We start from the raw sequence: 53,704 nt of genomic DNA, 5'->3' as shown, positions 1-53,704 counted from the left end.
ATTTTGCCATCGCCGTCGTCAAAATGGCACGGCATACCCTCACCGTCGGCTGGTCGAAATACATACACGCCGTCGTATTCAGCCATATGCTGTTTATCGTCTTTTTTGCCAAAGCAATGTTCTACCTGTCTTGGTAAACCTTACCCTTCCCCCACACACAAGGATTGTTTATGACCCAATACCCGTCCGTCGGCTCGCCGATGTTTTACGGCATCTTCTTTATTGCCGTCTTAATCATGATCGCCATCGATATGGTGTCGCTGAAAAAAAACGGTGCCCACAAAGTCAGCGTTAAAGAAGCCCTCGCTTGGAGCGGCATTTGGGTAGCCGTATCCTGCGCGTTTGCCGGCTGGCTCTATTTCGAACTGGCGGGCAACCCGGCTTACGGGGCCGTTGTCGCCAAAGAAAAAATCCTCGAATTCTTCACCGGCTATGTGCTTGAAAAATCCCTTGCCGTCGATAACATCTTCGTTTTCCTGATGATTTTCGGCTACTTCAAAGTTGAACCCAAATTCCAACACCGCGTCTTACTCTATGGCGTATTCGGCGCCATCGTCCTACGCGCCATCATGATCTTCATCGGTGCGGCACTGGTACAGCAATTTGAATGGATTCTCTACCTTTTCGGCGCATTCCTGCTCTATACCGGCATCCACATGATGAAACCCGAATCGGAAGAAGAGGAAGACCTTTCCCAAAACAAAATCCTGACCCTGCTCAAAAAAGTCATCCCGACCAGCCCACAGTTTGACGGTGAAAATTTCTTTACCCTTGAAAACGGCAAACGCATCGCTACGCCGCTTTTACTGGTATTAATTATGATCGAATTGAGCGACATCATCTTCGCCGTGGACAGCATTCCCGCTATTTTTGCCGTCACCACCGACCCGTTCATCGTCCTCACCTCCAACATTTTTGCCATCTTAGGCCTGCGTGCCATGTACTTTTTGCTGGCGGATTTTGCCGAACGCTTTATCTTCCTCAAATACGGCTTGGCCTTCGTATTGAGCTTTATCGGTATCAAGATGCTGATTATGCACTGGGTACATATCCCGATTTCCATTTCCCTGTCCGTCGTCTTCGGCGCACTGGGTGCATCCATCCTGACTTCTTTGGTGTACACGCGTCAGCAAGAAAAAAAATAATCCGCCGATACAAAAAGGCCGTCTGAAAAACATTTTTCAGACGGCCTTTTCAAATATCGGACACCAGCTTATTTAGCAGCATCTTTCAATTTGTCGGCAGCTTCTTGAGTTGCATCGGCAGCTTTACCCAAAGCATCTTTAGCCGCATCTTTGGCAGCGTCTTTAGCTTCACCCACAGCAGCTTTTGCATCGTCCAAAGCTTTGTCGCTGGCTTCTTTAGCACCATCGATGGCTTTACCGGTAGTTTCTTTAGCATCGGAAATTGCTTTCTCCGCAGTTTCCTTCGCATCGGCACCGGCTTCTTTAGCGTCAGAAACAGCCTGTTCAGCAGCGCCTTTAGCTTCGGAAGCAGCAGCATCAGCAGCAGAAGCCGCGTGTTCGGCAGCAGCATTTACATCAGAAGCAACGGCAGAAGCCGCTTCTTGAGTTTCCTGTTTCGCCTCTTGAGAACAAGCAGCCAAACCAGCCACCATCATCGCAGCAATCAATAATTTTTTCATGTTGTATATCCTTTGGTCTAAAAAATATCCATCAGAACTGACAGATTAGAAAATCATAACATAATTAATACTCGGAAACGGGAGAATTAACGCCAAATAACAACCGATTTACGTTTTTTGAAAAAAATTTCAAAAAAACAGTTGACGAAAAGAAACAAGCTCCCTATAATGCACAGATTATCGGGTCGTTAGCTCAGTCGGTAGAGCAGCGGACTTTTAATCCGTTGGTCGAGCGTTCGAATCGCTCACGACCCACCAAATATAAAAACCTGCTTTGAAAAAAGCAGGTTTTTTTACATCTTTATCAAACCCTTCTCCATACGATACCTCCCCTATCTTCAAAATCAAGCCATATACAGGCTTTGTCCCAATGCCGCGTATGAACGTTACCCAACGCATCACACCAGCACCAACCTACCTTTAATCAACCAAGCCCGACTCCCCCTTCCATCAACTTTTTCTAAAAACTTCCAAATACCTACCGTCAACCCACTCTAAATACTCTTGTATGCCAGACAATTTAGGCATAGACTAAAACTACATTCAACTACAACAATAGGAGAAAGTTTGATGAAACAACTGTCTATGTATATCAACGGCCGTTTTGAAACCGATTTTAACGGTACATGGCGCGATGTATTGAATCCGGCAACCGAAGAAGTCATCGCGCGTGAGCCTAAAGGCGGAAAAGCCAATGTTGACCGTGCCGTTGCCGCCGCCAGAGAGGCGCAAGCCGCATGGGAGCGTTTGCCTGCCGTTGAACGCGGCGCATACTTGCGCAAAATCGCCCAAGGCATACGCGAACGCGCCGACGAGCTGACCGACACCATTATCGCCGAAGGCGGCAAAACCAAAGACTTGGCACGCATAGAAGTCATGTTCACTGCCGACTATCTCGATTATCAAGCCGAATGGGCGCGCCGTTATGAAGGCGAAATCATCCAAAGCGACCGCCCGCGCGAAAATATTTTATTGTTCAAACGTCCTTTGGGCGTAATCGCCGGCATTTTGCCGTGGAATTTCCCCTTCTTCCTGATCGCCCGCAAAATGGGCCCGGCTTTGGTAACAGGCAATACCATCGTCGTCAAACCAAGCAGCGTTACCCCGATTAACTGCCACATCTTTGCTGAAATCGTTCATGCTTCAGGCTTACCTGCCGGCGTATTCAACGTCGTCAACGGCCCGGGCGCAGAAATCGGCAATGCCTTGGCATCACATCCGCAAGTCGATATGGTCAGCCTGACTGGTTCTGTCGATGCCGGCCGCCAAGTGATGGAAGCCGCCGCCGCCAACATCACCAAAGTCTCACTGGAACTGGGCGGCAAAGCCCCTGCCATCGTTCTGAAAGATGCCGACTTGGATCTGTCCGTCAAATCCATCTTGGCTTCACGCGTGGGCAATACCGGCCAAATCTGCAACTGCGCCGAACGCGTGTATGTCCACAGCAGCCTGAAAGACGCGTTTATCGAAAAAATGACCACAGCCATGAAAGGCGTGCGCTACGGCAACCCGGCCGAAGCCGAACCCGGCGCGCTGGAAATGGGCCCGCTGATTGAAGAGCGCGCCGTCAAAGCCGTTGCCGAAAAAGTGGAACGCGCCGTCAAACAAGGTGCGACACTGGTCTGCGGCGGCAAACGTGCCGACGGCAAAGGCTACTTCTTCGAACCTACCCTGCTGACCGATACCGACAACAGCATGGACATCATGAAAGAAGAAACCTTCGGCCCAGTCCTGCCGGTTGCCACTTTCGACACGCTCGACCAAGTCATCGCTTTGGCAAACGACAGCGAGTTCGGCCTGACCAGCTCCGTCTATACCACCAATCTGAATGAAGCGTTTTATGTAACCCGCCGCCTGCGTTTCGGCGAAACCTACATCAACCGCGAAAACTTCGAAGCCATGCAGGGCTTCCATGCCGGTTGGAAAAAATCAGGTATCGGCGGCGCCGACGGTAAACACGGTTTGGAAGAATATCTGCAAACTCAAGTTGTTTATTTGGAAACCGATATCTAACTGCCAATACTGCCCTTCATGAAGCAAAAGGCCGTCTGAAGCTGATTTTTCAGGTTTCAGACGGCCTTTCTGCCTTTATAGAAAAAAATACCGACATCGCGTAAAATAGAGCCAATTTTTCACTTTATTCAGGCCGTCTGAACACATGGGCAGCCTGACTTATTTTTCCGGAAAACACCATGAGCGAACAAAACAATCCTCAAATCGAGCCGCAGTTGGACGAAAACCAAATCATCGCCCTGCGCCGCGAAAAACTGCACAACATCCGCAAAGAACGCAACGCTTACCCTAACGATTTCAAACGCGACAGCTTTGCCGCCGACCTGCATACCCAATACGGCGAAATCAGCAAAGAAGAACTCGACCCGCAAGGCATTCCCGTCAAAGTGGCCGGCCGTATGATGCTCAAACGTCAAATGGGCAAAGCCAGCTTCGCCACCATTCAAGACGTAACCGGTCAAATCCAGCTTTATCTGAACAACAAAGGCGTGAGCCAAGAAGTTTTAGACGACTTCAACCACTGGGACTTGGGCGACATCGTCGGCGCGGAAGGCACTTTGTTCAAAACCAACCACGGTGAATTGACCGTGCGCGTATCCAACATCCGCCTGCTGTCCAAATCCCTGCGCCCTCTGCCGGACAAACACAAAGGCTTGAGCGATCAGGAAACCAAATACCGTCAACGCTACGTCGATTTGATTGCCAACGAAGAATCGCGCAATACCTTCATCAAACGCAGCCAAATCATCCAATCCGTGCGCAATTTCATGGTGAACGAGCATTATCTCGAAGTTGAAACCCCGATGATGCACCCGATTCCTGGCGGTGCGACGGCGAAACCCTTCGTGACCCACCACAACGCTTTGGACATCCCGCTCTACCTGCGCATCGCGCCCGAGCTGTACCTGAAACGCTTGGTTGTCGGCGGTTTGGAACGCGTGTTTGAAATCAACCGCAGCTTCCGCAACGAAGGCATGTCCGTGCGCCACAACCCCGAATTCACCATGATTGAATTCTACGAAGCCTTCTCCGACTACGAACGCATGATGCAAATGGCGGAAGACATCATCCGCAACGCTTCCCGCGCGGTGAACGGCACGGCAAAAATCAGCTACAACGGCAAAGAAGTCGATTTGGAAAGCCAGTTTGAGCGCCTGACCATTCTCGAAGCCATCAAGAAATACAATCCGCACTACACCGACGAGCAGTTAAATGATGAAGAATGGCTGAAAAAAGAAATCGTCAAGCACGGCGAAAGCCTGCCGCCGTCCCCCGGCATCGGCAGCCTGCAACTGGCCCTATTTGAAGGTTGCGCCGAGGGCAAACTGTGGAACCCGACTTTCATCATCGACTACCCTGTCGAAGTGTCGCCATTGGCACGTGCATCCGACAGCAAACCGGGTTTAACCGAACGCTTCGAGCTTTTCGTTGTCGGCCGTGAGCTGGCAAACGGCTATTCCGAGTTGAACGATCCGGAAGACCAAGCCGAACGCTTTAAAGCGCAAGTGGCACAAAAAGACGCCGGCGACGACGAAGCTATGCACTACGATGCCGACTACATCCGCGCGATGGAATTCGGCCTGCCGCCGACAGGCGGTTGCGGTATCGGCATCGACCGCTTGGTAATGTTGCTGACCGATTCGCAAACCATCCGCGACGTGATTCTGTTCCCGCAAATGCGTCCCGAATAACGCATTGAAATAAAATCAAGGCCGTCTGAAAACAAGACTCTGTTTTCAGACGGCCTTTTTGTTCAAATATGTAAAACGGCAGAATTCAAATCGATAAATCCTTTACACCATAATAATAAAATTCCATGATAATCAAAAAGATAATATAAAAAAGAATATGTAAACGTTTTTCAGTTTGTTGACAGTCTGCTAGAATACATCCAGTTACAGACAGCCCTCACACACAGGCCGTCTGAAAATTCAGAAACTCTGAAAGGTTTGTATGGATCAATTTTTCGAACAGCTTCACGGCTGGGTAAACGCCATCAACGACCCAATGTGGTCGGGATTGGTATATATGCTTTTAGGCGCAGGCCTATTTTTCACCATTACCACCGGTTTTGTACAATTCCGCCTCTTCGGCCGCAGTATCAAAGAAATGCTGGGCGGCCGCAAACAAGGTGATGATCCGCACGGAATCACACCGTTCCAAGCATTCGTTACCGGCTTGGCCAGCCGCGTAGGCGTAGGCAACATCGCCGGTGTGGCGATTGCCATCAAACTCGGCGGGCCGGGCGCGGTATTCTGGATGTGGGTAACTGCCTTAATCGGCATGAGTTCGGCGTTCGTCGAATCTTCACTGGCCCAACTCTTTAAAGTCCGGGACTACGACAACCACCACTTCCGCGGCGGTCCTGCCTACTACATAACTCAAGGCCTGGGACAAAAATGGCTGGGCATTTTGTTCGCCCTGAGCCTGATTTTCTGTTTCGGCTTTGTATTTGAAGCCGTACAGACCAATACCATCGCCGATACCACCAAAGCGGCATGGGGCTGGGATCAACACTATGTCGGTGTCGCCCTGGTCATTCTGACTGCCCCGATTATCTTCGGCGGTATCCGTCGCGTATCTAAAGCCGCGGAAATTATCGTTCCGCTGATGGCGGTTTTATATCTCGTCATAGCACTCTTCATCATTGCTACCAATATTTCCCTGATTCCTGACGTGTTCGGTCAGATTTTCTCCAACGCGTTCAACTTCGATTCGGCTGCAGGCGGTTTCCTCGGCGGTCTGATTTCGACCACCATGATGCAGGGTATCAAACGCGGCCTGTATTCCAATGAGGCGGGTATGGGTTCCGCGCCGAACGCCGCAGCCGCAGCCGAAGTGAAACACCCCGTCTCCCAAGGCATGATTCAAATGCTGGGCGTTTTCGTCGATACCATCATCGTCTGCTCATGCACCGCCTTTATCGTCTTGACCTATCAACAGCCTTACGGCGACCTGAGCGGTGCGGCGCTGACCCAAGCGGCAATCGTCAGCCAGGTAGGCGAATGGGGAGCGGGCTTCCTTGCTGCCATCCTGTTTATGTTTGCCTTTTCAACCGTTATCGGCAACTATGCCTATGCCGAGTCCAACGTCCAATTCATCAAGAGCCATTGGCTGGTTACCGCCGTTTTCCGTATGCTGGTTTTGGCATGGGTCTACTTCGGTGCAGTTGCCAACGTACCCTTGGTATGGGATATGGCAGACATGGCCATGGGCATCATGGCATGGATTAACCTCGTTGCCATCCTGCTCCTGTCCCCACTTGCCTTCCTGCTGTTGAAAGACTACACAGCCAAGCTGAAAATGGGCAAAGACCCAGAGTTCAAACTCTCCGAACACCCTGGCTTGAAACGCAAAATCAAATCCGATATCTGGTAAAACCAAAGGCCGTCTGAAACTTCAGACGGCCTTTTTAATCCCTGCCATTTAGACAAAACGATGCCCCTTAAAGCAGGAGCCTTAAGGGGCAGAGCGTTGCGGCACATCCTTTCAGACGGCCTTATTGTAGCAACGTTTCTCATTTCGCAGTGCAACAATATGGACGAATTCTAATTCCAAATCGGCACCCAGTCAAGCATTTCATTTGCATGTTAATACTTACCTAGGATATATTTATACTTGCCAAACATCACATTACGGAGAAACTGATGACTGCATTCAAACCCAATCCAATCAACTACATCCTCGGCCTCGATATCGGCATCGCATCCGTTGGCTGGGCAATGGTAGAAATTGATGAAGAAGAAAACCCCACCCGCCTGATTGATTTAGGCGTACGCGTATTTGAGCGTGCGGAAGTACCGAAAACAGGCGACTCTCTCGCAGCAGCGAGACGCTTGGCACGCAGCGTCCGCCGCCTGACCCGCCGTCGCGCCCACCGCCTGCTTCGGGCCCGCCGCCTATTGAAACGCGAAGGCGTATTACAAGCCGCCGATTTTGATGAAAACGGCTTGATCAAATCCTTGCCGAATACACCATGGCAACTTCGCGCAGCCGCATTAGACCGCAAACTGACGCCTTTGGAGTGGTCGGCAGTCTTGTTGCATTTAATCAAACACCGCGGTTATTTGTCGCAAAGAAAAAACGAGGGCGAAACTGCCGACAAGGAACTTGGCGCTTTACTCAAAGGCGTAGCCGACAATGCCCATGCCTTACAAACAGGCAATTTCCGCACACCGGCTGAATTGGCTTTAAATAAATTTGAGAAAGAAAGCGGCCATATCCGCAACCAGCGCGGTGATTATTCGCATACGTTCAGCCGCAAAGATTTGCAGACAGAGCTGAATTTACTGTTTGAAAAACAAAAAGAATTCGGCAATCCGCATGTTTCAGACGGCCTTAAAGAAGGTATTGAAACCCTGCTGATGGCGCAACGCCCTGCCCTGTCCGGCGATGCCATTCAAAAAATGTTGGGGCATTGCACCTTCGAACCGACAGAGCCGAAAGCCGCTAAAAACACCTACACAGCCGAACGTTTCATCTGGCTGACCAAGCTGAACAACCTGCGTATTTTAGAGCAAGGCAGCGAGCGGCCGTTGACCGATACCGAACGCACCATGCTTATGGACGAGCCATACAGAAAATCCAAATTAACTTACGCACAAGCCCGTAAGCTTTTGAATCTAGACGATACGGCATTCTTCAAAGGCTTGCGTTACGGCAAAGACAATGCCGAAGCCTCAACACTGATGGAAATGAAGGCTTACCACGCCATCAGCCGTGCGCTGGAAAAAGAAGGATTGAAAGACAAAAAATCCCCATTAAACCTTTCTTCCGAATTACAAGATGAAATCGGCATGGCATTCTCCCTATTCAAAACCGATGAAGACATTACAGGCCGTCTGAAAGACCGTGTACAGCCCGAAATCTTAGAAGCGCTGTTGAAACACATCAACTTCGACAAGTTCGTCCAAATTTCCTTGAAAGCATTGCGCCGAATTGTGCCTCTAATGGAGCAAGGCAAACGTTACAATGAAGCCTGCGCTGAAATCTACGGAGACCATTACGGCAAGAAAAATGCGGAAGAAAAGATTTATCTGCCGCCCATCCCTGCCGACGAAATCCGCAACCCAGTCGTCTTGCGCGCCTTATCTCAAGCCAGAAAAGTCATTAACGGCGTGGTTCGGCGTTACGGCTCCCCTGCACGTATCCATATTGAAACGGCAAGAGAAGTAGGTAAATCGTTTAATGTAAGCCGCCGCCGACTTTTGCACTTTGTTGCAGTAACTTTTGCACTCTAGGATTTGCGAAAGTTTCGCCAGCTTTTGCACTATATTGGATGATGAGAAATAAGAAAAGCGACGATACCGTCGCTTTTCATTTTACCAATTACATACGACCAATTCTCCACTGGCTTTACCAGTTTTATTTCTTCCGACTGTATAAGCCAATTCAAGTTGAGTGATACGGAAATCTTTAAACAATTCCCTAATATCAGGGTGGTCATTAATGGATAACATGACCTTACCCTTACTCTCTGCCATTACCTTGGCCAGTAATTCATACTGCGCCCAGTCAAATGATTGATCATAGCCTGCGAGCTCCCAATATGGTGGATCGGCGTAAAAGAAAGTGTGCTCACGGTCATATCGCTTAAAGCAACGATCCCACGGTTCGTTTTCCACATAAACACCTTTTAAACGGTCTTTAGCAGCCTTTAATTTGGCTTCAACTTGCGACGCATCCCACGCTTTTGACGTGGTGGCTGTCCCAAAATGTTGGTGAACGGTTTTACCGCCGAAGGCGTTGTGTTGCAAGTAGAAGAACCGAGCGGCACGCTGAATATCTGTCATGCAATCAGGTGGTGTGCTTTGCAGGCGGGCAAATACCTCGCGACTGGTCAACGTCCATTCGAACTGGCGGACGAACTCGTCGAAATGGTGTTGTACCACACGATAGAGATTGATGAGCTGTCCATTGATGTCGTTAAGTACCTCTACTTTAGCAGGCGTTTGGCGCATAAAGAACAACGCCGCGCCACCGGAAAACAACTCGACATAGCAAGAATGCTCGGGGAACATGGGCAAAAGATGTTTTGCTAAACGACGTTTGCCACCCATCCAGGGGATAATAGGTAATGTTTGTTGCATTTTTTGCATCATATATACTCCTAAATTATGGCATTCGCGATGCTCTAAATCAGATTTAATATGATGCTCAAAGGCATTCTTTTGATTTATTAATTAGCTGAAAGAATTGATGTTTTTACAACGAGCGCACTTTATTTGTACACAACCGCTTCCTTTTGCCAGCAATTTCCCACAAAACTTACAGCGTAATTCACGATAGATTTGCATTTGCATCCACTCCTGTATCAGATAGAATGCCTCGGTCTCTAGAGACTAAGGCGGCCTTAGAAGTCAATGCAGGCATGCTCTGCTTGGCTGGCGTAACAGTGTTGCCGCACTGTTACGTCGCCGTCCCACTTATATTTAAAATCCTCCCAAAGGCCGCCTTATTCAGACGGCCTTTTATTTATATTTGCCTACAAATAGCGCAACTCTTTCGCTTTTGCGATGATACGTTCAGCGACTTTAGCCTCAACCGCCGGAAGCAGATGGGCACCGCCGTCTTGTGAGAGTGACAACGGCATTACGCCGTCCGTTTGCGCTTTTTTATCCGCCTCATTTGGCGTGAGGCCGCTATCCGTCCAAATCTGATCAGATAAAATATATTGCTCAATATCAAAGACATTATTGCCATATTTAAACTTGAGCCAATTATTAAATTGATCCTTGAGCTGATGTCGGTATGGGTGGTTTTCTTTAGCCCAACCCGGCTTATTATCAGCCCATACAGTCAGGACAATATAACGGGGAGACTCTTTAGGCTGAACTTGTTGAATACATTTTTCAATATAGCCTTCAATACGCGCCAAAACCGTCTGCCAGTTACCGACATTGGCGCCGTTAATGTCGTTTTTTGCGGTTGCCAACACGCAAATACCATCGACACTGCCGCTATTTTTCAGGCGTACCGGATATTTTTTGCCCGGAACAACGCTGTGAGCCTGGCTATCGCGCGGAATGACTTTAATATTGGCGGTTTGGCCGGTCATGACCGCCTCAATGTCATCGCCAATAATAACGACGGTAGAGTGCATACTGAAAGGCGTAACGCCTTCGCCGTAAACCAACTCGCCATCAACCATCACGCCATTTGCTTTAGCCGGAATAGTATCGACTTTAAAAGTAACTTCCACCGGGCTGCCGTTCATCGACATCAAGGCATACGCAGCCAGGCTGCCGCCCTGTGCGTTGTTTACAACCGGCAGATTTTCAGCGGCGGCAACACTCACAGCCTGACCGCCGATACGCGCATTGGTGGAGTCGCCGAAGAAATTGAGGCTACGCTTCAATGCAGAAGGAGGGGAAGGAGGAGCCACCGGGCGTTCCGCCTCTTTCGGAGGAATAACAGGGCCGGACGGCATAACGGTATGACGTCCATGCTCGACCGGTGCACCAATATATTGAATGCCGAATCGGTCGCCTTGCTGCAAGGTATCAGCAATATTTTCAGGCTTGGCGCAATAACGCAGGTCAATAATACAGTTGTGCGGCTGTACCAAAGCGTAGCCGTCCTGCTCATCGGTTAACGCGACTAATTTATTGTCACGCAAAGAGAAATTGACCCAATCACCGGCACGCGTACCCTCAGACACTTTTACCTTCACACGCGTCAAGGTAGTGGCTTCAAATTTTAAAATGTCGCCAATACCGACACCCAACACTTCAGTTCGCATAAAACCTCCTCAAAATAATAATAATTATTTTAAGACGTTATACGAAAGCAACGCCTGGCTGTACTGCACTTATCCTTATACGCCCAGCTCTAAAACAGTAGTATCGGGAGCCTGCCCAAGGATACGGTTGCTCAAGACATCATAAAACACGCGCTGATTTAAAGCGGCTTGCCCGCTTAAAACAAGATTGCCGCCACTTTGCGTTTGCGCCGCCCATGAGCCGCCGCCCAAATCGCCCGTTATTTTGGCAATGCCGCGCTGTTCGCGGTTGAGCAGTGCCGTCAGGTTTTGATACAGATTAGTCATTTTGTTATCCCCAACAAAAAGATAAAAGGCCGTCTGAACATGGCTTTCAGACGGCCTTTAAAGCATCTTTAAACCAGCTTTAATCATTCTCAAAATAGCGGTCTATCGTTACATTTTGAGTAACGACAGGGGCGTCGTTTTCGATTTTGACTTCGACCGACACACCAACCACCACGCCTTGCCAACTCCCCGAAGGCTCATTGATTTGCCAAATCTCGCCTAAATTCGCCATAGGAATGGCGTATTTATCCGATACCGGCAAAGACACCGTTTCGCGCTTATGAACGCCAGTCTCGCTTAAAGCGGCGATACCGGCGGCAAGCAAGACCGGCTGGTCGGTATAAAGCGTATTGGTCAGCGCGGAGGCACGCGGCTCGCGGTTGCTGCCGTTGCGGTACACATCCGCGCCTTTGCCCTTGTTATGGCTCGGCCAAACATAAACCCCATTGGCACGCTCCGATACATTGCGCTGGCCGCTGATGCTGAAAATCACGCTGACAGGGACACTGACATCGGCAGGCGCATCGGAAACCTCCCAAGAAGCCTTTTTCCATTTGGGCTTAAAGCGGACAACAGGTCGGGCGCGGTCGCTCTCCACAAATCCCCCGGCGGCTTGAGCCAGCTCTTGTAAAACAGCAATCGGCGTTTTATCGGTCAACGAATACACGTCTCCCGGAATCAACCAATCAACCATCGTCCAGCCGTCCAAATCCACACCTGTCGGGCGTAAAACCTCCGTTGCGATTTGTTGCGCATAAATCGGATTGCGGTATGTACCGCGGCCTTTAGGCGCATAGTCCGCGCCCAAACGGGCGGTAACACTGCGGCCGGTTACCGTATAGCTCTTTTGTCCGAAGCGGCGGTTGTCGCTGTAATCTTCCGCGATGATGACAAAAGTATCCGCATTGATTTGCACCTCGATTTCGGCTTCCCGGCCTTTCGGGCGGACATCAGGATTAATCTTGGCGAAATCATCGGGCGAAACCGTCAAACTGCCTTGCCAACAATAACCGGCAGTGTCCGTCGTAAAGGACGCAGAAAACAGCCCAATCGGCTGGCCGTCGACCGTAGCCTTAATAATATTTTGCATGATATATCCGTCTAAAACAGGAGTGCTTACCGTATCAAAACAAGCAAACGGTAGCGGAATATGGCGCGCATCGTGTGCAATCTTTTTGCGGTAAAACCGCAGGTTCAGCCGATTTGAAGGCGGGCGGATACCGCAAACATAAGTTTCAGGCACAGGCTCCGGCTCAACCGGAATCTCATAATACTCGCAAGGCACAGCCAAAGCAGGCAGGCTTTGCGGATGCGCACAGCGTGCCAATACCGCCGCCTCGCGCACCTCCGACACCAAACAATCGCCAACCGGCGCGTCATCGGAAAACACACTCTCCGAACACGCCGCCAAAGCCTCGCCAAGACCCGCCGCCGATTGATCCGCATTACAGCCGCTTAGAAACAAATCATCGGGGAAAGCATCATGCAGACAGCCGTCCAAACCATCCATTCCAGCCTGCACCGCCTGCATACACCCGGCAACCCCGTCAGACAAGCCGACCGTTTCATGCAGGCAGCTTTCCAACTCAGGCATATCCGAAAAGGCCGTCTGAAAACAAACCGCCTCCCCGACAGCCTCCGCCGTTATCCCCGACACTTGGGCAGCAATGCCGCCCAAATCATAACGACCGGCCGCGCACACTGCCTGCGTTGACACTGCCTGCTGCACAAAGCCACACGCCCCCGAAACAGTCGCATAACCATCCGGAGGGCGGTACGGATTAGGCTTAGGCGGCGTATCGGGAACAATCTCGCCGCCATCCTCAATATGGCGTAAAGGCCGTCTGAACGCCAACGGCAAAAGCCTGGACGACGGACGGGAGCCAATCGCCAAGCCGAAAGGCAAAGGGATACGCGCCGAATCATCATAAATTTTGTCTTCGGACATTTCAGACGGCCTCAACCGCCGCCGTCACGCTCGACATAAGGCTTAATAAAATCATAAGAAACAGGCTCGTATTGCTTTTTATAATCCGTCGCCACCATCAAATACTCCTCGTCTTCCTTGAGCCGGTCAAAGCGGTAGCTGCCGTCTTCTTTGCTCCAACAATCCGCAATACATTCCATTGTAGGGCGGGCAAACAGATAAATACGGCGCGAAGCCGGCTGGCCGCCCACCGTAACAATGCCCGTACCTTCGCCGGCGATATAGCCGTGGCCGCCGTATTTCCAATGCGGCGACTTGACAGTACGGCTTCGCCCAATCCGATTGACGATTTTGCTACGCAACTTGCCGCGCTTAACGGCAATACGGCTGCGGAAAACGTAATTCGGCATGGCTTACAGCTCCCAGGCCGTGAGGTTTACCAAAAAAGAGCCCCCGCCAATTGTATTGATATACATAAATCTGTCTTCGCTATCGTCTAAATTGTCGTAAACCGTTCCCATCGGAATAACGTCAACCGAGGGCATGACTTCGCCAATTTTCATAAAACCGGGAAACAATCCGCGAAGCGCATATCTGTCATTACCGATTCCTTCCATTAGATAAATATCATCCGCTATGAAACCACCTGTAATAGGACTAGGATAGCTACCATAATTAGCATATGCTTTGCTGGTAAATTTTAGAACAGAAGCAATATCTCCTTTATAATCACGCATCGGTATCACAAAAATAACAACTTCACTGCCTGTGCCATAAACAAAATTCTCATCTACATCTGATACATATCCAAGCAGGGTATTGGCTTCATCAGCCACGGCGAGACTGCAGAAATTGCCAAAAATAAAAAACGAGCAATAATCCTTCCATAAAATAATTAAAGTAAATGCGCGCTCATTTCCGACTACAACCCATTGGATCTTATCCAGGTTATTGTCGTTTTTTTTGTAAATGAAATTGTGAAATCCACTGCTGTTGATAACCTTTTGTTTGACTTTCCCCGCCTTTGCCGATGTCGGCTCCAAAAGACCGCATAAATCAACGTATCTTGCACGGTCTCCATATTTTGAGTCATCCACCCCCAGCCACCACTTTGTCGCCTTCGGGTGCGTACTGCGGAAGCAGGCTTCTTGCGTCTTTTCAAACGCCATTTCCCAGCCCAGCCCGTCCTTGCGTTTATTGCCCTCGCCATAACCAGTAACCAGGCAGGCTTTTAAAATCGTTTTAATGCTGCCTGCCGCCGATTCAACCTGCGGCGCACCCTCATCATCCCAGCGGTAAACCTTTACCGGCACACGTTGCGTATCAAACATTTCAGACGGCCTTTCTTTTTACTTCAATTTTAAAACCCCATTAAAACAAAAGCCCCTAAAATCGGGGCTTGGCATAGTTGCACTCACTTGCTTGTTTCTATTTTGTTTTATTAATTTCAGCGGAAATAAGTAATTTTCGCCTGACTGCCGCTTGCATCGACGGAGCAGCTAAATTGCGCACGCAACATAGCCCCGAAACTGTTTTGCGAATCGACATATCCGCTTATTTCAAACGTCCCATCGGCATTTTCACGTCGTTGCCACCCTCCGAAATCAGCCGAAGAAGGCGATTTTAAAATACCCGTTACCGCGCTTTCGCAGGCTGATTGCGCCTGATATACGCTCGGCTTGGATGACGTGCCGCCGTTTTTAAATGTAAACCAAAGCATCGGGATGGAAACCAGAATCCCGGTGCCGATCAATTTCAAGAAATCAGACCCTCCGCTTTTTTTATTTTTCTGTCTGAGCTTTTCTCTTTCTTTCGCTTTTTCGCTTTCTTCTTTGGCTAGATCGGGATTTTCGGCATGGAGGATTTTATCGTATTCCGCTTTTGCCGCCGGATTCAGCAAATATTCGCGACACCATCTTATCTCATCCAATTCCAGCTCCTGTCGCTCCGCAGCACGCCTCAAAGCCCGTTTAATCTCTTCTTCCGTTGCAGATGACATAATCCCAAGAAGTTTGTAATAGTTTTCCATTTCATTCTCCATATTTATTTTAAATAATGCATTCTAAAACAAACGGCATAAAAAAGAAACAAACGGTATAAAGGCCGTCTGAAAGTCCTATTCAGACGGCCTTATCTTTTATTCGGCCACCGTATTGCCGCGCAAACACGCGGTAAAACCATCACGGCCGTTTTGCTTGTCCGGCGAAGGCTGGACACTGCGCAAAATCCAAACGGGCAACGGCGTGCCGTAGGTATTGAAGCGGATACAGTTCTGCGTCGACCAGCCGCCGCCGAATGCGGCCGCCTTGAGCGTGAAATACGGCTTGCCGGTTGCCGGATTGGTCGGCGCAAGATCGGTCAGGGTATCGCTTTTTGCGACCAAGCCCAGCCGCTCGCCGTAAAGCTCGAATTGGGTTGCAGTAATGAATTTAATCAGCCACCGCTCGGTAATCGCGCCGTTGCTGGCCAACTTAATCGGGTAGTCTTTGACATTGGTACGCGCCAAAATAGGCTCCCCGCGTTGCGCGTCACTCCACACATTGTCCCATGCCTGTTGCGAAAACGGCTCGGTAGCGCGCACCAGCAAATCGCCGCCGATCAGGGCGGAAGACACAAATGTGTTCTCCTTCGGATAATTGCGCCCAATTGCAAACTGGAGTTTCAGACGGCCTGAAATATCGACGCCTGTCACACGGTTTTCCTCTTCCCACGCGCACACGGCCGTCAGCGGCAGGGTATATTGCGACAAGTCCAACGGCTCGGCAAAAGTAATGCTGCCCGCTTTGAGGTCTGCCGTGTATTTCTCGGCGAGGACGTGTTTGCCCTTGCTGTCGACCAAGCATAGGCGGTCGATATTTTGACGGTTGAGCGTGATTTTTTGAGCGGCGGTAAACGCGCTGCCCAAATCCTGCTTGAGACGGTTGGAAATCACGATCATATCGCCCTTGCGGAACACAGGGACGCGTCCATCGGCAGGCAGGCGTACGGCATCAATGCCGATAATCGACGAATCCAAAGGCAGGTTGTCTTGGGTCACGGCGTTGTAGCGTAAATCTTCAGGGTAAAAACCCTCATCGCGCTTGATTTCATAAAAGCCTGTCTCGTAGTCGATTTTGCCTGTGATGCCGCCGGTAATTTCGCCTGCGGCGTTGCTTCTGCCGACAATTTCGCCACTACCTGCGTAAACGGTAAAGCTTTCAGGCTTAACCGGCGCAGCAGGTGTGCGGCCTGCATAACCATAACCCTTGATCTGTGGCTGACGTACGATACCGCCTGTAATTTTAAGATTCAGGAAGGCAATATTACGGTCATTGATAATGACTTTACCGTCAGTAGTCAACGTACCGACTGCATCGCCCGAGCCTCCTACTGCATTCCAATTCTTATAAAGCGTACCGCCTCGCTCGACAATCTCTGTCTCGCCGTCATGAAATGACCAGGTATCAAAAACACAGACGCTTCCTTGATCAAAGTCGCTCAAAACATTAAATAACAAGCCGCCGTTCAAGCTGCCACGACGTTTTTTTACTGAAGCTGGATCACTAGTCAGGTAATCTGCATACCAACTGACTATTTTTCCATAACGGCTTATTTCTTTGGTCTCAAGCTGTTTTAAGTACTTATGTACTGTATCCCAAACTCTTTGTTCAACTATCGATCTTTCATGACCGATAACCTGTAACACCGCTTTAGGCACGATCATTGTCGACCCTACACCACTCACACCCTCGGCTTTTAGACCGCCGATTGTGAACTCGCCATTTTTCGCAGGGTTGGCGGACAATACAATTTTAAAACCGCCTGAACCAGTTTTTACTCCCATTACTTATCCTATCTCAATGCTGCCACAGCATAAGCATATTTGTTTGAAACAGTTGTACTTGTATATTCTTCAAAGCTTCCCAAAGCCGTTAAAGAAACAGTACGCAAATCCGGTACTGCCGTACCTAATGTGATATTCCACACCTCTCCTTTTTCCTCCGCGGTCAGCCCACGCCCATCAGCAAGACCAACCTGAATGCGCTCAGGCTCGTCGCAAACATAATCGACCGAAGTAGAGTCAATATAAGCCGGCAATTTAATCGTACCGTTCAAATAATCCACGTTGCCAGTTGCATCACCTGTTAATTTTCCTGCGCTATCGTCTTGCGCTCTTTTCTTACCGTTATTTTGCCAAGTAAGCACCAGCGTTCCCGGCTTAATTGAATGTCCCAGGGAATAAGTACACTCCCCGTTTGCCGCCTTGGGCAGATTATTTCCGCCCGTCTTCCCGCCATCAAAAGACGTAAAACCAGAGGAGTCTCCCCATTGGAACACCAAACGGCTACCAACATCTGGAAGAGACGGCAGATTAAGCAATACACTGCCTGTTGCAGACGACACCGTACCTACACTTTTACCGGCCTCATCCCGTAACACGCCGTCGCCGGAATCGGTCAAGACATACCAAACGCCCAAAGCCATAAAAGACACTTTTAAACTACCCAAAGCAGGATTAGGTCTAAGCAAAGGGGCAAATGATGTACCGTGATTGGTTTCTTTAATTTCTACCGCAAAAGCATATCGAGCGGATGATGCTTTAGCACCCGGAACCGCAGTTACCGTGTAATGACCTGTCGGCAAACCACTCAAACGCCCATTGGCGTAATCAGCATTGACAACATTGTCGCCGCTTTTAAGTTGACCGAGTCCATTGTCTGTGTAGTTCCCAACCTTGATACTGCCGGGTAAAACAGCTGAAGGCAAAGTCAACGTCCCATTGCTGACATGCCCTGCAAAAAGCTGCTTTTCCGGCGCAGCAGCGACCCATGCTTCCCCGGGAACCGGGTATTCATCCGCATAAGGGGTCTCGACTGTCGAGGTCGGCACAAGCTTTTCGTAAATGCTTGACACCGTCAGCGCGGCATCTCCTGCCGAAAGGCCGTCTGATACAGGTTTTACGCCATAATAAGCCGCGGAATCTGCAACTTGGGTTTCCAAAATCTTAACTTTAGGCGCGGCATAACCCTTGGTCGGATAATCGACACCGTCAAAATCTCGGGTTAACGGATTGCTGATTTCCATTTTGACTACACGGCGCGGCACTTCCTCGACCTCACCGTTTGATTTTGGAATCTCAAAAATGCGCACTTCGTCTTCGATGTTGATAATGCGGAAATACTCCGTGATACGGCGCGTTACATCTTTGGTTTTTTCCTCATATTGCAGGCAATAACGCTCGCCAACCTTCGGCAAAGGAGCTTCCACACGTTGATATGCCTGCACGAGGCGCACGCCAGCCAAATGGCGACCCAATAACGTCATGCGGCTCTCCACCGTCGGCACGGAATACGCCTCAATGCGCGGCATAATATCCGCGCGGCTCTCGCCGTAGTTGCGCGCCTTAAACGCCAAGAAAGACACGTTTTCGGAGGTCGGCGGCTCGGTAATGACAAAATGACCGCCGTAAAGCGGCTCGGAATCATTGCGCAAGACGGCAGGGTACAGCAGACGCGCGTCCAGGCTGCCCATCGTGCGGTCAACGTCCGAGACGGGTGGGAAAATCTCGTTATCCTCGCCGGTCAGCGGTTGGCCGACCATCAAACCGCCGCCATCAGGCGTATCGGTCATGCGCTGGCTGGGGTAAATCTGCAAATCCTGCTGCGTTAGGCGCGTTGTTTTTTCCATTTTGAAACCTTTTTAAATCCTGTTTAAACCTACTTTCAGACGAAATTAAAACGTCATCAGGCAGAGCTGGGCAGTGTATCGCTCGCTATCCGCTTCCGGCGTCGAGTAATGCACCGGCTCGACATTGTTCAACGCCGCGTTGTGGGTACGCCAAATAACATTAAATTCGCGGCCGTCGTAATGCGTCAGTGTCATTTCCAACTCGGGGACATCCGTCCAATCGCGCAATGTACGCAAGATACTTAAATCAAGCCACACCCAATCGCCCAACAGCGTAATCGGGCGGCCGTTGGCCTTAATGCCTTGCTGGATGACCAATCCGCCCGACAAGGTGCGCTGCGGCGCGGCCTGCGCCACCTTGTTCCATTCAAATTCATCTTCCCAGCGCATATCCTGCGGCAGATGTACAGCCACGCCGGTGTCTTTCCGTTTCAGCGTCCACTCTTGATTTGCCATTTCAGACGGCCTTTGCGTATTTTTCTCAAACCAAATTAAAACAAAAGCCCCGAGAATCGGGGCTTGGCATGATTGCAGTCAGATGTTTGCAGGCCGTCTGAATTATGTCGTGCGCTTTAATGATGCTTCCAAACTAGTCATAAAACCGTTAACAGCTTTCTCGGCAACTGCCTGGTCGCGCTGCGCCAAAATTTGGTTGAGCTTTTCCGGATCGATATTAACCTGCGTATTGCCGATTTGTTGCAACCGCTGGGCAGCATTACTGTTCCCCTGAAAACCTTGGTTGCGAACCTGCTCTTGCGCGGCAGATTCGGCGCGCTTGCTGCGCTGCCTGCTGTAAATCTGTTGCTGCAAGTCGATTTGCCGCTGATATTCGCGCGCAACATCGGTTTGCTTGAGGCGGTTGGCATTGTCGAGTTTTTGTTGCAGCTCACGGATTTTTCTTTCTTGCTGCAAAGAATAAACCGCCTCTGTATTGCCATTCAGCTCGGCAAGCTCGGCCTCAAGCGCGCGGGTTGCATCATGTGCTTCTTGACGCAGGGCATTCAGTCGGCGTTGGGCATCGGATATCGCGTTGCGGAATTTGGTCAGCTCAGTATTCCCCAATTTATCGGCAGCACGAGAGGCTGCACTGGCTGCATCGTTCAAGATATCCTGTGTTACTGCGCCTTGAGCAGAAGCATTGGTCAGCCTTTGCATCGCGGTATTCGCGTTGTAAATCTGTTGCGTGTACTCTTTCATCTGAGCAGTGCGGAATGTGGCCTCCATGCCCAACTTAATCCCGGAAAACTGTCGGTTCATTAAATCCAGCTGCTCATTATTGAGCTTATAAAATCCAGCCGTTTGCGTCAGACGGTAGCCATAATCACTAAACGATTTAGACGCATTTGCCGCCGCTTTTGCTGCATTGTCTGCCTCCACTGCCGCCTCTTTGTTGGCTGTCGCCACTTTTCTGACCGATTGGGCATGATTTTCCGCTGCTTGCGAGCCTTTGTCATGCGCGGCTTTCGCGGCTTCACCTGTTTTAGCGGCAGTATCGTTCAGCCCTTGATAAGCGGTTTTGGCTTTTTCCGCACCGCCCGACGCCGCATCGCCCAAACGGGCAAGCTGCTCCTGCGTCAACAGTGCCGCGTCGCCACTGGCTTTGAGCTGGTGTTGAAACTCGGCAAATTCCTCCTTGCTTTTAAGTTTGCCCATCATAGCCTCAAAGGCTGCCTGTATCAGCTTGGCATCTTTTTGACCGGCCGCCGCCGCTTCTGTCGAGGCCGTCTGAAAATCAGCAAATGCCTGCCGCGCATCACTGCTGATTCCCGTCATCACGGCCTTGCTGTCCACGCCGAGTTTGGCGAAGGCGTCGGCAACTTTGTCCGTCGACTCCCTTGCCGTATCTCCGATTTTCTTAATTTCCTCGGCCGTCAGCCCTGATTGCTTGCCTACCTTTTCCAATTCGGCCAAAAGAGCATCGGTTGATTCTTTGCTGTCCATCTGCTTGAGCGCGGCTTGAAACACCCGGCTCATCTGCTCGGCATCATTACCAAACTGAGAAGCAACACGCGAAAAATTGGCAATACCTTCCGCCGCCTTTTTACTCATTCCTGTGGTTACTTCTTCTGCCGTCAAACCCAAAGCCTCAAGGGCTTTTTGTGCTGCGGCAAGCTCGCCTGTATCTGCGCTGATTTTGACGTTTTTCTTGTCAAGTTCGGCTTTCAGTTCGGCGGTTTTGGTGCGCACATTTTCCAGCTTGATTGCCAGCTCGCTGTAAAAGTCGCTGGTTTCGCGACCGTCGGCACGCAAGGCGGCCATACTGTGTTCCAACGCTGACAACTCTGTTGCAGACGCTCGATATTCGGCTTGCAGGGCTTTGACGGCGGCTGCCTCTTCTTCGGCAGCTTTTTTCTTGGCGGCGGCGGCTTTTTCGGCAGCTTCCTGGGCTTTTTTATCCGCTATCTCCAACTCACGCTTAATTTGGGCTTCGGTTTTGAAAAACTCGTGATACTTGTCGAGACCGCCGGTGGTAAACAGGCTATCCAAAATAGCAGGAATACGGGCGAGGTTATCGCCGAAAATTTTTGCTAAATCCGTGTTTTCGCGCAGCCAGCCGCCCACACCACGGCCGACCTCAAAAGCCGCAAAAAGTAATCCGGCATTGGATGCCGCCGTCTTGAGATTTTGAGCCAACGCTCCCGCAGCCGCCGCGCCATTACCGAAACCGTTACCGGCAGCAGCGGATTTGAGCGCGATGCCCAGCTCTCGTGCAGCGACAGTGGTCGACAGGATAGATGCTTTGGTTGCTTCAATTCCGACACGCTGGGTCGCAAATGATGCTGATACCGCACCACCAGTCAGGCGGACAGCCGCCTCATAAGCCTTGACGGCAACTGCGCCTGCTGCAAACAGCGTGGCAAGTTGCGTCAAAACCGGAAACTCTTCGGTAATCGCTCCGATTGCGCTTGCCACACTGCCGGCCGTACTCGCCAATAGAGACACCAAAGGCAGCAGCTTTTCGCCGACCTCGATGGCAACGTTGATGATTTCCTGCTTGGCTTTGTTGATTTGCGCCTCGCTGGTGGACATGGCGTTTGCCACCTCTTTTTGCATCGCGCCGACGACTTGTCCCTTGTCAGCGACCAAGCCCAAAGCCTTTTCGTACTCGCCGAGCGAGCCGACCAAGAGGGCGATGTCGTCGCTGTACTCGGTGCCGAAGAGTTGCGAGAGCGTCAGGGCGCGGCTTTGTTTGTCCAAGCCTTCAAGTTTATGCAGGAACTCGGTCAAGGCCTGCTGCGGATTCGCGGCGATATTGGCCGCCATCTCGTCTGCGGACGTACCGATACCTTCCAAGGCCGCCTGAAAGTCTTTGCCCTGGCTTTGCGCGGTTTGCAGTTTTTGCAGCATGGCGTTGATGGCGGTCGCAGCCACTTCGGGCGGTTTGCCCAATGCGATAAAGGCGTCGGCAAGCGCGGCGGCTTCGTCTGCGGCCAAGCCGAACTGTTTCGCCGTACCGCCGATACGCGCCATTGCGGCGACAATGTCTTTTTCTCGTGCGGCGGTATTGTTGCCCAAAACGTTGATGGCATCGCCGAGCTTTTCCACTTCGCCGATTGGGAGTTGGAACACGTTGGCAATCGTCGCGGCGGCATTGCCTGCTTCTTCCGCGCTCATTCCAAAGGCAACCGACATCTTGGACGCAATAGCGGTAAATTCCGACAATTTCTCAATCGGAATGCCGAGTTGTCCACCCGCTGCGGCAAGCTCGGCCATTTCAGCAGCGGAAATGCCTAATTCCGCGCCCATTTTCTTCAGCTCGTCTGAAAGTTGAGCGTACTGCTCGTCCGTACCGTCAGCGACTTTTTTCACACCCGCCATCGCGGTTTCAAACTTCATCGCCTCGCGGGTGGCAAACGCCAAGCCGCCTGCACCACCGACCAAGCCCTGAATCTCCGAAGCAACCTCGGCAATAGACGGCTTCACGCCTTTCAGGCTGGCTTCAAGTTCGCGCACCTTGCCTTCCTGCAACTGCGCCGCCCGGGCTAATTCTTCATGCGAGAGTGTGCCGCTGTTTTTAAGCAATTCGTAGGCGTCTTTGGTCTTTTGGATTTCCTGCCGTGCCTTGTCGTCGGTATCGATGCCGAGCTGGATTTTGGCATCGGCGATCGCCTTTAGGGTTTGCGCTTCGGCGGTCAGGCGGTCGAGCTGCGCCGTTGCGGCGGCGGATTCGGACGACAGGCGCGCCTCTTCAGCGGCAAGGTTTTTGACGGACACGCCCGACACCGACATCGCATCGCGGGCGGCATACAGCTTGCCCGTCAGCTCCGTTTCGCTTTTTGCCAGGCGTTCGGATTCGGCGCGCAGTTTCGCCAAATCGGCCTGCTGTTGCTGCGTACCGCCGCCGCGCATGGATTTCTCCAACGTCGCGGTCAGCTCGTCCAGTGCACGCATTTCTTTAGCGGTATTGTCCAATTCCGCCGACAACGCCTTATATTCTGCAATTGCCGCCTGCTGGGCTTGAGCCTTCGCCAGCGTTGCGCCCAGCTCTTTCGCTTCGGTGGTCAGCTTGCCCGTATCGATGCCCGCCGCCTCGATGGACTGCGCCAGCGCGTCGATGTTTTCAACGCCGGACACGCCCGCCTTAATCTCTAAACCTGCCTGAATATTAGCCATTATTTAATCCTGTTTTAAAACCCGTTTAAAAAAGGCCGTCTGAAACCTGCCGCCGCTGCGCCTACACGCAGAAGCCAGTTTCAGACGGCCTTTGTTTATTACCGAATCTTTAGTTGTTGTACGACGTGAAGGAATAGGTCGAAGTCTCGCCCGAAGCCAACACTGCCGTGCCTTTAAATTCGGCTTCGTTGAAGTCGTCGCCGAACCAGTCAATACTGCCGTCCGCCGCCAGTACGGCATGGGGGATATGCAGGATGCCGGTCTCGCCGGTAACGCGATTGCGGCCGTCGACGTAGATTTCCAAGTCCAATTTAGACAAGGTAGCGGCAGAGACTTTGTAGCCGCCGGAATCGCGGGTTTTGTAGTCGACGGTGATGTTTTCGCCATCGTTGACGGTATCTGCGACCGGCAGGATGGTAATCATGCCCAAGGTGGCATTAATGTCCAAATGCTTGGCATCAACATTGGCGTTTGACTTGTTTTTGACTTTGACGGTAGCCGGGTCGATGTTGCCGTTTGCCAGTTTGTACGCCATGCCTTTTTTCCCGATGGTCACGGTCTCACCGGTAACGGTCTCCGCCGTAGCCGCGATGACGGCGGCTTCGCCCATCAAAGCCAATGCCAAATTGTCTTTATCGAAAGTATCGAGCTTCAGACCGATTTCGGTAGGCTTGACGGTTTTCAGGCTGTCCAATGCGCTGCCGTAAGTGCCTTTTTGCTTGGACACGCGCTCTTTGGTTTCCACGCTGGTTTGCGTGGTCAGGGCGGTGGTATTGCCGATGTCGATAAAGCCCGAACCTTTTTGATTGAGGTTGCGTACCTTGACATCGCCCTCAAAGATTAAGCCGTGGTCGTTTTGTTTTGCCATGTGGCAGCTCCTTTAGTTTGCCGCCTGCACGGTGTCGCAGGCGAATGAAATGGGGTAAAAAGCAAAGCCGTCGTTGTATTCGATGGATGGCGAGGCGATGCGACGGAAGGGGGTAACGGCATATTCGTCGCCCGCATCCCAGCCTGAAAACGCCCGTTGGATTGCCGTCAGGGTCTCGCCGACCTCGTACAGCGTGGATTTGCCGTTGGCGGTATAGCTTCGTGCGAGGACGAAGGTAAAGTGCAGCGTCGATTTCAGGTATTTGCCGTTTTTCGCTTCGTCGGCAAAGGTCGAGCCGCCGTAAACGACATAGACCGCGCCGTCCAGCGGTGCGGCTTTGCGCTTCGCCATGCCTTGGGCGAGCAGCTCGGCAAGTTCGCCGATCTCCTTGACCGCCTTAATGCCTTTGACGGTTTTCAGACGGCCTAGGATTTCGGGATAGACCGCCAATAAGTTTTCATGCTGTTTTAAAGCCATATCAGACAATCAATCCTTCCAGCCAATCGGACATTAAATCGTCAATGTCCTGATAATCTTGCGAAGACAAGCCCAAAAACGGACGCGCCGGCATGGTTTTCGTGCCTTCCTGCACATAAACCGAGTAGCCCATTACCGAGCCGGTAATCACACTTTTTGCCGATGCCTCGTGCGTAATGCTTGCCAAGAGGTTGCCGTGGTCCACCAAAATCCCGCCGCGTCCATTTTTGGCTTGTGCCGTAGCGGGGCTGACATCCTGCCAGCGTTTGCCGTCAGGCGCGGTTTTGGTTTCGGCGATACGACGGCGGGTCGAGGATTCGAGGATGCCGCCGATGGCGCGCAAAGGTTCTTCAAGGCTGCCCGTTAATTTGCCCGACAGACGGCTCAGGCTTTGGGCGATGCGCGATAAATTGTGTGATACCGTAATCCGCATCGCTTACTCCTTCAGCCATTCGCGAAGATCGGGCATTTCGTTGACATAAACGGCACACGTTGACGGTCTGCGGTCATCCGATACGCGGCTTTCATCCAGCATATTCGGATTTTTGACGACCATCTTCAGCCAAGTGATTGCTGACTGATAACGCTCTTCGACAATGCCTGTTACCGCGTCGTCGTAGAGGTAGTAGCGAGCGATGTCGCAGACTTTGATTTTCAAAACCTGCGGCGCAGTGTCGTTGGTAAAAAACAGTTTCGCCGCCCGAAGGTAGCTTGCCGCTTCTTCTTCCGCATCCGCAATCGCCGCCGCCATTACTGCTTCGTCTATGGTTTCGTAGTTTTCATGGTTCGACCGCTCTGCCATTTCCTGCTCGCCAAAGCGGGTAATCATGTCTTGGATGGTAATCATGCCGTCCTCCGTTTTCAGACGACCTTTAAAACTGCCTTAAAGGCCGTCTGAAATCCGTTTAAGACATGGTCAGCGTTGCCAACAACTCGGGGCGCAGCGCAATCGGCAATGGGTTGGATTGCATATGCAGGCTCCAGCCTTTGTCGTGCTGCAATTTCTCGCGGCTGGCGTAATACGGCAGGGCGCGGGTGTTGACGGTGGCGTTCATATCGGCGGGCGCGAAATACTCTTTGTAGAGATTACGGCCGACCGGCAGCAGAATGGCTTTGTCCGCACCGATGTCGGCGTCGCTGCCGAAGTGGTTGGCGTATTCGATAAAGCGGATGCCTTTGTGGATAAATTCCGTTGGATTGAGCGTATCGCCTTCGCGGTAGGCGCGTGCCTCATCGTAGCGTTTGTACACCTCGAAGATGGACTTATGCTCTTTGAGCGCACTCAAAAACTCCATGCCGCAATAGACAACCCAGCCGCGCACTTGCGCACCGTTGAATTTTTGGCGTTGTTCGGACAAGAGCTTGTCCAATACCGCGCCGACTTTGGTCGTGTCTTTCGACAATTCGATGTCTTGTGTTTTGCGCTGCACTTTGAAATCGGTATTGATATCCAAAATCACGCTGCCGTCCGCATCCAAAATCTTGCCTTGCAACGCGCCGAGCATCAGGTGCTCACGGGTGTATTCAAGGTCGGATTTTCCGCCGACCAGCTTTTCGTTGACCTTGTCCATGACGGTCGCGGCTTGGGTCGTGCCGAAAGCACGCAGGTTTTGTACGTCATCGGCACGGATGACGTCATGAATCGGCAGGTGTGGGATTTTGACGGTACGCACGGTGCGTTTCGGACTTTCGACCGCCTGGCCGGCCGTGCCGCGCTCTTTGCTGGCTACCAAGTGGACTTTGCCGTCTTGGAACTCAATGTCGGCGTAGGTGGTGGTCAAATATTCGGGTTCGAAAATACCCAGTTCGCGGATTTGGCTTGCGCCCGGGTCGATTTTGTTGACGGCGGTGGTCAAAGCCTGCACGCCAAATTTGCTGTTGTCAGATAAAGGCATATTTTTTTCCTTATTTCAAATAATTAAGCATCAGATGCACCGAATTTCGGCAGGTTTACGTAAACAATTCCATACGCGTCACCTTCTTTTTTCATAACCGCGTCGGACTGGAATGCAGCTTTAGCTTGGATAAAAATATCCTTACACTCAATGATGCAATTGAGCGGCTGAACAATAACTTTCCCATCAGCTTCATCTGTTAAAGCAACAAGTTTTTTATTGCGTAGCGGATACGTCACAAAACTACCCGCTTTAGTACCGGCATCGGCAGCAACAGCCACACGCGTCAACGGCGTCGCTTCGTATTTCAAAAAATCGGAGACAACAGGGCCGAGGATTTCGGTTTTGGATTTAGACATAAGCGCCTCCCAATAAGCCTTTGTGGCTGGCTACGGAAAACTTGCCCTCCGCCTCGCCGGTGTGTTCGGATCCGCCTTTGCCTGCGCCTTCGCTCAACAGCGCGGCCGGTACGGCAGACGGGGCGGCTTTCGGCGTCAAATCGGCAATCATGGCTTCCGCCGCTTCGATATCGGCAGACAAAAGTACGGTCATGGTTGCGTCGGACAAGCCTTCAAACTTGCCGTTTTCGCCTTCCTTAAAGCCGGCGGCGGACAATTTCGCCTTGACTTGGTTTTTCTTGGCAGCCGCTTCGGCTTCTTTCAGCTTTTTCTCGGCTTCGGCTTTTTCAGCCTTGAGCGTATCGACTTCCGCTTTCAGGTTGTCAAACGCTTGCTTTTCTTCGGGTGTCATAGATAACTCCAAAGGTTGTTTAAAAATATCCGGCAAGGGGCTGCCGTCCGACAACACCACCGCCTCCGTCTCGCCATCTACACCGACGGCGGTAAACGATACTTCGCGTATCGCACAACGGCGCAGAATGACGGCCGGCCCCGTTACTTCGTTGCCGTTGACGGACAATACCGCACCCGCCGCCAGCTCCTCGTAGGATTCCGCCTGCGCGTAAACCGACATTTCCCACGGGAAACCTTGGTCGGCGGCTTCGGCGATCTGCGTGCCAAACTCGTTGGACAACAGACTGCCCTCGGCAATCAGCCCTTCTGCCGTTACCGACAGGCTGCACACGCCCGCCATTTTCAGCGGCGAATGCTCCAGCAGGACGGGGACGGACGCTTTGTGCGACAGATCCGCCAAATCGACGACGGTTGGATAACCGCCGTAACCGAACGGCTTGCCCGAATTGGCGACGCCTTTAAAGGTACGCACATCATCCGCACGGGTCGCCAAGGCAACCGGCAGCGCGGCGGACAATTTGATATTGAGGGGTGATGTTTTCGTATTCATAGCCGCCATTGTGCAACGCATGACGGCAAACAGACGGCGGCATGACTTCACTTTGCTACCCAAAATGAAAAAGGCCGCCCGAAACCGTATTTCAGGTTTCAGACGACCTTTGAAAATCCTCATGCGTAAAATATGAAAATACCCACTTTAAAACCGCTTTAGAATCGCGTCAGATTGATTTTTAAGATTTCGGCGGGGGTTTGCCTATCTTTAGCGTCCGACCCGCTTAAAATCGCAAATTTAAGGCATATCCCAAAATGCAGGCGGCGGCGGTTTGAAAAACGTTTTCAGAGGGCTTTTAGGGCTGTGTCAGATTGCATTTAAACTCTCGGACATATCTTTGCCTACCCCGACCGATAAAACGCGCTAAAACGCGAAATTTGAGCGACTATGAAAAAAGGTCGTCTGAAACGGTTTCAGACGACCTTCGGGTTATACAGGTTTAAATCTCGGATCAGCTTCTAGGGCGGTTTTCAAATCGGCTTTGTAGGGCTTAATCCACTCGGACTTTTCTGCCGCCTCAAGTATCCATCCGTACACATTGGCAAATGCCTGCGCGGACAAATCCGCAATCGAAAATACGCAGCCCGAAAACTCGCCCTGCATTTGCTCGGCTGCTTCCTTGTCGATTTCGGCAAGGCGCGGGTACAGATAGTCCAACAATTCGGACGGGGCGGTTTTCCCGCCTAAAAATACTTTTACCTCGCGGCTGACATACAGTTCAGACGGCATGACTTACTCCGATATTTTTACCAATAAGCGGACTTTATCCCGCTGTTCTTTCGGTAATGATAACACATACTGCAACAATTTATGCCGGTTTGCCGCATTCAGGTGGCGCAAATCAAGCGGGACAATATCAGCTTTATCAAAATGCTCCTGTATCTTGTCAACCTTAGTATTCCACGCCCCGGTGGTGTGTGCAAAATAACGGTTCATCAATTCCGCACGGTCGGGATTTTCGGTAAACATAAAATCCAGTTTTACCCATTCCTCGCGGGGCAGGTCGTCTGAAACAATCAGGTAATCGGCTTGACCCTTACCTTTCTCCACGGGCAAATCGAACACTTCTAACCTGTCCCCCGTTTCAGCCTGCCACGCTGCCGCAGCTCTCGCTTCGTGGTCTTTGGTATTGTTGGCAGACTGCTCTTTTGTCAGCCTGCGCAATTCTTTTCCCGATACCTTGTCCGGCAAAGCCAACACCGCCACTTTGTCAGACGGCACGCTGTACCGTTTGTCCAGCCACGCCTCGCGCTCGGCAATCATGGCGGCCAGTGCCTCTTCGCCGTTTCTCTCGCCAAACAGCGCGTCCATTGCGCCCAATCGGTCGCCGTGGTTATGCGCAAAGCTCGGCGTGATGTCGTCGGGAATCAATACCGTTTTGCCCGTGCGCGGATTGGTAAACTCGACCATATCCACATCAGGCTCGCCGCTGATGCCCTCGCGCTCCGCCTGCCGACGGGTCAGGGCGGACACCGAACATTTACAACCGTAGCCGTTGGGCGGGAAGATGACTTTCCAAATGTCGTGATCGACCGGCAGGACTAGGCCGTAGTAGCGTTTATGGCTGTCGCGCGGATGCCCTGCGGCGGAATGGTTATAGCGCAAATACGGCAGGGCTTTTTTGTTTGCCTGTATCCGCTGCCACTGCCCCGCCGCAAAGGCGGTTTGCATATTGGTATTGAAAATGGTTTTCAGACGGCGCGTGCTGCCGAGCTGTACCAATTTCGGCTCGCCGTCCAGCGGGTCGGTCATCACTTGCTCGCCCCACCAGCCTTTAGCCATCAAATACGGTTTTAAACGCTTTTTAAAATCGGCAAACGCCGTGCCGTTTTGCTGCGCGGATTCGATGGCGTCTTTGACTTCGGCGAGCATATCCGCGTCCATCATCTTGGCGACGGTAAAGGCAAGGCTGTGTTGATACAGCCAAACATCGTAATGACTGAAACCCGCAAGGATTTTCTTGGATTTGAAATGCTCGAAAGCGGCTTTATCGACCAGCCCTGCGAAGTTGTATTCAATCCCGTCCATCGTCCGCTCCGTCAGCCCAAGCCGAAAGGCCGTCTGAAACCAAACGCTGGATCAAGAGATTGTCGCCCTTGCTCAAATCAAGTTCGGACAGCTTTGCCTCAAATTCGGCGTAGTCTTTGCAACCTTCCAACAAACCCAACACTGCTTCCATCTTCGGGCGGGCGATTGCCTGCTCCGCCGTATCAGGCGCATTGCGTGCAAGGCCGTCGGACAGTCGCAGGCTGAATTTGGCGGGCGCAGGGTTTTCAGACGACGCTTTCGGGTCGCGCAGCTCGAAATGTTCCGGCTCAAAGCCCAAGATGTCGCGGTAGTAGGTTTCGGTCAACACGAGCTGCCCCGTATCCATATACATCTTGTCGCGTTCGGCGCGGGTTTTATCGACCTTGATTTCGTCTTCGAACTCAAACCACACGCCCTTGGGCGCATTAATCGGCTTGCCATAGGCGTTGTTGACCATCACAAGCGCGTCGATAAAGTGCTGTGCAGCGCGGGAGAGCAGAGCGAGATACGCGCCGATGCGCTCGTCGCGGTTGTTTTCTTCGGTTTCCTGACTGGCGCGGCTGGCGGTCTCAAGGTCGCTGGTTTTTACTTTGCCTAACAGTGTTTTTTGGATACGCGCATTGGCAAGGTTTTCCAGTCGGCGGAATGCCTGACCATCCGCGCTGTTTTGCAGCATCATCACATCGTCTTCGCGTTCGATACTCAACGCGCCGCCGGAAACAAAGCGGTAAAATCGGCTCATGAAGCTGTCGTGGTCGTCGTTGCTGTTGGCTTGGATTTTGGCGATCAGATAAGGCTGGGCGTAGCGCGTAATAAATTGCGCCGCGTAGATAAAGCCTTTTTTACGCAACGCAACGGGCGCATACAGTCGCGCCGCTGCCATTTCGCCCGCAGGATTGGTCGATGTTGCGCGGTGGGCAATAAAGAGATACAGCACGTCCGTATTACAAGTTTCTTCTCCGCTGCTGCCGCGATACACCAGCGAGCCGTCGAGGTAGGGGATATATTTCGCCAGTTCGCCGCTTTTGTTGCTGATATGCTTAATCGTCAAAAAGCCGTCGGGTTCGGGCTGATAAACATACCGACCGACACCGTATCCGCCCAAACGCGCCGTCAACACGATTTCGGCAAGTACGGGCAGATGGCGTTTCAGCGTTTTCCATAGACGGTCTTTATCTTCGTCGCTCAAGTCCTCGCCATAAATGCGCCACGCCTTGTTCTGCATGGCGGAATGCAAATCCTCCAAACAGGCAGCCACCTCGTCATCGCTTACCACCGCGTCCAATGCCTGCTGCCTGTCCACGCCGAGGCGAGATAGTAGAGAGTCCGTGCCTTCCATATTAGAAAACAGGCTTTCCAACGCATCTTCAGTCGCGCTCGTCAATGTCTTGATGGCTGTTTTCCGCGTTGCGCTTTTAATCAATCCGAACATATTTTTAAATCTCCAACATCGGTGCAGGCAAATCAATCGCCCGCGCCCTGTTTGACACATTGCCCGTCGTCGCCGCCATCCACAGCATATGCAACGCATCGGGGCCATCGTCGTGGTCGGCTTTCGGGAAATGGCGCAACTGGCTAATCAGCGTCTTTTGGTCGGGACTGAGCAAAATCAGCCCGTTTGCCATGTGCGGTTGCAAGGTCTCAATCCGCAACATCTTGTCCGAAGACGGCTTGATACCGCGCACCGGAATATGCACACCCGACCGCGCCCCGCGCTTAATCAGCTCGTCCTTGAGAAACTCTTGGAATTGCACCGTCTCAACCACCCACAATACCGGCTTGACCCGCGCCTCTTTTTGAATGCGGATCACGTCCTCAATAATCAAATCGGGCAGGCGTTTTTTGACTTGGGCAACAGTTACAAACAAACGGCCTGTTGATTTCTGATAACCACCGACCAAAATCGCCGACGGGTCACGCCCCGCGCCCGCCTTACCCAATGACGGGTCGAGCGCGCCGTAATACACCAAATCGTCGGGCAGTTCAGACCAGTATTTGATGTTTTCGGCAAACGGCGCATCTTCGCCGCTGACCGGGTCGTTTTGATACTCGCTGTCAAATGTCGCATGACCGTCACGGGCGCGGATTTTCATCAGCGCGAGTACGCCGCGAGCCGCCCAGCTTGTTTGCGCGCCGCGTTCCATCTCGTCTTTGTGCGCCTGATAAAACGCTTCGGCTACCGCCGCGCCGTCATTGCGATAAAGCTCCTCCCATCTATCCCACAAATCCATGCGGTCAGGCCAGCGTTTCATCGCCTTGAATTTGCGCGTACTCCAAAACGGGTTATTTAACGTGCGGCTCAACACGCTGTCGTAATGCAAAATCGTGCCGATATAAATCACGTCAAACTTGGTACCGACCGCGCCCAACGGCAAGACGGTTTGTTTAAGCCACATTTCCAGCTTGTCGCGCTGGTCGGGGTTACGCACCATCTCGTCGTTTTCGATATCGTCAAGGATGGCAAGGTCGGGGCGGAATGCACCATGCACCATGCCACGCATTTTCTTACCCGAGCCGAAGACTTGGATTTTGACGTTGGATGCGGTAACAATCGTCCCCGCCTGCCAAACCCGACCTTGTCCGCACATCTCAGGAAAGTCGGTTTTTAAACGCGGGTTAAATTCAAGTTCCGCCTTGATGGCTTCCAGCATCGGATAGGCTTGGTCGATACTGTCCATCGCGATGACGATAAACTTTTTTGCGCCGGTGATGACCGTCCAAAGCGAGAACAAGCGCGTAACCAGCGTCGATTTCGCCTCGCCGCGCGGGGCGGCATCCGCCTCGTTGATGCCTTCGGGCTGTCGTATGATTTCGGGCAGGCGGGAAAACAGAAATTCATGCAGTTCCGACTTTTCAGACGACCTGACGTAATGAGGGAAGTAGGTATTGACGAAATATTCGTAACCATGCACAGGGTCTAATACTTTCGCCCGACGCTCAGCAATGGCTGCCGGTGACGCATCAAAGCCGTCCGCCTCCGCCTCGATGGTTTGGCGGAGTTGGGCGGCGTATTCGGCAAGCGACTTTAAAAACTCTTTGGACTTCATGTTTTATTCGTAATAGTGGACAACCGGCTTTTTCAGCGGCTTTTGATTAACCATGAAACAAAAGGGCAACGGCTCTCCCGTTTTCATTTCATTCATGGACGACATAAAGTAAAAAAACTGGTCGGCCAGCCAAAACAACGGCTCCAGCTTATAGCGTGGTGCGACAACAGGAGTTTCACTTTCCCAATCGGCAATCCAAATCGGGCAAAATAAAAACCAGCCCTTATGCGTGTATTCAACTTTTTGCATATCGCTTACCTGTATTTCTTTTCAATTTCCACGCCCAACGGCTCAACCAACTCGACAAAAGCCTGTAAGTGTTGCGGGTATCGCTCCTTGACCACTTCGCCGAACAATTCCAACACCTCAATCGCCGTCGCCAGTTTTGACGTTTCCGGCATCACTTTGGCGTTTGCCGCCACGGTCTTGGTAAACGCATCCGACAGGCTCGCCAACAATTTGGCGCGCTCGGACGGCATCAGCTCCTCGACCGACGTGTCTTGCAACATTGTCATCGTTGACTGGTACTGCACCAAAAAACCCGCCAGCAGCGAGCGGCTCAAGTCTTCGATGCCTCCGCCAGCCAGCGTGTAGGCGGCGCGTACTTTGTCCCAATCGTCGCCGGTCTCTTTGGCGGCGCGTTTCCAGCTACGGGCGGTCGCAGTCGGGATTTCGCACATCATCGCCGCGATTTCGAGTGTTTGCCCGTCGCTGACGTACAGTCGGCGCAGCTTTTCGCGGATTTCTTTCGGGTGTGCCATATCAGCCCCCGAACTTGGCTCGCAGCAGCTCCCAGCCGGTCGTTACAATCACGCCGCCGAGACCGCCATAAACCGCAGCAGATTTCTTGCAGTCTTTCTTAATTTGCTGCAATTCCTCGTCCATGCGCGCCTGATTGGCAAGCAGGTCATCCTGCTTGGCTTCGATACGCGCCAAGGCTTCTAAAATCGGGTCGCTCATGATTTGTCTGCTTTCCTGTCCAATTTTTCGTTTACTTTTTCTAACTTGTTTTCGATGCGTCCCAACGAAGCCGCAATATTGTCGCGGTCTGCCTTGGCATCTTGCTTGGTGTGATAAGAGAGCTTGACCGCGTGCAGCTCCTCTTTAAGGTCGTCGATACGCTTATCCGCCTCTTTCAGACGGCCTGAAATGCCGTTGACCCAAAACCAAAACGCCGCCGTTGCAATCGGCCACAGGGTCTTAAATCCAAATTCAAAATCCATTCAAAACCCCTTTAAACCGGCACGTCGCCGAATACGATACGGACGGAGTAGCCGTCGGGATGACGGCTTGCCACCTCGAATTTGCCATCTCCTGAAAAAATCAGGTAATACGGCGACACCGCAGAATAGACAGCCGCTTGCGCGTTGCCGTCAAACTCCACACAAAAGGTCGTCTGAAAATCCTTATCCATACGCACTGCGTACTCAATGCCTGCCTTATCCAACAGTTCGGAAACATGAATGACAAACGGCTCTTGCTCGCGTGCGCGGCTTAAGCCCAATTCCAAGTCCGCATGGCGGCAGGCGACCGTGCGTTGTACTAACTCACGATAAGTCGTCATCGCGCGCCCTCCGAACCGTCAACTTCCGCTTGACTGTTGACCCAGTCGCGCCAAGCCTGATTTTGGTTTTCCAGCTCCGCCACATAGCCGCCAAACTCGGCGGCGTGTTCCAACAGCGTGGCCGTCTTGCCGTCTTTCGGCGGATTCGGGCGCACCGGCGCGACCATCAGTGCAGCAGGCGGGGTCGGCATGACCGCCTTTTCGACAACCTTAATTTCCGTAGCCGAGGGCGCGGTTGTAGAGCTGCAGGCCGTGAGAGCCAAAGCCGTCAATACAATTACCGCCTGCTTTTTGGCGGTCTTGAGTAAGCGCATTTTCGATTTCCTTTTTGTTTTGCGTTTTCAGGCGGCTTACTTCCGCCTGCTTTTGTGCCAATTCCACGCCGACGGCGTGCGCCTTGGCTTCAGATTGTTTTGCTTCCGCGCGTGCCTGTTCCAGCTCGCGCGCATAGTTTTGAGCCGACAACAGCAGGGCTTGCGCTTTGTCTTTTTCCATCTTGTCGATGACCGCTTGCTGCTTCGTAAAAGCCGACTTGTAGCCTTGATGGTGCGACACCGCCAAACCCGTGCCGACAAGCGCGATGATAGCAATTGGTTGCCAGTTATTCGCCAGCAGTTTCACGAGATTCATTCTCGGCCTCCTGACGTTTGACGCTGACAAACGAACGTGCCACCGCATAGCCGCCCACAATGCCCAAATACACCGCCCAAATCTCCGCCGACGGATCGGGCAACATCACAAACTTAAAAGTACCAGCCGCGCAGGCAACGTTTGCCCACAGTTTCGAGTGCGACACATTGCCTGTCGCAGGGTTTTTAAAAATATCCAAAATACGCATCTTAATAACCATCCCAACCGTCAATCATATTTCTTACTTTCTCGCCTTGCGTTTACGCGCCGCGCGTTTGGCTGCCGCCACGCCCGACTTACCCGGGCGCATAGACGGATGTTGTTTCAAATAGCCAATATTGGCAGGCTTAATCTCAAATTCAGGCATCTGCGGTTTCAAGACAGACAGAGCCAAAGCAATCAAAGACTTTTTCATACCTTCACCGCTCCCAATTCCATCGCAATCGCGTCGGCAATCGCGCGGCAGATGCCCCATTTTGTAGCCTTAAACAAGGCTAAATCAGCATCGTTGCTGATAAAAAACGGCTCAAACACAATGCCGCCGTTCTGCGCATAAGCAAGGCGGGAATGTTGCCCTGCGTTATCCGGCTTAAAGCCGTCTTCGCCGCGCAGTTTCCAGCCTGTCGCCTTGGCAACAGCCTTGCTCAATACCTGACACCAGCGTTTGTTTTTCGGCGTGGACAAGGCTTCAATGCCTGTCGCCGCCTTACTGACGGCTGCGTTGGTGTGAAACTCAATCGCCACATCCGAGCCACGAATCAGTTTTACAGCCTCGCGCAGCGGCATATTGCCTTTGCCCGTGCCGTCGGTTTTAACGGTCAAGCCGTAGTCATCGCGCAAAATAGAAGCCACGATATTGCGCATATCCTGCGCCAAGTCCGCCTCACGGTCGCTGCCGTTGACTGCGCCCGGGTCTGTATTGCTGTGTCCAGCGGTTAAAGTTACGGTTTTGCCCATTCATAATCTCCAAAAAAGGTTGATTGCATAACATTTGAAAACCCCATTAAACCTTTTCAGACGACCCCCAAGCCCCGTCAGGCTTGCATTCAGCGGAATACAGGCAAAAAAATCCCTGCACAAAGCAGGGAAAAAAGGTCTATTCAAACACACAAGGAAAACAAAACCATCATGCCGCAAACAAATCAGCCTGCGCCCTTGCCACCGCCTCGCGGTCGGCCTCTTTTAGGATGTATCGGATATTTCGTGTTGACAGCTTATGCGCCAACACCAGCTCGCGCACAATAAACAAATCGCTCAAACCTTCCGCGCTCATCGCATCATATTGGCGGCGGATGAACCGGTTGCGAAGTTCGCGCATCGCATCCCAGCAGCGCGGAATCGCCAAGAAAGGCTGCCCGACATAAGCACGCTCCAACCGTCCCGCTGCTTCTTCGCCGATGTCATCGACCAGTTGAGCGTGTAAGATGCGGCTCTGACGCGTATTGCGGCGGCGGTTGGAAATCGGATAATTCGTCCCGCCCCAAAACTTAACCATGTGAAACGCCGCCTCCAGCCCGATAACCGTAATCATCGCCACCACACTGTGAGGCAGCAGATGTTTCACATCCTCAAAGTCCTGCTCTGTCATCTCCCAGTTCAAACTCATCCCGTTTTCTCCTTTTTCTTGCGGTTCGCGCTAATCTGCAAAGCCGCCACCAACTTGTGCATATTGCCGTCGGACAACCATTCCACGCGGTCAACCTTAAACATCTTTTTCGCCGTACCGTGCGCATAATTCCAAGACCAGACGTTATCCAGCAGCAGGGCTTCGATTTTGCGCATCATCGGGTCGGCGGAAGAGCGGCGGTTCGGTCGTCGCCCCACCGTTTTTTTCGGCTGAAACCCATGTTGGCGCAAATCCTCGACCACGCGCTCCAGCTCAGGGATACTGCACTCCGTACACGACCGCTTGCCCGTCACGCGCTCCAACACCGCGCGATAGGTACCGTCGTCCAAGCCCAGCTCCTTTTGAGCAATCTTAATTTTCGCAATCAACGCCCGGCGCATTATCTCTCCATTACAACATATAGTATAAATTAGCGCATATTATACCAATAAAATACAATATATAGTATTAAGTCAATGTTTTTTTGCTAAACTGGCAGACACAAAAAAGCCCCCATTTGGGGGCTTTTGTTATAAAAATTTAATCACTACCGCCATCGTTGCCGCAACGGCTGATATCAATCCGGTAGCAATCATAATGGGATACCACCGAGCCTCTTGGGCTATTTTGACCGATTCCGCATTTATCTTATGCGCGTCTGCGATGATTTTTGCGATTTCGGCATCGACTTTTCTAAGTTCGGCCTGTTTCATTTCAGTATCCAATAAATCTTTCATTTTTTAAGTCCTTTTGGTTTTTCGGGCTTGCTTTGTGCTTCCCGATAAGTTTTATTATACGCGATATTTTCGCATAGTCAAGAATTATTTGAGCGTGTTTTGCAGCATGACCCACTTACGGTGCGGCATCCCAGAGTGATCCTTGGCATCAACCGGGGCGACCCAGTTTTGCACGGTGCGCAACGCCGTGCCAGTCCGTCGTCCAACCTCGGCAAGGGTCAGCCCGTATGTGTCCATCACAAATCTTAAATTTGCAGGGGTGTAGCCTGCTTCGGGATATTTCATTCGGCCTCCTATTTTGTTTTACAGCCCATCGCCATTGCTTCGGCAAAAACCGACAATTTGATTTTGTATTCCAATAAATCCGCCCCTTTTTTTGGGGCGGTCACTATAGGCTCAGTTCCGGTGGCAATCTGATCGGCAATATTGTCAATCTCTCTCTGCCTGAGTCGTATCAGGGCCAACAGATTTTCCGCTACCTCATCAGGCATGGCTCCCTCGCCGCTCTCCCAACGATTCCAGGCTCGCTCTGATACACCATCAGGACGGACAGATGTACAGGCGACAGATTTAGCAGCTTCTAAAACGGTTAAAAACAAAAGACGGCGGTACGCTTCAATGACGATGTGGTGCATAGTTTGGCTCCTCCTTAGGAGCCATTATATCCGCCACGACCGATGGCACGCCATCGGTTTATCTCGTCCGCGTACCAAATCATTAACCGTCTGCGCTCGTCTAACAGCATCGCCTTATTATAAACGCCGCGCACACCGCTGATGATATGGGCCAACTGCAATTCGATCGCATCAACTGACCATAGCCCGCTTTCGTGGGCGTGTGTGCTAAAAACCTTGCGGAATCCATGTATCGTCATCTTGTCCCGCCAGCCGGCCTGTGTGATAACGTGCAAGGGGCGGTGTCCGCCGATGCCGCCAAATAAAAGGTCTCCGGAAATTCCGCGCCGAGCGCGCTCAACCAGCCAAGCAGACAATAAATCCACAACGTCAGGCGCGAGTGGGACAACATGTGGCCGCCTCATTTTCATGCGCGCTGCAGGGATCGTCCATGTTGCCGTCTCAAAATCAAATTCGGACAACTCGGCATTGACTGCCTCGCCCCGGCGGACAGCAGTATAAGCAATCAGCCAAAAAGCAGTAACAGCGGCCATATCCAACGCGACATGAGTATCGACAGCCCCTAAAAACTCAGGCATTTGGACAGATGATAAATGCCTAAATCCCTTGTATTTATATGGCGGTAAAGCAATATTGAGGCCGTCTGCAGGATTATTCTCGCACCATCCTTTCACTTTTGCATATCGGTAAACCCCACTGATCACTTGCAGCAAACGGCGCGTCTGAGACGGAGCATTCACGCCGAATCGTTCGACGCATGCCAAAATCTCATAGGGTTTGATTTTATGGATACGCTTATTGCCGATGGCCGGATATACCCACAAGACCATACGCTCACGCGTATATTTCTGCACCTGTGCGCAGCAATGCGCCAGGCTCATAGACAAATACTCTTCAGCAGCCGCCCGAAACAAAGGCGGCCGCCTAAACAAGGCGGCCCACATCTCACACCTCATTGCCCAAAGCTTTTTCCAGCACCAGTCTGGCGAGCTTTTTATCAATCGCCCGATCGACTTTGCGGCAATATTGCCCATATGTCTTATATTTTGTGGTAAAAATAGCATCGGGGAGGGTAATAACGACAGGGTCGGAAAGAATAACGAGACCGTAAATGATTTTGCGGACTGAGTAGCCATTTTCGACTTTTTCGATGGTATATCGGGTAGTATCTTTAATCATGTCAGCTCCTTTAGGAGTTGGCGGGCCTTTATTGACCCGCCTAAAGTGTATTTACAGATAGTTTTCAAATTCAATTTTGGCGGCGGCTCCCATCTGATCTTTATCAATCAGGCCATCCATATCCAAAACGATTCGCCCGGCAAATTCATTATTGACCATTTTGCGCCATTCTACCCGGCTCATTTCTTTCATATTTTCCCAATCCAATGGGGAGTCGCCTTCAGAAAGAGCGGTCAAATCGTCCATCAGCTGGCCTACGTTGTATTCGTAGCTGCAATGGCAGAAGAAATTTTCTTCGAAACTTTCCTCATTTTCCCCATCATCGTACCAGATGCCGAGATGGAGACCGCCGCCGTTATCTTCAAAAACCGCAAATCCGGTTACGCCGTTTTCAGAGATGCCTTTGATGATTTGTTCAATATTTTTCATGATTGATTTCCTTTAAGGTTGTTCAGGCTTGCTTTGTGCTTCCTGATGAGTTGTATTATACGCGATATTTTCGCATAGTCAACAATATTTTCAAAATTATTTCCGGTAAAACAAAAAGGCCGTCTGAAACAGGTTTTAAACCCCATTTCAGACGGCCTTTAATCCATCTTTAAAAGTCCCAGCCTTCCATCATTCTTGCAAACCTCCAAGCAAATCAACCAACTCACCAAGAATCACACTCAGTGCAGCCGCCATCAGTAGCTGTGTGGCATAAGCCATACTTTCCGCATCATCGCAGCTGCCTTCAGCTTCTTCCTGCACAACGTCCAGCCATTGGATACGTTTCAGTGTTAAATCCTGTGTCAGAATAAATGCTACGCGGTCATTCCATACCAAGCCAAGTTCGGTTACTTTCATGCCGTTTTTGGCGTGTTGTACCACATCTTCGGCGGTAAGGTCTTTGCGGCTGATTTTAACTTTGGGAGCAACATCGCCCGCTCCGACCAGGGTAACATCACTATCTAACACAAACCGCCCCTGAGCTTCGCCCTGCAACAGCCAATTGGTCATCAATGATGCCGGCGATTGACGGGCAACCGGCTGTTGAGCAGGCAAGCCGCCAAGGGCTTCGCGCAACTTGGTCAACAGGTTTTCTGCCTTATGGCGGCTGGCAGTATCTATCCACAGCCAACCTTTAGCCAGCAGACCATTTGTGCAGCTGCTTTTGGTTAGGGCTCGGGTCAGCAGGTTGCTGGTTAGGTCTTCGCGCAGCTCGTTCTTTTCTTTGCGACCGATTTTTCTTCCTTCTCTGGCTTCGAGTTTTTTAACGATTTCGTCCAGATTGTTTTTAATCACTGCATTCGGCAGCATTTTTTCTTCGCGCTTCAGGGTAATAAGCATAGTCTTTTGCGCTTCAAACACGGCAAGTTCGGCAAACGCATTTGGGTGAGTAAAGCCCTCGGAAAACCAGTCGAATCCATTGAGTTTCTTAAACCAACTACTTCCAAGAGATTCATCTAAATAGCGTTTTTCGGGCAATTCCGGCAAGCGAAATGGAGTAACTTGTTTAAACCACATAATATAATCCTTTATAAAATCTACTTATTACCAAAGAAGAAATAAAATCAACGCAAGAAAAAACCAAACCACCCCGAAGCAGTAATAAATAAAGGCTTTTTTTCGGGCGCGCATAGCCTCTTTTTCTCCTTCTTTCACTTTTCCCCACACGAGAAAAGCAGTTTCCAATTTTCGGTTGGCATTTTCGACTTGAGCGTGGATGTAGAAGGAATCGCGTGCGGCAGTTCTTAAAACTTCCAGCTCATCGGTATTTAAGTTTCCGTTTTCCATCACGACAACTCCTGCTCAGTAGGCTCAATCACAAAATCCTCAAGCCCCGACACAATCTTAATCCCCGGCACTTGGCCGTCTGAAAAACGCTCTTTTTGATTCAGGATGGCGTCTTTGTCGATTTCCTTTTTAGTGCGGACAAACTCGGCAAAGGCGGATTTCTCGGAGAGCCACGCCAAGACGGCGGCCACGCCCGTTACCTTGACGGATGGCGGACGGATGCGCCATTTAATCAGGCCGGTAGTAAAGTCCACAGTTTTGGTTTTACCGTTTTCCGTCAGCTCATCCTTATGTGCCTCGCAGTAGGCGGCCACACGTTCGGTCAGGCTCATGATTTCGGCACACATCGGCGCGGCTTTGGCGGCATATTCTTCTTCGATGACCGCTTTTTTGTCTCCGGCTTCGGTTTCCAGGCGTTTGACTTCGCGTTGCAAATCGCCGATTTTGCGGATAAACGCAGTAACTTCCGCTTTATCTTGTGCCGCTTCGATAGCGGGCTGTTTGATTCGGGTTTTAGCCATTTTCTTTTCCTTTCCTGATTAATTAATTGATTGCATTTATTTGTTAATCTCAAAGAGCCCCTGTTCGGCAGTGGCAATCCGTTCTTTCGCGCCTTCGACATAATCCTCCGTCGTTGCCGCTGCTGCTAAGGCATACGCAATAAATGCCACACTTTCTTTGATTGCCCATTCCGCAGGTGTCAGTTCATCGCTATCAGGAATAAAGGGGGCGGCAATAAGCAGACCTTCTTCGGTTTCCTTAATTTCAATATTCCATTTTTTCATCGCTTTCCTTTCTTGTTTAAAATTGCCTCAACTTTCGCGCGGTTTCTCAAAATCTGCTCGGTGGCGGTTTCAGCCGGAGGCGGTATAAGTGACTTGCCTCTTAACACCTCTTTAATTACGCCCTGAATGCGGTTTAAAGCTGATTTCCCTTTCGCTTTTTCCTCCGCCGTGGGGTGGTAGCGGTGTTCCAGCTTCAACGGCTCCGGCGGTGGCGGCAGCTTGTCTAAAAAGTCTTTCGGACTCGGCCATCGGCTCATTTCATTCGCCAGCACCATAAAGGCCGTCTGAAAGCGCGGTACATCTCGCGCTTCATCCCACCCCCGGCCGTGCGCCAATACACGGCTCCAAGTTTGCGCGGTGGCGGCCACAGTATCGGCAGCCGGCGAACCGCTCAGACGCAGGGTCAAAAGCATGGTCAGGCCGTCAATCATGGCGTTATGCAGTTGGGTAGGCAGTTCTTTCATTTCTTCAGTCCTTGCAGCGATGCGGCTGCGGTCAGGGTTTGGCTGGGGTTGGCCGGCAGTGCGGCGCGGCGGCTGGGTTGGTTTACCGTCTGTTGCCCTGCGCTTGGCTGGCCGACCCAGCCTGCAAGGATTTCGTATAAGTAGCCGTGCGACTTCAGCGGCGTTTTCAGACGGCCTTGGTCGCGTGCGTTGACCGTCTCGTTAAAGCCGTGAATCCAAGCCTCGGCAGGGGCATGGAAACAAATCCCGTCGCGTACCGCCTCCTGCGCCTTAATCATCGGCAGCAACTCGTTCAGCAGTTTCGCGGTACGCGCCCAAGAGAGCTGGGATTTCGCAGGACGGAACAAACCGATATACCGTATCGCCGCCTTGCCCAATTCCGCATCCATCTCCAATACAGCCTTTAATACCGCCGAAGCATCTGCATCATTGATTAAGGCGTCCAGGCTATGCACCGCCCCGCAGTTCGGGCATTTCACGTTCATGACTCACTCTCCCATAATGTTCGACGTTCAATCGTCTTAACGGTCTTGACGACTTTCCGTTCCCATCTTCCACAGTGTCGGCATTTGCGTGATTGTTTATTGGCATAGACCCATTTGTGATGCCATTCAGTTAATGTACACCCTCCGATACGTTCGTATTCGTCCCATTTAACTTCGGCAACCACCTCTGTTTCAGGGGTTTTAACAAAACAAAATGTCTCAACTTTTTCGGAGCCGTAATAAATCCTGCTGCCAATAAAGTCTCCAAGACCATCTTCAATAAACCAGCCGATATACCAGCCAAACCCATCTTTAAACTTAACAATTCGCGGATAAGCTCCTAAAGCTTCAAGCAGTTTTGTTTTTTTCTTCAAAAATCGGAAAATATAGCCAATGTATTTGGGGTCTTTTTTAGGGTTGAATTCTTCGATGTTCATTGTTTATCCTTCCAAACATCGCCACCAGCCTGTACATTTCCATTGCCTTTTACGATTTGAACATTACCTGCCAAGTGATTTTCAAGTTCAGCTTGTTTATCGATCCATGTCTTAAACTCTGACCAAGTTTCAAACTTAGTTTGCTTGTCGCGCATCAACCTGCCCAACTTAATGCCCAGATAAGACAAAAACATTAAACCGCTGATAAATGTCCAAAACACTGATGCTGACCAATGGCTGATATACACACAAAAACTCAACATCAACCCCGTGAAAACATCCTTAATGATGCTTTCCAAAACACTTTCACTTGCGTTGTACGCAACAAAGTTTTTACCTCTGATTTCAATCATTTAACCACCCCAAGAATCGCCAAAAACGCCACAAGGACAACAATCAACCCAAAAAACATACCGCAGGCATCCAAAACAACAGCTTTATTCTGCTGCTTAAACCAGTTTTCAATCAGGCTCATCAGTGCCAAAACCACCAGTGCCAAACCAATCAGCCCGCATATCAATAGATAAATCATCATTCCGGTAGTCATCACATTTCCTCCCAAGCTTCTATTGCCATTTTCAGTGTTGCCGCCTCCGCCGTTTTAAAAATACCGTCCGGCGCGCGGGTGGCAATCACGAAACCCTCACCGTCCTTTTTCATGACCATGAGTTCCCCACGGTCTTCCAGCCATTCAATTAAATCTTTTTCGTTCATTTCCGCTCTCCAATTTGTTTAACGCCTTCTGCGCCGTTCATCGCGTGGTGCAGTTGCACTTTTTTCCCTGCCGCGTGCCCCTTGACTATTGCCTTAATCATCGCGGCACTCCCGTCCAGTTTGGACGACTTGGCGTCTCTAACTACCGCCTTGGCGATATGCGGATGTTTTTTTCTTTTATAGTCAGCCATGACCGCCTTTTCATCGTCTGACATCTCAAATTCTTTGACGGCACCCCACGCACCCATCATCCATCCGTTACAAAACTGGTCGGCAAGATAGGTTCTGTTTGATGGTTTTCTTGCTCGGCAGGTTTTCAGAAATTCGCGACGGGCGGCGGAAATCTGCCGATAGACCACATCAAAAGCATAGGAAGCAATCTCAGCTCGGTTGCCCAAACCGTAAAAAACCATTGCATCTCCCTGTTGATAACATTTGCACCCGAAAACTTCGGAAATCATGTTTGCGACGGCCCACTGCCATTCGGCCAGCTTAACCGCCATTCTCCGGTCAGCCCCTTGTTCAGAGACTTCTGATAAAGCAATATCTACAGCATTGACTTCATACTTCTCCATCAAAGCCTGCGCCTGCTTTAATGCCTGTGCGGCTTCATGTTCATTTGCCGACTTACTCAAAGCCAAACATTTCTTGATTTTGTCTAAGACTTTTTCTTTATTCATCTTAAATCCTTTTAAATCAATACCTTATATTTTCAACAAGGCAAAAAAATATAGAGCAACATCAACGGCTTACCGTTTTAATTGTCGTCATACTCGTCATGGCCTTCGCCTATCATGTGCAACACGACAATTCGGGCCAGCATTTCAAGCCAAATCCCCAGCAGCACCAACACCGCCAATACGACAACAAACCAAATCATTTTTTCTCCTCCTTCTTCTCGGCAGGCCGTCTGAAACGCGCCTGATATTCCTCAATTTCACGCTCCCGGCTTTTTTGCGCCATTCGCGCCGTCGCACGCCTGCGGTGTTGTCCCCAAGCCTGCCAATCCGTATTACGTCGTCCGAAACTCATTTCACACATCCTTTCACAATCGCCTTATCGCCATATTTCGCGCGGATTTCCTTTACCGCCCGTGCCAAAGCCTCTTTTTTCGCCGCAGGGCTCAATAAAATTGGCTTATCGCTCATAAACAATCCCTTTCATTTTTTCCTCGACGCTCATTGACTCGTATTGCTCTTCCAATACCTTGACCTCCAAATCCGCCATCCGCTCGCGGCGCAACATTTCCGCCTTCGCTTCCGATGGCTCCGGAACACAACCGCGCAATATCGATACGAAAAACACAGCCCAAACCAACATAGCCGCTCCCAACAACATCCGCTTGTAAAACACAGTAGACATTTTACTATTTCCTTATAAATCAATTACTTAATATTTTCTCAAGGCAAAAAAATTATTGCGTACCCAATCCGCCTTCACTTGAGCCGCCCATTCCTTGGCTTCCTCTTTGCTTTCAAATCGCTTCCGCAGTCGGCGGATTTGCAACCATGCGAAGCCTTCTTTGCGCTTGCCGCGTACATCAGCCCGCCAAATCTTCCTCCGTTTATGGGTTTCGTAGTCGTGCCAAGTGTCCTCATAGACTCTGGCGTGTACCGCATATTCGTGTCTCATTTCAGACGGCCTTTCTTATCGGATAATTAAGGAGCTGTATTTCTTAACGATACCGGCCTGCATCTTGATACCGTTCTTGTTCGCCGTGCGTACCGCGCCGCGCATCAATTTGCTCATCCGGCGCGTATTGCCGTTGCTATGTTTAACCAGTTCCAAGAGCGTCTCCTCGTCCGCATCAGGCAAAGCCGCTTTCGCAATCTCAAAGAGCTCGTCATCCGGCAAAGATTCGCCCAAATTCAGCGCAACAGACACGCGGCTATAAAGTTGCACCAGCTCGCCATGCTTACCGCGCAGGTTGGCCACCAGTCGGGGCATACCGCTCAACACCAAGCCGCAGCCAGTCTCATCGTGCAGACGGCGTACAATTTCAAGAGCGCGTAAAGGCAGGTTTTCCGCTTCATCGACCACAATCAGACGGCCCGAATCGCGCAGGCGGTCAGATACCGATTCAAACAAATCATTCAGGCTGCCCATCGCCGAAACCTTCGCCGCCGTCGCCAACTTGCGCATCAAGACCAAAGCCGTAAAGCTCGGATTAGCCTCAATCAAGATGGCCGCAGGGTTTTTCTCGCAGTAGTTTTTGACCGCCTGAGTCTTGCCCAATCCAGCCTGACCGTAGATCACCACCGTTTCGCCGCCTTCGTGCGCATCGCGCATCACTTCCGCGATTCGGCGGGTAGTCTTAGTCGATACAAAACCCAACACCAGCTCTTCGCGTTGCGCTTTACTGTCCTGCATCTCCAAAAACGCCTCGATTTTCGGCTCGATGGTTTCATAATTGCCACCTTTTTCCGCATAAGTGCCGTTCAGATACATACTGATGGAGGACGGCGAAGTACCGATACCGCGTGCCAGTTGGGTTTGGTTCATGCCTGATTTGGCTTTAAATTCAGCCAGTTTTTGTTGCAATGTATGATTGATTTGTTTCATTTTTTTAGTCCTTTTAAAAGAGGTTTAAAACCGTTTTAACTTCTATCCGCCTCAAACAACACAAAATCGTCTGTGCCCGTTTTCGGCAATACCGCATACTCCGCCTCGATGACGTTTCCGCCCAAATGTCCCAGCTCGTCCCAAACCGCAGCCTGTTCCAAAGCCGGATTGACTTCCGCGTTTGCGAGCTTGATTGCATTTTCCGCCCGCTTGATTTTGCCTTTTCGGCGTTTTTCCGCCAGTTGGTCGATACGAGCCGTCGGGAAAGCCTCGCAGGTATTGCCGTTGGCCTGCGCCTTAGTGATAAACTTGCCGTCCATATCAAACACATTGACCGCCGACGCATCGCTCAAATCGTAGCTGACCCGTACCTCGTCCTTGTGATACTCCGCCAGCTCAGTTGAGAAATAAGAGTTGTTGAACAAATCCAGCCAACCGCGCTGTACCTTTCGCACCTCTTGCGGCATAAACATCGTCGCCAGCTCTTCTGCCGACAACATATCCGGCGCGATACCGTCCTGTTCCAGCCTCATTTCCCGATAAGCCTTCGGCGAATAATGCCCGCCGTCCGGATGTCGGGGCAGCTCGCCGTGCGGGCGGTTGTTGTATTCGTCGATACACTTGACCACATCCGCTATAAAACGCGACCAGCTCGGCAGTTTTTTCAAATATTTCTGTTGTTCCTCCGTCAAATCCTTGCCTTTTTCCAAAGCATTAAAAGCACTTTCCATCTTGCGGTACATCAGGTTCTTCGTGCTGCTGTCCATCCCTGCACCCGCAAACGTCTCATACTGGCGCGCCATCTCAATCAGATTGTCTTTCCACCATCGCTCAATGATGCCGCGCCCTTGCGGATTGCCCGCGATACCCGTTTCATGCCGGATACCCAGTCGGGACGTGATACCTGTGATTTCATGGTCTATCGTCTTGCCGGTTTGGCCGCCGCCGTTATCCGAGTAGTAGATGATCGGCAAACCAAAGTGCTTGACCCCGATACGCAGAGCGTCCGATACCGCCACACAACTTTCAGCGAGAGATACCGAAAAACCGACCACAAACCGCGTACAACCATCAATAATCACCGTCACTTCAGGCTTAAACGGTCTGCCGTGTACAGGGTGCGCCACCTTCGCCTTAAAGCTGTGGCCGTCTCCGATCCAAACATCGTTCGGCTTCAAAGCCCCCCAATCACGTTTCACATAAGGTAGCAGCGATTTATAAGCCGCCCCTGTTTTCCTGCCGCGCTCCTGCATAATCAACGGGAGCTTGTCCCAAACGCGCCGCACCATACTCAAGTTAGGCACATCATTGACCGGCATATTTTCCGCTTCCGCCCACTGCACAAACCGGCGGTAGCTGTGCGCCAGCTTCGGCGCTGAAGGGATATTGTGAAACTGCATAAACATCGGCAACCAACCGTAGCTCTCAATCGGCTTAACCACCTTCGTCGTCTTCGGAGCCAAAGCAACCAACCGCTCCGTCGCGTTTTCCGCTTTCAAATAAGCAGATATCCAGCCGTCTAAAGTACGTTCGCCAACCTTTGCCGACCGGCTGCGGTCATTGGCCTTTTCCAAGTTACCGAGCGTGACCGCGTCCAATTTACCTTCTGCCAGCAAGCCCAAAAACTGAGCCACCGCAGCCTTGGCAGAGCAACCGTATTGATATTTAATCCCCAACACCGCCGCCACCACCGCACATCGCGCATCCGCCACCGACCGTTGTTTCTCGTTCAACAGCTTGGCCGCTTCAGCCAGTGCCTGAGCCGACATCGCCGTCCCCGGTCTGACTTGGGGCAGGGTTTTCGGCATCTTCTCCGCCAGCTCGTCCGACTGCCGTTTCATGATGGCTGCTCGGATTTCGGCAGGGAGGGAAGCGATTTTATATAGTTTTTTAGGTCGGCCTCTTCCTATTTGCTCAAAACAGTGTTGCCAATTATTTTTCTTGGCATGGTATTCAATCCCTTGTCTATCAGTTGGTAGGCTCGGAATTCCTAATTTCGCAATATCAGATGCAGATATTTTCATTTTTTCCGCTTTCTATTTTTGCTTAAATGCGTTACTCTTTTGGAACTATTTAGCAAAATAGTTATCTATTTATAGATCTTGGGAAGGTTGGCTTATGGTTTCGTTTCTCAAAACGAGATGGCCAGATTTCTTCTGCGGGTACTCCAATCGCTGCTGCAATGATTCTTTCGCCTTTCAGATAAGGAGCATCTAAAGCTTTCCCTAATGTATTTGGTGCTAAATTAGCCTCGATAGATAACGCTCTTACAGACCAGCCTGCCTTTTTAAGACGAGCCACAATGTCAGCACGATGCCAATCAGTCATGGTTTCTTGCTTTTTTTTCATTCTCGCAATTCCTTAATTAAGTAGGTTTATTAACCGCCGTTATTTAGTAAGTGAGTGAATTATATTTAGCAAAACAGTTTCCTGCAACTATTTTGCTAAAATATTTTTCTCAAAAACGTAATTATTTTCACAACATATTGATTATTTGAGTAATCTTATTTAAGCAAAAGAGTTTCTTTTTTGCTTAATGCTTTGCTTAAATGAGTTAATTAGGATTGCTATGGATACTTTTTTAGATAGGCTCAAATTTCTTTGGCCTCATGGGGCTAAGCCATCTGACATCTATAACAAAATAGAAATGTCGGCTTCTGGATTTAATAGAGTTTGGAAAGAGGGAGCTATCCCAACAGCCGATTACCTAGTAAAAATTCAAGAAGTTACCGGTTGTGATTTAAACTGGCTGCTGACCGGAAAAGGCTTGCCGTATCTCGACAAAGCCAGTACAGAGAGTATTGGAGCCTTCCCGGTATCCAATACCGGCTCAGGCGCGGTGGATACCTTGGGCAATCCGGTTGATCTGCGTGAGTTTGTCTTTATCCCGCGATACAACGTTGAAGCGGCGGCAGGGCATGGACAAGCAGTGAATGATGAAAAACCATTATTCTGCATGGCTTTCCGGAGATACTGGATAGAAAACTACGTTACCCGGCAGACAGACAAGCTTTCTGTAATCGCCGTTAAAGGCGACAGCATGGAAGGCATCCTGAACCACGGCGACAACATCCTAATCAACCACGCCGAAATCGAGCCGCGCGACGGCCTGTACGTCCTACGCATAGGAAACGACCTGTTCGTCAAAAACATCCAACGCCTGCCCGGCCGGCTCTTGGTTAAATCCGCCAATCCCCTCTACGAACCTTTTGAAATCGACCTCACAGCCGACAACACCGATACAGCCATCATCGGCCGGGTAGAATGGTTCGGCCGTACCGTAAACTGATTTTAAAACCCTCTTAAAATAGTTTTAAAAATTTCCCAATCCCGTCAACTTCAAACAAAAAACCGCGCATTCCGGCGCGGTTTTGTGAAAAAGCTGGCGTAACTTTTCCGGATACAAAAAAACGCCGAAATCCACGTCTTTCGAAGATTTCAGCGTTTTTTTAATCTATTTGTTCCTTGTGCAAAAACTAACAGTCCCCCACATTAAAGACCGCAAAGAAATCGAAAAACGCCAGGAAGAAAACCGTAAAGACCGGGAAAAAGCTACCGCCAAATTCCGAGAGTATTTCCCCAATTTTGTCGGCGAACCCAAATCCAAAGATATTCTGAAACTGCGCCTGTACGAGCAACAACACGGCAAATGCCTGTATTCGGGCAAAGAAATCGACTTAGGCCGTCTGAACGAAAAAGGCTATGTCGAAATCGACCATGCCCTGCCGTTCTCGCGCACATGGGACGATAGTTTCAACAATAAAGTGCTGGTATTGGGCAGCGAAAACCAAAACAAAGGCAATCAAACCCCTTACGAATACTTCAACGGCAAAGGCAACAGCCGCGAATGGCAGGAATTTAAAGCGCGTGTCGAAACCAGCCGTTTCCCGCGCAGTAAAAAACAACGGATTTTGCTGCAAAAATTCGACGAAGATGGCTTTAAAGAACGCAATCTGAACGATACGCGCTATGTCAACCGTTTCCTGTGCCAATTTGTTGCCGACCATATGCGGCTGACAGGTAAAGGAAAAAGACGTGTTTTTGCCTCAAACGGACAAATTACCAATCTGTTGCGCGGCTTTTGGGGCTTGCGCAAAGTACGCGCGGAAAACGACCGCCATCACGCCTTGGACGCTGTAGTCGTTGCCTGCTCAACCGTTGCCATGCAGCAGAAAATTACCCGTTTTGTACGCTATAAAGAGATGAATGCGTTTGACGGTAAAACCATAGACAAAGAAACAGGAGAAGTGCTGCATCAAAAAGCACACTTCCCGCAACCTTGGGAATTTTTCGCACAAGAAGTCATGATTCGCGTCTTCGGCAAACCGGACGGCAAACCCGAATTCGAAGAAGCGGATACCCCCGAAAAACTGCGTACCCTGCTCGCAGAAAAATTATCATCTCGTCCCGAAGCCGTACACGAATACGTTACGCCACTGTTTGTTTCACGCGCGCCTAATCGGAAGATGAGCGGGCAAGGCCATATGGAGACCGTCAAATCTGCCAAACGACTGGACGAAGGCGTCAGCGTGTTGCGCGTACCGTTGACACAGTTAAAACTGAAAGACTTGGAAAAAATGGTCAATCGGGAGCGCGAACCTAAGCTATACGAAGCGCTGAAAGCACGGCTGGAAGCACATAAAGACGATCCTGCCAAAGCCTTTGCTGAGCCGTTTTACAAATACGATAAAGCAGGCAACCGCACCCAACAGGTAAAAGCCGTACGCGTAGAGCAAGTACAGAAAACCGGCGTATGGGTGCGCAACCATAACGGCATTGCCGACAACGCAACCATGGTGCGCGTAGATGTATTTGAGAAAGGCGGCAAGTATTATCTGGTCCCGATTTACAGTTGGCAGGTAGCGAAAGGGATTTTGCCGGACAGGGCTGTTGTACAAGGAAAAGATGAAGAAGATTGGACGATAATGGATGATAGTTTTGAGTTTAAGTTTGTACTTTATGCGAATGATTTGATTAAAGTAACCGCGAAAAAGAATGAATTCTATGGTTATTTTGCCGGTCTAAATAGAGCAACAGGAACTATTGATATTCGTGTACATGATTTAGATAGCACCAAAGGAAAAAACGGCATTTTCCAAAGTGTTGGTGTCAAAACCGCCCTTTCATTCCAAAAATACCAAATTGACGAACTGGGTAAAGAAATCAGACCATGCCGTCTGAAAAAACGCCCACCTATCCGTTAAATTAATCCATCCCTGTTTCAGACGGCCTGAAGCAGGGATTTTTTATATAAAAATAAGGGGAAAAACATGACTTGGCGCAGCCTGCTCATTCAAAATGGCGGCAAACTATCCTTGCAACGCCGGCAACTGCTGATTCAACAAAACGGCGAGTCCCATACCGTACCATTAGAAGACATTGCCGTTATCATCATCGAAAACCGCGAAACCCTGATTACCGCCCCGCTTCTGTCAGCCTTAGCCGAACATGGCTCAACCCTGCTGACATGTGACGAGCAATTCCTGCCCTGCGGACAATGGCTGCCTTATGCCCAATATCACCGCCAACTCAAAATCCTCAAGCTGCAACTGAATATAAGCGAGCCCTTAAAAAAGCAACTCTGGCAACATATCGTCCGCCAAAAAATCCTAAATCAAGCATTTGTCGCAGACGAAACAGGCAATGATCTTGCAGCCAAACGGCTGCGCACTTTGGCAGTCGAAGTCCGTTCAGGCGATACCGGAAACCGTGAAGCCCAAGCTGCCGCCCTCTACTTCCAAGCCATTTTTGGAGAAAAGTTTACCCGTAATGATAACAATGCCGTCAATGCCGCATTGAACTACACCTACGCCGTACTCCGTGCAGCAGTTGCACGCGCCCTGACCTTATATGGTTGGTTGCCTGCATTAGGCTTGTTTCATAGAAGCGAACTGAATCCATTCAACCTCGCCGATGACTTTATCGAACCCTTACGCCCACTGGCCGACTTGGTCGTTATACATTTGCATGAACAAGGCCGTCTGAAAACTGATCTGCCCCCCGGCATCAAACAAAACCTTATCAAGACCCTTCACTGTCAAATCTGCATCGAACGACAACACTTCAGCACCTTGGCCGCTATCGACAAAATGATTTCTTCATTTCAAGCCAGCGTAACCGCCAAAAATGCCAAACAGCTGAAATTGCCTGAAATCTTGCCATTGAAAGAATACCAATATGAGTGAGGCCAAATTTATGAGGATTATCGTCTTCTTCGACCTACCGGTTACCACGGCGGCCAAGCGCAAAGCTGCCAATCAATTCCGACAGTTTCTATTAAAAGATGGATACCAAATGCTCCAACTTTCCGTATACAGCCGTATTGTCAAAGGTCGAGATTCGTTGCAAAAACACCACAATAGACTATGTGCAAACCTACCGCAAGAAGGCTCAATCCGCTGTTTGGAAGTAACAGAAAAGCAATTTGCCACCATGAAACTGCTGTTGGGAGAGCTAAAAACCCAAGAAAAAAGGGTCAATTCAGACCAACTATTATTATTTTAAAGCCACTTTTTTAGTCAAAATAAAACGGGAAACCCTTATAGAATAAGGATTTCCCGTTGGAGTATTGTAGCACTGCGAAATGAGAAAGGGAGC

The 53,704-nt window shown here is 50.7% G+C and carries 68 protein-coding genes, 1 tRNA gene and 2 pseudogenes (1 of these 71 cut by a window edge); 11 read left to right on the top strand and 60 right to left on the bottom strand.

Features of this window, described 5'->3' with window-relative positions; all coding sequences use genetic code 11:
* Both HMPREF2596_RS09920 and HMPREF2596_RS09915 read left to right on the top strand, forming a co-directional pair.
* A protein-coding gene (locus HMPREF2596_RS09920; RefSeq protein ID WP_070850921.1) for a CopD family copper resistance protein crosses the window boundary here: on the top strand, positions 1 to 137 show its final stretch. The gene continues 313 nt to the left of window position 1, outside the view; only the last 137 of its 450 coding nucleotides appear in the window; its start codon lies beyond the left edge, outside the window; the stop codon is at positions 135 to 137.
* A gap of 33 nt (positions 138 to 170) precedes the next feature.
* A complete protein-coding gene (locus tag HMPREF2596_RS09915) occupies positions 171 to 1,145 on the top strand; it encodes a TerC family protein (protein ID WP_070850920.1) in 975 nt (324 codons plus the stop codon).
* A 68-nt stretch (positions 1,146 to 1,213) separates the two neighbouring features.
* On the opposite strand, the gene HMPREF2596_RS09910 is transcribed toward HMPREF2596_RS09915, so the two are convergent.
* The gene (locus HMPREF2596_RS09910; RefSeq protein WP_003749309.1) at positions 1,214 to 1,645 is read right to left on the bottom strand and encodes an Ag473 family lipoprotein; all 432 of its coding nucleotides are present in this window, start codon (positions 1,643 to 1,645) and stop codon (positions 1,214 to 1,216) included.
* A 182-nt stretch (positions 1,646 to 1,827) separates the two neighbouring features.
* Here HMPREF2596_RS09910 and HMPREF2596_RS09905 point away from each other — a divergent pair.
* From HMPREF2596_RS09905 to cas9 (HMPREF2596_RS09885), 5 genes and pseudogenes are all read left to right on the top strand, one after another.
* A tRNA-Lys gene (locus tag HMPREF2596_RS09905) sits at positions 1,828 to 1,903 on the top strand.
* A 312-nt stretch (positions 1,904 to 2,215) separates the two neighbouring features.
* On the top strand, positions 2,216 to 3,658 hold the full coding sequence (gene aldA, locus HMPREF2596_RS09900) for an aldehyde dehydrogenase (protein ID WP_070850919.1): 1,443 nt from the start codon (positions 2,216 to 2,218) through the stop codon (positions 3,656 to 3,658).
* A 179-nt stretch (positions 3,659 to 3,837) separates the two neighbouring features.
* Positions 3,838 to 5,349, top strand: a complete 1,512-nt coding sequence (gene lysS, locus HMPREF2596_RS09895) for a lysine--tRNA ligase (RefSeq protein ID WP_070850918.1) — start codon at positions 3,838 to 3,840, stop codon at positions 5,347 to 5,349.
* A gap of 262 nt (positions 5,350 to 5,611) precedes the next feature.
* Positions 5,612 to 7,036, top strand: coding sequence for an alanine/glycine:cation symporter family protein (locus HMPREF2596_RS09890; RefSeq protein WP_049323414.1), 1,425 nt, complete (start codon positions 5,612 to 5,614; stop codon positions 7,034 to 7,036).
* Positions 7,037 to 7,305: 269 nt separating this feature from the next.
* Positions 7,306 to 8,844 (top strand): annotated as a pseudogene (gene cas9, locus HMPREF2596_RS09885) (type II CRISPR RNA-guided endonuclease Cas9); the annotation flags it as partial.
* A gap of 135 nt (positions 8,845 to 8,979) precedes the next feature.
* Here the strand turns inward: cas9 (HMPREF2596_RS09885) and HMPREF2596_RS09880 are convergent.
* The 59 genes from HMPREF2596_RS09880 to HMPREF2596_RS09615 all read right to left on the bottom strand — a co-directional run bounded on the left by HMPREF2596_RS09880 (position 8,980) and on the right by HMPREF2596_RS09615 (position 49,456).
* Complete coding sequence (locus tag HMPREF2596_RS09880) at positions 8,980 to 9,759, bottom strand: DNA adenine methylase (protein ID WP_083325020.1); 780 nt, start codon at positions 9,757 to 9,759, stop codon at positions 8,980 to 8,982.
* A gap of 81 nt (positions 9,760 to 9,840) precedes the next feature.
* Entirely contained in the window at positions 9,841 to 9,954 is a 114-nt protein-coding gene (locus HMPREF2596_RS11120; RefSeq protein ID WP_079453713.1) for a zinc finger domain-containing protein, read from the bottom strand.
* Between the two features lie 188 nt (positions 9,955 to 10,142).
* Entirely contained in the window at positions 10,143 to 11,399 is a 1,257-nt protein-coding gene (locus HMPREF2596_RS11485; RefSeq protein ID WP_070850917.1) for a hypothetical protein, read from the bottom strand.
* A 75-nt stretch (positions 11,400 to 11,474) separates the two neighbouring features.
* Entirely contained in the window at positions 11,475 to 11,705 is a 231-nt protein-coding gene (locus tag HMPREF2596_RS09870; protein WP_049350574.1) for a hypothetical protein, read from the bottom strand.
* A gap of 79 nt (positions 11,706 to 11,784) precedes the next feature.
* Complete coding sequence (locus HMPREF2596_RS09865) at positions 11,785 to 13,653, bottom strand: hypothetical protein (protein WP_070850916.1); 1,869 nt, start codon at positions 13,651 to 13,653, stop codon at positions 11,785 to 11,787.
* Positions 13,654 to 13,664: 11 nt separating this feature from the next.
* On the bottom strand, positions 13,665 to 14,042 hold the full coding sequence (locus HMPREF2596_RS09860; protein ID WP_070850915.1) for a hypothetical protein: 378 nt from the start codon (positions 14,040 to 14,042) through the stop codon (positions 13,665 to 13,667).
* Positions 14,043 to 14,045: 3 nt separating this feature from the next.
* The gene (locus HMPREF2596_RS09855) at positions 14,046 to 14,963 is read right to left on the bottom strand and encodes a hypothetical protein (RefSeq protein ID WP_070850914.1); all 918 of its coding nucleotides are present in this window, start codon (positions 14,961 to 14,963) and stop codon (positions 14,046 to 14,048) included.
* 116 nt (positions 14,964 to 15,079) lie between these two features.
* The gene (locus HMPREF2596_RS09850) at positions 15,080 to 15,661 is read right to left on the bottom strand and encodes a J domain-containing protein (RefSeq protein WP_070850913.1); all 582 of its coding nucleotides are present in this window, start codon (positions 15,659 to 15,661) and stop codon (positions 15,080 to 15,082) included.
* Positions 15,662 to 15,769: 108 nt separating this feature from the next.
* The gene (locus HMPREF2596_RS09845; protein ID WP_070850912.1) at positions 15,770 to 17,455 is read right to left on the bottom strand and encodes a hypothetical protein; all 1,686 of its coding nucleotides are present in this window, start codon (positions 17,453 to 17,455) and stop codon (positions 15,770 to 15,772) included.
* Between the two features lie 8 nt (positions 17,456 to 17,463).
* Positions 17,464 to 19,299 (bottom strand): hypothetical protein, encoded by a 1,836-nt coding sequence (locus tag HMPREF2596_RS09840; protein WP_283140430.1) that lies wholly within the window; start codon positions 19,297 to 19,299, stop codon positions 17,464 to 17,466.
* A gap of 45 nt (positions 19,300 to 19,344) precedes the next feature.
* Entirely contained in the window at positions 19,345 to 19,755 is a 411-nt protein-coding gene (locus HMPREF2596_RS09835) for a hypothetical protein (protein ID WP_070850911.1), read from the bottom strand.
* Between the two features lie 102 nt (positions 19,756 to 19,857).
* The gene (locus HMPREF2596_RS09830; protein ID WP_070850910.1) at positions 19,858 to 23,913 is read right to left on the bottom strand and encodes a phage tail tape measure protein; all 4,056 of its coding nucleotides are present in this window, start codon (positions 23,911 to 23,913) and stop codon (positions 19,858 to 19,860) included.
* A gap of 109 nt (positions 23,914 to 24,022) precedes the next feature.
* On the bottom strand, positions 24,023 to 24,781 hold the full coding sequence (locus tag HMPREF2596_RS09825; RefSeq protein ID WP_070850909.1) for a phage tail tube protein: 759 nt from the start codon (positions 24,779 to 24,781) through the stop codon (positions 24,023 to 24,025).
* Positions 24,782 to 24,793: 12 nt separating this feature from the next.
* On the bottom strand, positions 24,794 to 25,258 hold the full coding sequence (locus HMPREF2596_RS09820; protein WP_070850908.1) for a phage tail terminator protein: 465 nt from the start codon (positions 25,256 to 25,258) through the stop codon (positions 24,794 to 24,796).
* A 1-nt stretch (position 25,259) separates the two neighbouring features.
* On the bottom strand, positions 25,260 to 25,691 hold the full coding sequence (locus HMPREF2596_RS09815; RefSeq protein WP_070850907.1) for a phage virion morphogenesis protein: 432 nt from the start codon (positions 25,689 to 25,691) through the stop codon (positions 25,260 to 25,262).
* 3 nt (positions 25,692 to 25,694) lie between these two features.
* Complete coding sequence (locus HMPREF2596_RS09810) at positions 25,695 to 26,105, bottom strand: phage protein Gp36 family protein (RefSeq protein ID WP_070850906.1); 411 nt, start codon at positions 26,103 to 26,105, stop codon at positions 25,695 to 25,697.
* 58 nt (positions 26,106 to 26,163) lie between these two features.
* Positions 26,164 to 27,153, bottom strand: coding sequence for a major capsid protein (locus HMPREF2596_RS09805; RefSeq protein WP_070850905.1), 990 nt, complete (start codon positions 27,151 to 27,153; stop codon positions 26,164 to 26,166).
* Between the two features lie 23 nt (positions 27,154 to 27,176).
* Positions 27,177 to 27,512 (bottom strand): oxaloacetate decarboxylase alpha chain, encoded by a 336-nt coding sequence (locus HMPREF2596_RS09800; RefSeq protein ID WP_070850904.1) that lies wholly within the window; start codon positions 27,510 to 27,512, stop codon positions 27,177 to 27,179.
* Positions 27,505 to 28,455: a hypothetical protein gene (locus HMPREF2596_RS09795; protein ID WP_283140429.1), complete on the bottom strand. Its 951-nt coding sequence runs from the start codon at positions 28,453 to 28,455 to the stop codon at positions 27,505 to 27,507. The genes HMPREF2596_RS09800 and HMPREF2596_RS09795 overlap by 8 nt, the downstream gene beginning before the upstream one ends.
* Before the next feature lie 432 nt (positions 28,456 to 28,887).
* Positions 28,888 to 29,187 (bottom strand): hypothetical protein, encoded by a 300-nt coding sequence (locus tag HMPREF2596_RS09790; protein WP_003741292.1) that lies wholly within the window; start codon positions 29,185 to 29,187, stop codon positions 28,888 to 28,890.
* Positions 29,188 to 29,190: 3 nt separating this feature from the next.
* Positions 29,191 to 30,486, bottom strand: coding sequence for a phage minor head protein (locus HMPREF2596_RS09785; protein WP_070850903.1), 1,296 nt, complete (start codon positions 30,484 to 30,486; stop codon positions 29,191 to 29,193).
* A complete protein-coding gene (locus HMPREF2596_RS09780; protein ID WP_070850902.1) occupies positions 30,473 to 31,918 on the bottom strand; it encodes a phage portal protein family protein in 1,446 nt (481 codons plus the stop codon). Before HMPREF2596_RS09780 ends, HMPREF2596_RS09785 begins: the two co-directional genes overlap by 14 nt.
* A gap of 4 nt (positions 31,919 to 31,922) precedes the next feature.
* On the bottom strand, positions 31,923 to 33,533 hold the full coding sequence (terL, locus tag HMPREF2596_RS09775; RefSeq protein ID WP_070850901.1) for a phage terminase large subunit: 1,611 nt from the start codon (positions 33,531 to 33,533) through the stop codon (positions 31,923 to 31,925).
* 3 nt (positions 33,534 to 33,536) lie between these two features.
* A complete protein-coding gene (locus tag HMPREF2596_RS09770) occupies positions 33,537 to 33,782 on the bottom strand; it encodes a hypothetical protein (RefSeq protein ID WP_063076054.1) in 246 nt (81 codons plus the stop codon).
* Between the two features lie 5 nt (positions 33,783 to 33,787).
* Positions 33,788 to 34,294 carry a DUF1804 family protein gene (locus HMPREF2596_RS09765; RefSeq protein WP_070850900.1) on the bottom strand — a complete coding sequence of 169 codons (507 nt, stop codon included), beginning with the start codon at positions 34,292 to 34,294 and terminating at the stop codon, positions 33,788 to 33,790.
* 1 nt (position 34,295) lies between these two features.
* The gene (locus HMPREF2596_RS09760; protein WP_049227001.1) at positions 34,296 to 34,493 is read right to left on the bottom strand and encodes a hypothetical protein; all 198 of its coding nucleotides are present in this window, start codon (positions 34,491 to 34,493) and stop codon (positions 34,296 to 34,298) included.
* Complete coding sequence (locus HMPREF2596_RS09755) at positions 34,490 to 34,756, bottom strand: hypothetical protein (RefSeq protein WP_002253472.1); 267 nt, start codon at positions 34,754 to 34,756, stop codon at positions 34,490 to 34,492. The genes HMPREF2596_RS09760 and HMPREF2596_RS09755 overlap by 4 nt, the downstream gene beginning before the upstream one ends.
* An 11-nt stretch (positions 34,757 to 34,767) precedes the next feature.
* The gene (locus HMPREF2596_RS09750) at positions 34,768 to 35,097 is read right to left on the bottom strand and encodes a hypothetical protein (protein WP_070850899.1); all 330 of its coding nucleotides are present in this window, start codon (positions 35,095 to 35,097) and stop codon (positions 34,768 to 34,770) included.
* Positions 35,094 to 35,411 (bottom strand): hypothetical protein, encoded by a 318-nt coding sequence (locus tag HMPREF2596_RS11700; protein WP_349267284.1) that lies wholly within the window; start codon positions 35,409 to 35,411, stop codon positions 35,094 to 35,096. The genes HMPREF2596_RS09750 and HMPREF2596_RS11700 overlap by 4 nt, the downstream gene beginning before the upstream one ends.
* Entirely contained in the window at positions 35,308 to 35,727 is a 420-nt protein-coding gene (locus HMPREF2596_RS09740) for a hypothetical protein (RefSeq protein ID WP_070850898.1), read from the bottom strand. Before HMPREF2596_RS09740 ends, HMPREF2596_RS11700 begins: the two co-directional genes overlap by 104 nt.
* Positions 35,699 to 35,935: a hypothetical protein gene (locus HMPREF2596_RS09735; protein ID WP_070850960.1), complete on the bottom strand. Its 237-nt coding sequence runs from the start codon at positions 35,933 to 35,935 to the stop codon at positions 35,699 to 35,701. The genes HMPREF2596_RS09740 and HMPREF2596_RS09735 overlap by 29 nt, the downstream gene beginning before the upstream one ends.
* 33 nt (positions 35,936 to 35,968) lie before the next feature.
* On the bottom strand, positions 35,969 to 36,142 hold the full coding sequence (locus HMPREF2596_RS11435; protein WP_168167176.1) for a hypothetical protein: 174 nt from the start codon (positions 36,140 to 36,142) through the stop codon (positions 35,969 to 35,971).
* Positions 36,139 to 36,684 carry an N-acetylmuramoyl-L-alanine amidase gene (locus tag HMPREF2596_RS09730; RefSeq protein WP_070850897.1) on the bottom strand — a complete coding sequence of 182 codons (546 nt, stop codon included), beginning with the start codon at positions 36,682 to 36,684 and terminating at the stop codon, positions 36,139 to 36,141. The genes HMPREF2596_RS11435 and HMPREF2596_RS09730 overlap by 4 nt, the downstream gene beginning before the upstream one ends.
* Positions 36,685 to 36,853: 169 nt before the next feature.
* Entirely contained in the window at positions 36,854 to 37,333 is a 480-nt protein-coding gene (locus tag HMPREF2596_RS09725; RefSeq protein ID WP_070850896.1) for a Mor transcription activator family protein, read from the bottom strand.
* Positions 37,330 to 37,734 (bottom strand): gp16 family protein, encoded by a 405-nt coding sequence (locus HMPREF2596_RS09720; RefSeq protein ID WP_070850895.1) that lies wholly within the window; start codon positions 37,732 to 37,734, stop codon positions 37,330 to 37,332. Before HMPREF2596_RS09720 ends, HMPREF2596_RS09725 begins: the two co-directional genes overlap by 4 nt.
* A gap of 129 nt (positions 37,735 to 37,863) precedes the next feature.
* Complete coding sequence (locus HMPREF2596_RS09715) at positions 37,864 to 38,070, bottom strand: hypothetical protein (RefSeq protein ID WP_083325019.1); 207 nt, start codon at positions 38,068 to 38,070, stop codon at positions 37,864 to 37,866.
* Between the two features lie 84 nt (positions 38,071 to 38,154).
* A complete protein-coding gene (locus tag HMPREF2596_RS09710) occupies positions 38,155 to 38,355 on the bottom strand; it encodes a helix-turn-helix domain-containing protein (protein ID WP_039405115.1) in 201 nt (66 codons plus the stop codon).
* An 8-nt stretch (positions 38,356 to 38,363) separates the two neighbouring features.
* Complete coding sequence (locus HMPREF2596_RS09705; protein ID WP_070850894.1) at positions 38,364 to 38,705, bottom strand: Aca2/YdiL-like domain-containing protein; 342 nt, start codon at positions 38,703 to 38,705, stop codon at positions 38,364 to 38,366.
* Positions 38,706 to 38,719: 14 nt separating this feature from the next.
* Positions 38,720 to 39,649, bottom strand: a complete 930-nt coding sequence (locus HMPREF2596_RS09700) for a tyrosine-type recombinase/integrase (protein ID WP_168167175.1) — start codon at positions 39,647 to 39,649, stop codon at positions 38,720 to 38,722.
* Between the two features lies 1 nt (position 39,650).
* Complete coding sequence (locus HMPREF2596_RS11430; protein WP_070850892.1) at positions 39,651 to 39,884, bottom strand: hypothetical protein; 234 nt, start codon at positions 39,882 to 39,884, stop codon at positions 39,651 to 39,653.
* Between the two features lie 51 nt (positions 39,885 to 39,935).
* Positions 39,936 to 40,313 (bottom strand): hypothetical protein, encoded by a 378-nt coding sequence (locus HMPREF2596_RS09690; protein WP_070850891.1) that lies wholly within the window; start codon positions 40,311 to 40,313, stop codon positions 39,936 to 39,938.
* A 189-nt stretch (positions 40,314 to 40,502) separates the two neighbouring features.
* Entirely contained in the window at positions 40,503 to 41,390 is an 888-nt protein-coding gene (locus tag HMPREF2596_RS09685; RefSeq protein ID WP_070850890.1) for a recombination-associated protein RdgC, read from the bottom strand.
* A 27-nt stretch (positions 41,391 to 41,417) separates the two neighbouring features.
* Positions 41,418 to 41,660, bottom strand: coding sequence for a hypothetical protein (locus HMPREF2596_RS09680; protein WP_070850889.1), 243 nt, complete (start codon positions 41,658 to 41,660; stop codon positions 41,418 to 41,420).
* On the bottom strand, positions 41,660 to 42,181 hold the full coding sequence (locus tag HMPREF2596_RS09675; protein ID WP_070850888.1) for a host-nuclease inhibitor Gam family protein: 522 nt from the start codon (positions 42,179 to 42,181) through the stop codon (positions 41,660 to 41,662). The genes HMPREF2596_RS09680 and HMPREF2596_RS09675 overlap by 1 nt, the downstream gene beginning before the upstream one ends.
* A gap of 36 nt (positions 42,182 to 42,217) precedes the next feature.
* Entirely contained in the window at positions 42,218 to 42,445 is a 228-nt protein-coding gene (locus HMPREF2596_RS09670) for a hypothetical protein (RefSeq protein WP_070850887.1), read from the bottom strand.
* Positions 42,442 to 42,909: a hypothetical protein gene (locus HMPREF2596_RS09665; protein WP_070850886.1), complete on the bottom strand. Its 468-nt coding sequence runs from the start codon at positions 42,907 to 42,909 to the stop codon at positions 42,442 to 42,444. The genes HMPREF2596_RS09670 and HMPREF2596_RS09665 overlap by 4 nt, the downstream gene beginning before the upstream one ends.
* Positions 42,906 to 43,394 carry a hypothetical protein gene (locus HMPREF2596_RS09660; protein WP_070850885.1) on the bottom strand — a complete coding sequence of 163 codons (489 nt, stop codon included), beginning with the start codon at positions 43,392 to 43,394 and terminating at the stop codon, positions 42,906 to 42,908. Before HMPREF2596_RS09660 ends, HMPREF2596_RS09665 begins: the two co-directional genes overlap by 4 nt.
* Positions 43,391 to 43,831: a hypothetical protein gene (locus HMPREF2596_RS09655; RefSeq protein WP_070850884.1), complete on the bottom strand. Its 441-nt coding sequence runs from the start codon at positions 43,829 to 43,831 to the stop codon at positions 43,391 to 43,393. The genes HMPREF2596_RS09660 and HMPREF2596_RS09655 overlap by 4 nt, the downstream gene beginning before the upstream one ends.
* Positions 43,828 to 44,184 (bottom strand): hypothetical protein, encoded by a 357-nt coding sequence (locus HMPREF2596_RS09650; protein WP_070850883.1) that lies wholly within the window; start codon positions 44,182 to 44,184, stop codon positions 43,828 to 43,830. Before HMPREF2596_RS09650 ends, HMPREF2596_RS09655 begins: the two co-directional genes overlap by 4 nt.
* Positions 44,181 to 44,378 carry a pyrophosphate-energized proton pump gene (locus tag HMPREF2596_RS09645; RefSeq protein WP_070850882.1) on the bottom strand — a complete coding sequence of 66 codons (198 nt, stop codon included), beginning with the start codon at positions 44,376 to 44,378 and terminating at the stop codon, positions 44,181 to 44,183. Before HMPREF2596_RS09645 ends, HMPREF2596_RS09650 begins: the two co-directional genes overlap by 4 nt.
* Complete coding sequence (locus tag HMPREF2596_RS11425) at positions 44,378 to 44,545, bottom strand: hypothetical protein (protein ID WP_168167174.1); 168 nt, start codon at positions 44,543 to 44,545, stop codon at positions 44,378 to 44,380. Before HMPREF2596_RS11425 ends, HMPREF2596_RS09645 begins: the two co-directional genes overlap by 1 nt.
* The gene (locus tag HMPREF2596_RS09640) at positions 44,542 to 45,225 is read right to left on the bottom strand and encodes a DUF7168 domain-containing protein (RefSeq protein ID WP_070850881.1); all 684 of its coding nucleotides are present in this window, start codon (positions 45,223 to 45,225) and stop codon (positions 44,542 to 44,544) included. The genes HMPREF2596_RS11425 and HMPREF2596_RS09640 overlap by 4 nt, the downstream gene beginning before the upstream one ends.
* A gap of 77 nt (positions 45,226 to 45,302) precedes the next feature.
* Positions 45,303 to 45,425, bottom strand: coding sequence for a hypothetical protein (locus HMPREF2596_RS11680; RefSeq protein WP_283140428.1), 123 nt, complete (start codon positions 45,423 to 45,425; stop codon positions 45,303 to 45,305).
* The gene (locus HMPREF2596_RS11420; RefSeq protein ID WP_002246176.1) at positions 45,422 to 45,577 is read right to left on the bottom strand and encodes a hypothetical protein; all 156 of its coding nucleotides are present in this window, start codon (positions 45,575 to 45,577) and stop codon (positions 45,422 to 45,424) included. The genes HMPREF2596_RS11680 and HMPREF2596_RS11420 overlap by 4 nt, the downstream gene beginning before the upstream one ends.
* Positions 45,578 to 45,682: 105 nt before the next feature.
* Positions 45,683 to 45,907, bottom strand: coding sequence for a hypothetical protein (locus tag HMPREF2596_RS09635; protein ID WP_070850880.1), 225 nt, complete (start codon positions 45,905 to 45,907; stop codon positions 45,683 to 45,685).
* A gap of 27 nt (positions 45,908 to 45,934) precedes the next feature.
* Entirely contained in the window at positions 45,935 to 46,177 is a 243-nt protein-coding gene (locus HMPREF2596_RS09630) for a toxin PIN (RefSeq protein ID WP_070850879.1), read from the bottom strand.
* A gap of 15 nt (positions 46,178 to 46,192) precedes the next feature.
* Positions 46,193 to 47,107 (bottom strand): AAA family ATPase, encoded by a 915-nt coding sequence (locus HMPREF2596_RS09625; RefSeq protein ID WP_070850878.1) that lies wholly within the window; start codon positions 47,105 to 47,107, stop codon positions 46,193 to 46,195.
* 35 nt (positions 47,108 to 47,142) lie between these two features.
* Complete coding sequence (locus HMPREF2596_RS09620; RefSeq protein ID WP_070850877.1) at positions 47,143 to 49,131, bottom strand: Mu transposase C-terminal domain-containing protein; 1,989 nt, start codon at positions 49,129 to 49,131, stop codon at positions 47,143 to 47,145.
* Positions 49,132 to 49,192: 61 nt separating this feature from the next.
* The gene (locus HMPREF2596_RS09615) at positions 49,193 to 49,456 is read right to left on the bottom strand and encodes a helix-turn-helix domain-containing protein (protein ID WP_082815528.1); all 264 of its coding nucleotides are present in this window, start codon (positions 49,454 to 49,456) and stop codon (positions 49,193 to 49,195) included.
* 220 nt (positions 49,457 to 49,676) lie between these two features.
* Here HMPREF2596_RS09615 and HMPREF2596_RS09610 point away from each other — a divergent pair, with 220 nt between their 5' ends.
* The 4 genes and pseudogenes from HMPREF2596_RS09610 (at position 49,677) to cas2 (ending at position 53,611) form a co-directional block, all read left to right on the top strand.
* The gene (locus HMPREF2596_RS09610; RefSeq protein WP_070850958.1) at positions 49,677 to 50,396 is read left to right on the top strand and encodes a LexA family transcriptional regulator; all 720 of its coding nucleotides are present in this window, start codon (positions 49,677 to 49,679) and stop codon (positions 50,394 to 50,396) included.
* Positions 50,397 to 50,601: 205 nt separating this feature from the next.
* A pseudogene (gene cas9, locus HMPREF2596_RS09605) lies at positions 50,602 to 52,311 on the top strand (type II CRISPR RNA-guided endonuclease Cas9); the annotation flags it as partial.
* Between the two features lie 66 nt (positions 52,312 to 52,377).
* Positions 52,378 to 53,292: a type II CRISPR-associated endonuclease Cas1 gene (gene cas1 / locus HMPREF2596_RS09600; protein ID WP_070850876.1), complete on the top strand. Its 915-nt coding sequence runs from the start codon at positions 52,378 to 52,380 to the stop codon at positions 53,290 to 53,292.
* On the top strand, positions 53,285 to 53,611 hold the full coding sequence (cas2, locus tag HMPREF2596_RS09595) for a CRISPR-associated endonuclease Cas2 (protein WP_036493500.1): 327 nt from the start codon (positions 53,285 to 53,287) through the stop codon (positions 53,609 to 53,611). Before cas1 ends, cas2 begins: the two co-directional genes overlap by 8 nt.
* Positions 53,612 to 53,704 lie beyond the last annotated feature (93 nt).

It is taken from the genome of Neisseria sp. HMSC078C12 (genome assembly GCF_001838065.1).
In the GTDB taxonomy this organism is placed as follows: domain Bacteria; phylum Pseudomonadota; class Gammaproteobacteria; order Burkholderiales; family Neisseriaceae; genus Neisseria.
Note: the sequence above shows the minus strand (reverse complement) of the source record. Positions and strands in the feature narration are given on the sequence as shown.

Coding starts and splice junctions, on each gene's coding strand:
- HMPREF2596_RS09795 (WP_283140429.1), bottom strand. CDS start 28,455: ATGAATACGAAAACATCACCCCTCAATATCAAATTGTCCGCCGCGCTG.
- HMPREF2596_RS09840 (WP_283140430.1), bottom strand. CDS start 19,299: ATGGAAAAAACAACGCGCCTAACGCAGCAGGATTTGCAGATTTACCCC.
- HMPREF2596_RS09865 (WP_070850916.1), bottom strand. CDS start 13,653: ATGTCCGAAGACAAAATTTATGATGATTCGGCGCGTATCCCTTTGCCT.
- HMPREF2596_RS09805 (WP_070850905.1), bottom strand. CDS start 27,153: ATGCCTTTATCTGACAACAGCAAATTTGGCGTGCAGGCTTTGACCACC.
- cas2 (WP_036493500.1), top strand. CDS start 53,285: ATGAGTGAGGCCAAATTTATGAGGATTATCGTCTTCTTCGACCTACCG.
- HMPREF2596_RS09640 (WP_070850881.1), bottom strand. CDS start 45,225: ATGAATAAAGAAAAAGTCTTAGACAAAATCAAGAAATGTTTGGCTTTG.
- lysS (WP_070850918.1), top strand. CDS start 3,838: ATGAGCGAACAAAACAATCCTCAAATCGAGCCGCAGTTGGACGAAAAC.
- HMPREF2596_RS09880 (WP_083325020.1), bottom strand. CDS start 9,759: ATGATGCAAAAAATGCAACAAACATTACCTATTATCCCCTGGATGGGT.
- HMPREF2596_RS09670 (WP_070850887.1), bottom strand. CDS start 42,445: ATGAAAAAATGGAATATTGAAATTAAGGAAACCGAAGAAGGTCTGCTT.
- HMPREF2596_RS09620 (WP_070850877.1), bottom strand. CDS start 49,131: ATGAAAATATCTGCATCTGATATTGCGAAATTAGGAATTCCGAGCCTA.
- HMPREF2596_RS11425 (WP_168167174.1), bottom strand. CDS start 44,545: ATGAACGAAAAAGATTTAATTGAATGGCTGGAAGACCGTGGGGAACTC.
- HMPREF2596_RS09710 (WP_039405115.1), bottom strand. CDS start 38,355: ATGAAATATCCCGAAGCAGGCTACACCCCTGCAAATTTAAGATTTGTG.
- HMPREF2596_RS09725 (WP_070850896.1), bottom strand. CDS start 37,333: ATGAGTTTGAACTGGGAGATGACAGAGCAGGACTTTGAGGATGTGAAA.
- cas1 (WP_070850876.1), top strand. CDS start 52,378: ATGACTTGGCGCAGCCTGCTCATTCAAAATGGCGGCAAACTATCCTTG.
- HMPREF2596_RS09655 (WP_070850884.1), bottom strand. CDS start 43,831: ATGAACATCGAAGAATTCAACCCTAAAAAAGACCCCAAATACATTGGC.
- HMPREF2596_RS09740 (WP_070850898.1), bottom strand. CDS start 35,727: ATGAATCTCGTGAAACTGCTGGCGAATAACTGGCAACCAATTGCTATC.
- HMPREF2596_RS09785 (WP_070850903.1), bottom strand. CDS start 30,486: ATGGACGGGATTGAATACAACTTCGCAGGGCTGGTCGATAAAGCCGCT.
- HMPREF2596_RS09860 (WP_070850915.1), bottom strand. CDS start 14,042: ATGCCGAATTACGTTTTCCGCAGCCGTATTGCCGTTAAGCGCGGCAAG.
- HMPREF2596_RS09825 (WP_070850909.1), bottom strand. CDS start 24,781: ATGGCAAAACAAAACGACCACGGCTTAATCTTTGAGGGCGATGTCAAG.
- HMPREF2596_RS09660 (WP_070850885.1), bottom strand. CDS start 43,394: ATGAACGTGAAATGCCCGAACTGCGGGGCGGTGCATAGCCTGGACGCC.
- HMPREF2596_RS09800 (WP_070850904.1), bottom strand. CDS start 27,512: ATGTCTAAATCCAAAACCGAAATCCTCGGCCCTGTTGTCTCCGATTTT.
- HMPREF2596_RS09780 (WP_070850902.1), bottom strand. CDS start 31,918: ATGTTCGGATTGATTAAAAGCGCAACGCGGAAAACAGCCATCAAGACA.
- HMPREF2596_RS09720 (WP_070850895.1), bottom strand. CDS start 37,734: ATGCGCCGGGCGTTGATTGCGAAAATTAAGATTGCTCAAAAGGAGCTG.
- HMPREF2596_RS09615 (WP_082815528.1), bottom strand. CDS start 49,456: ATGAAAAAAAAGCAAGAAACCATGACTGATTGGCATCGTGCTGACATT.
- HMPREF2596_RS09645 (WP_070850882.1), bottom strand. CDS start 44,378: ATGACTACCGGAATGATGATTTATCTATTGATATGCGGGCTGATTGGT.
- HMPREF2596_RS09680 (WP_070850889.1), bottom strand. CDS start 41,660: ATGGAAAACGGAAACTTAAATACCGATGAGCTGGAAGTTTTAAGAACT.
- HMPREF2596_RS09870 (WP_049350574.1), bottom strand. CDS start 11,705: ATGACTAATCTGTATCAAAACCTGACGGCACTGCTCAACCGCGAACAG.
- HMPREF2596_RS09765 (WP_070850900.1), bottom strand. CDS start 34,294: ATGGCACACCCGAAAGAAATCCGCGAAAAGCTGCGCCGACTGTACGTC.
- HMPREF2596_RS09735 (WP_070850960.1), bottom strand. CDS start 35,935: ATGCGTATTTTGGATATTTTTAAAAACCCTGCGACAGGCAATGTGTCG.
- HMPREF2596_RS09750 (WP_070850899.1), bottom strand. CDS start 35,097: ATGACGACTTATCGTGAGTTAGTACAACGCACGGTCGCCTGCCGCCAT.
- HMPREF2596_RS11420 (WP_002246176.1), bottom strand. CDS start 45,577: ATGAGTTTCGGACGACGTAATACGGATTGGCAGGCTTGGGGACAACAC.
- HMPREF2596_RS09685 (WP_070850890.1), bottom strand. CDS start 41,390: ATGTGGTTTAAACAAGTTACTCCATTTCGCTTGCCGGAATTGCCCGAA.
- HMPREF2596_RS09820 (WP_070850908.1), bottom strand. CDS start 25,258: ATGGCTTTAAAACAGCATGAAAACTTATTGGCGGTCTATCCCGAAATC.
- HMPREF2596_RS11120 (WP_079453713.1), bottom strand. CDS start 9,954: ATGCAAATCTATCGTGAATTACGCTGTAAGTTTTGTGGGAAATTGCTG.
- HMPREF2596_RS09915 (WP_070850920.1), top strand. CDS start 171: ATGACCCAATACCCGTCCGTCGGCTCGCCGATGTTTTACGGCATCTTC.
- HMPREF2596_RS09730 (WP_070850897.1), bottom strand. CDS start 36,684: ATGGGCAAAACCGTAACTTTAACCGCTGGACACAGCAATACAGACCCG.
- HMPREF2596_RS09910 (WP_003749309.1), bottom strand. CDS start 1,645: ATGAAAAAATTATTGATTGCTGCGATGATGGTGGCTGGTTTGGCTGCT.
- HMPREF2596_RS11680 (WP_283140428.1), bottom strand. CDS start 45,425: ATGATTTGGTTTGTTGTCGTATTGGCGGTGTTGGTGCTGCTGGGGATT.
- HMPREF2596_RS09815 (WP_070850907.1), bottom strand. CDS start 25,691: ATGCGGATTACGGTATCACACAATTTATCGCGCATCGCCCAAAGCCTG.
- HMPREF2596_RS09845 (WP_070850912.1), bottom strand. CDS start 17,455: ATGGGAGTAAAAACTGGTTCAGGCGGTTTTAAAATTGTATTGTCCGCC.
- HMPREF2596_RS09850 (WP_070850913.1), bottom strand. CDS start 15,661: ATGGAAAACTATTACAAACTTCTTGGGATTATGTCATCTGCAACGGAA.
- terL (WP_070850901.1), bottom strand. CDS start 33,533: ATGAAGTCCAAAGAGTTTTTAAAGTCGCTTGCCGAATACGCCGCCCAA.
- HMPREF2596_RS11435 (WP_168167176.1), bottom strand. CDS start 36,142: ATGAAAAAGTCTTTGATTGCTTTGGCTCTGTCTGTCTTGAAACCGCAG.
- HMPREF2596_RS11700 (WP_349267284.1), bottom strand. CDS start 35,411: ATGCGCTTACTCAAGACCGCCAAAAAGCAGGCGGTAATTGTATTGACG.
- HMPREF2596_RS09650 (WP_070850883.1), bottom strand. CDS start 44,184: ATGATTGAAATCAGAGGTAAAAACTTTGTTGCGTACAACGCAAGTGAA.
- HMPREF2596_RS09700 (WP_168167175.1), bottom strand. CDS start 39,649: ATGTGGGCCGCCTTGTTTAGGCGGCCGCCTTTGTTTCGGGCGGCTGCT.
- HMPREF2596_RS09705 (WP_070850894.1), bottom strand. CDS start 38,705: ATGCACCACATCGTCATTGAAGCGTACCGCCGTCTTTTGTTTTTAACC.
- HMPREF2596_RS09755 (WP_002253472.1), bottom strand. CDS start 34,756: ATGGATTTTGAATTTGGATTTAAGACCCTGTGGCCGATTGCAACGGCG.
- HMPREF2596_RS09890 (WP_049323414.1), top strand. CDS start 5,612: ATGGATCAATTTTTCGAACAGCTTCACGGCTGGGTAAACGCCATCAAC.
- HMPREF2596_RS09635 (WP_070850880.1), bottom strand. CDS start 45,907: ATGTCTACTGTGTTTTACAAGCGGATGTTGTTGGGAGCGGCTATGTTG.
- HMPREF2596_RS09715 (WP_083325019.1), bottom strand. CDS start 38,070: ATGAAAGATTTATTGGATACTGAAATGAAACAGGCCGAACTTAGAAAA.
- HMPREF2596_RS11485 (WP_070850917.1), bottom strand. CDS start 11,399: ATGCGAACTGAAGTGTTGGGTGTCGGTATTGGCGACATTTTAAAATTT.
- HMPREF2596_RS09855 (WP_070850914.1), bottom strand. CDS start 14,963: ATGTTTGATACGCAACGTGTGCCGGTAAAGGTTTACCGCTGGGATGAT.
- HMPREF2596_RS09675 (WP_070850888.1), bottom strand. CDS start 42,181: ATGGCTAAAACCCGAATCAAACAGCCCGCTATCGAAGCGGCACAAGAT.
- HMPREF2596_RS09665 (WP_070850886.1), bottom strand. CDS start 42,909: ATGAAAGAACTGCCTACCCAACTGCATAACGCCATGATTGACGGCCTG.
- HMPREF2596_RS09790 (WP_003741292.1), bottom strand. CDS start 29,187: ATGCCGTCTGAACTGTATGTCAGCCGCGAGGTAAAAGTATTTTTAGGC.
- HMPREF2596_RS11430 (WP_070850892.1), bottom strand. CDS start 39,884: ATGATTAAAGATACTACCCGATATACCATCGAAAAAGTCGAAAATGGC.
- HMPREF2596_RS09760 (WP_049227001.1), bottom strand. CDS start 34,493: ATGAGCGACCCGATTTTAGAAGCCTTGGCGCGTATCGAAGCCAAGCAG.
- HMPREF2596_RS09830 (WP_070850910.1), bottom strand. CDS start 23,913: ATGGCTAATATTCAGGCAGGTTTAGAGATTAAGGCGGGCGTGTCCGGC.
- HMPREF2596_RS09625 (WP_070850878.1), bottom strand. CDS start 47,107: ATGAAACAAATCAATCATACATTGCAACAAAAACTGGCTGAATTTAAA.
- aldA (WP_070850919.1), top strand. CDS start 2,216: ATGAAACAACTGTCTATGTATATCAACGGCCGTTTTGAAACCGATTTT.
- HMPREF2596_RS09690 (WP_070850891.1), bottom strand. CDS start 40,313: ATGAAAAATATTGAACAAATCATCAAAGGCATCTCTGAAAACGGCGTA.
- HMPREF2596_RS09835 (WP_070850911.1), bottom strand. CDS start 19,755: ATGGCAAATCAAGAGTGGACGCTGAAACGGAAAGACACCGGCGTGGCT.
- HMPREF2596_RS09770 (WP_063076054.1), bottom strand. CDS start 33,782: ATGCAAAAAGTTGAATACACGCATAAGGGCTGGTTTTTATTTTGCCCG.
- HMPREF2596_RS09610 (WP_070850958.1), top strand. CDS start 49,677: ATGGATACTTTTTTAGATAGGCTCAAATTTCTTTGGCCTCATGGGGCT.
- HMPREF2596_RS09810 (WP_070850906.1), bottom strand. CDS start 26,105: ATGATTACCATCCAAGACATGATTACCCGCTTTGGCGAGCAGGAAATG.
- HMPREF2596_RS09630 (WP_070850879.1), bottom strand. CDS start 46,177: ATGAGACACGAATATGCGGTACACGCCAGAGTCTATGAGGACACTTGG.